The following is a 55016-nucleotide window of genomic DNA, read 5'->3' on the forward strand; positions in this document are numbered from 1 at the left end:
CTGCACGCTGCTGCCTTTCCTTCGCAGAACACCGAACGCGCCGTTCGCCTGAATTCGAGGCGAATGGAAAAACTCGGCGATCTCGAACGTCACCTTCTCGTATCCACCGACTCCCGGGAGAACTGATATGCGCGGCCATAATCGCCCACCATTCCCGCCGAAAATTCCCGGAACCGATCTGCCATCCTGGGACGTGCCGACGGCAATCATCTACCGTCCTGCCCGTTCCGCGATGACATCGGCGCCTCGGCCCAACTACTGGGTCCTCGAGTTCGAGCCGTCCCGGCCGCCGCAGATCGAGCCGCTGATGGGATACACGTCCAGCGGCGATCCCTATCGTCCGATCCGGCTGAAGTTTCCGGATCGCGACAGCGCCGTGGACTTCGCAGAGAGGCAGGACTGGCATTATGTCGTGCGCGAGGACGCTGGGGGAGCCCGGATGGCGAACCCTTGGGCGGGTGAGACGCGCCACCGGCTGCACAGGGGCGTCGATGCCCCGGGAGCCTTCCGGGTCGCGTTCCGCCCCGATCGCCGCCTCTCAAGAGGCGTCCAGCATGAGAGCACGGCCGACCCGTCTACCAGCGACAGGGAGAGTTTCGATCCGGTCCTCGAAGCCTCGCTCGAATCCTTCCCCGCCTCTGATCCTCCGGCGTGGACGGGTGTGACAATTGCAAGAAAGACGACGTGATGACGGCCAGCTGCATGCGCTCGGGGAAATGAGATGTTTCCATGGGCCGATTCCGTTGCTCGCAGATACCCCCCCCGTGGCCGTCTGGTCAGTCGTCGGGATCAGCCTTCTCGCTTTCCTCTACCAGAGCGGCCTGCCGCCGCGTGCGCTCAACCGGTTCCTGTTCGACTTCGCGCTGGTGCCGTCGCGCGTCTTCGGTCAGCTCCGTCTCATCGCCCCGTCCGATTGGACGCCGTTCCTGACAAACATCTTCCTGCACGGGGGGCTGGCTGCATCTCATCTTGAACATGTGGACGCTCTGGATCTTCGGCCCCGCCGTCGAAGATCGGCTCGGACCGGGTAGATTCACACTGTTCTATCTGTTCTGTGGTGTGGCGGCCGGACTGGCTCACGCGCTGGCGAACCCCCACTCAGTCGTTCCCGCGCTTGGCGCATCGGGGGCCATCGCGGGCGTGATCGGTTGCTACCTACCCGCACCGCGGCAACGAGAGGCCCGCCGCGCCATATCCACGCGCTGAACGCTTGCATCAGCCGGCCGCCAAGACCGGCTCGTCAACGAAAGGATACAGGATGCCCACGGTCGCTTGCCCGCAGTGCAATTCCACCAACAGAGTGCCGCAAGTGCGCCTGACCGACAATCCCAATTGCGGACGCTGCGGCGCGCCTCTCTTTCAAGGCAGGCCCGTCACGCTTACAGCGGCTAATTTTGACCGTCATGCGAATGCCGAACTGCCCTTGCTCGTCGATTTCTGGGCCGAGTGGTGCGGGCCATGCAAGATGATGGCGCCCCAGTTCGAGGCGGCGGCGCGCTCGCTCGAACCCCATGTCCGCCTGGGCAAGCTCGACACCGAGGCCGAACAGCAGATTGCCGGCCGCTACGGGATCCGCGGCATTCCCACCATGATCCTGTTCAGTAGCGGGAAGGAAATTGCGAGAACGAGCGGAGCAATGCCTGCCGCGCAGATAGCGCAGTGGGCGCGGTCGCACGTCTAGAGTTTACAGGTATTGGCCTTACCTGCGCCATGCCATCAGGAGAAGAAGGAGAAGAACATGCATGGCGTGACCGGATTTTTTGAAAGTGCGGCCTTGTTGGTCTTTGCCGCGTTCGTGCTCGTGACGATATGTTCACGGATCGGCGTGCCCAGTATCGTCGGTTACATTCTTGCCGGCATAGTCATCGGACCTGCCGGCCTCGGCCTGATTGCTGAGAGCGCTGCCCTGAGCAGCATTGGCGAGATCGGAGTGGTACTCCTGCTGTTCGCGCTTGGCCTGGAATTCTCGTTCGAGAAGCTCGTAACGCTCAGGAAGCATGTCTTCGGTCTTGGAGCCGCGCAGGTTGCAGTCACGACGATAACGGTATCGTTGATAACGAGTCTGATCTTCGATCTCGCGCCCGTCCCCGCAATCCTCATCGGCGGGGCCGTTGCCATGTCATCGACGGCCATGTGCCTCAAGGTGCTCGCAAGCGCGAACGCTCTGGGATCGGCCCAAGGGCGTCTGGCCATTGCAGTGCTTCTGTTTCAAGACTTGGCAGCTGTCGCATTCCTGCTTCTGCACGATTCGATGAGCGGAGCCGCCGAGGGACATGGCGTGATAACGGTCATCGCCAGTTCTACGGCATTGGTTGCAGTTCTGTTCATTGCCCGTGGCCCCCTGCAGGTGCTTGCCCGTTGGGTCGCATCGCGTGGCGATCCGGAACTCGCCCAACTCCTCGCGCTCACTATTGCGCTCGGGTCTGCGATCGTCGCGACCTCCGCCGGTCTTTCTCCGGCACTCGCCGCATTCGCGGCCGGCATGATTATCGGCGAGGGTGACGCGCGCCATGCCGTCGAGAACGAGATCCGGCCCTTCCGCGATTTGTTTGTCGGGATTTTCTTTGTCGGCATCGGAACGCAATTGCCACTTTGGATCATTCCTTCTGCATGGCCTGTCGTGCTGATCTGGCTTGTCATTCTTCTCGTGGGCAAGACGCTGATTGTTATGGTCGTCGCCCGACTATTCGGCGAGTCGCTTCAGATTTCATGGCGAACTGGAATCATTCTTGCTCATGGGGGCGAGTTTAGTCTCATGCTGCTGTCGGTTTCCTCGACATCGGGCATTGTTGCAGAGGAATTCGCTGGTCCTTTACTCCTCGCGATTGGCGTGAGCATGCTGGCCGGGACGCTTATGGTCAGGTGGGCGGGGCTAAAGGTTTAGTAGGGCAAACATAAAGATAACTATATTGCTCAGTTTACTAAGAGCACGCCCGAGCCTGATCCCGCATGACGCTGTAGTCGGCGAGCATTTCAACGATTGCCGATCCCTCCGGCAGCAGATTGAGCTCGTCGGCTGCCCGCGCCTGGAACTCCCGGCCATACTCGACCACGGGCGGGCAAGTCGCGAGCCTGCCATGCTCAGAACGAAACGTCCCGCATCCGTTCAGCAAGCTCGTGGTGATCGCGAGGACGGCGAGCCGCCGCTTCCAGCATCCGACGTTGGACGTCATTGGCCTTCTCCATGGTTTCAAGGCGTTCGGCGAGGCGTCCCGCTCGCCCCCCGGAGCGCCGAAGCGAAAGCAGGAACAGGAGCACGGCGAACGCGATGGCGCCGTAGCGCAGAGCTACCCGCATGCACGGGCGGGCGGCGAACCCGGTCAGGAGCGCGGTGATCATCGCCGCCCCTTCTTCCAATCGTCGAGCCGAGCGTAGATCGTGACCGCGATGCCGGCGAGCGCCACCGCGATGAACACCCAGCGCAGTGTGTCGAGATACGGCACGAGCGGCAGGATCGCGGACTGGGTCTCCGCCAGGACGCTCTGAGCCACCTCGACCCCGGCGGCACCCAGCGTCGCCACACCGGCTGCGCCGCCGCCCTTCATGGTGCGGCTGTCAGCCAGCACCTCGCGCGCGGGCGGCGTCTCGGCTGCAAATGCCGTCGCCCGGACCGGGAACCGCTCGCCCCACTGGCGCGCGGGCCCGACGTCGACATGGATGAACCCCGAGCGCGGATAGAAGCCGAAGCCGAGGAATCCGACCTCCCGCGCCGCCGCCTCGAAGGCCACCGGGTCGTGGTTCGCCATGGCGATATCGAAGGCGGCGCCGTCGAGATGCTTCGACCGCGTGGCGCCGCCGACGGCGCGGTTGTGCTCGGGGCTGCGATAGGCGGAACGCACGATCAGCGGCTTGCCCAGCCGGTCGCGCAGCGCCTGCAGCTTGTCGAGCGCGGGCTCGTTGATCAGCAGCTTGCCAGTGCCCCGGCAGGCGATCTCGGCTGGCGAGAAGTTGGGCCAGCGCCAGCTGCTCACGGGGACGTCGCGCCAGTGGTCGTAGAAGGTCGTGGTCATGGGGTTCTCCGAAACGAAAAAAACCCGCCTCGAGGGCGGGTGATTGCGAACTGATGAATGGGGATGGGGCGCGGCTACGGGCTGCCGCCGAAGATCTTGAGCTTGATGGCGATGCTCGCGAGCAGCGCCAGCATGACGCCGGTTGTGATCATGCGGACGGCCGTCTGCATGGCGGTGCGGCGCACCAGGCGGATGCAGTCGACGAGCGAGCGGAGATCGCGGATGTCGAGCGCGGCCTCGTCGCCGTCGAGACCGACATCGGCGAGCGCGCGCTTCGCGCCTTCCTCTGCGGCCCGGGTCAGGATCGCCTCGAATTCGGCGTCGGGCATGCGGACGAAGCCGTCGGATCGGGGTGGTGTCATCGGGATCCTCCTTCCACCGCTCAGCCGATCTTGCAGCCCCAGAAGGACGTGTGATCGGCGGCGAAGTAGCCGTCCGCGACCCGGAAATACCCCTGCAGTTCGACGGTATCGCCTGCCGTCAGCGGGACCATGGTCTGCAGCCAGATCGTGGTGGCGAGCGAGACGTGGGTGGCGGAGATCTCCCCGAAGGAGCCGCGGATTTCGGTCGAGCCGTTCAGGACGAGGCGTCCGCTCATGCGGGCGGTGGTGCTGGCGTTGATCTTGTAGAGCAGCGTCGCGCCGAAGAGGTAGGTGCCGTCGACCAGGGCCACGAAGTGGTTGTTCGCGGCGTCGAAGGCACTCTGATCGTTGTAGTCGGTGTTGTTGAGGCCGATCTTCGTCCAGGTCCCGATGCCGACGTAGTTGTCGTAGTTCGTGTAAGCCTTGAACCGGGGCAGCCGGGGCTGGTCCACGATGCCGGTGGCGTTGTCGACGCTCAGCCCGTCGAAGAAGGTGCTGCCGTCGGCGGAGACCGCGAGACGGAAGCGGTCCGAGCCGAAGAGCCCCACAAGCGCCTTCGTCACGAAGCCGGTCTGCAGGGTCAGTCCGAGATCGTCGCCCGCAGCCTCCTTGTTCATGGTGTAGAACAGATCGCCGGTGCCGCCCTCGGCCACGGTCTTCGCGGTCCAGAGCGCCGCGTTGAGCTTGGCCGAGAACGGGTTCGACGCGTCGGCCGTGGTGCCGAGGCCTAGCAGCGTGAGGTTCTGCAGCGCCGCAGGCGTCGTGCCGATCCAGCCCGCGCCATCGAAGACGACCAGCAGGCCCTCATCCTCGACCCACGCCCGCCATCCGGTGCGTGGCGGCAGGCGCAGCCAGGTGCCGTCGGTCCAGAGCGCGACGTTCAGGTCCCAGCCCGCCCAGTCGCCCGTCGCACCCGAGCCGACGATGAAGCGGTCGCCATCGGCGGGAGAACCGGGCGGCGCCGTTAGATCCCGGTCGAGGACGGAGAGCTGGACGAGCCCGTCGAGGATCCGCAGCGCCTCGTTGTGGGTGACATGCTTCTGGGCCTGCGCCGCGAGGACGTAGGGCAGCAGGAGATGGGTCGTGGCGTCGGACATGGGAAAGGCCTTCAGAACGTGAGCGTGACGGTCTTGGGCGCGCCCCGCCCGACGAGGGCGGAGAGCTGATAGATACGGATGTCGAGCGTGTCGCCGGGGTCGAGCGGACCGCCCCAATCGGCGGTCTGCTGGGCGGCCGTGTAGACCGCGCTGGTCGTCGTCGCGCTCAGCACCCGCTTCACGGTTGCGCCGTCGAGGATCTCCACCTCGTAGGCTTCGAGTTCCTCGGCCAGCGGCACCTCGAGCCCGCCCCAGCTGTCGGCCGCGAGTGCGCGCGACCGGCGCGTCCAGCGGATGGTCAGATCGCCGGGACTGCGCGGCTTGCGCCACGGCTGCTCCACATGGGCCACGGAGAACGGACGGAGCCCGATGCCCGCAGGCGTGAAGGCCTGTGCGACATAGGTCTCGTCGCTAACCGGGCGGCTCGCCGGGCCGATACGCCAGTTCCACGGGATGCCGAGGTCGGCCTCGGCAATCGGCAGCGATGCGAGGCTGTCGTCGAGCACCACGACGCGGGCACCAGCAGGCGCCGGGTTGCCCATCGCACCTTCGGTGCCGCGCTGGCCGCGCAGGAGCCGGGTCAGGCGATACCGGCCGGGCGCCAGCAGTTCCGCCGCGCCCGCCTGAACGATCTCCCACACGCCGGGCGCGCTCTCGATGGCCAGCGCGTTGGCCCCGCCGAACAGGGTCAGGTCCGTGACGCTCTCCAGCGTGCCGGTGAGCAGATCGACCACCAGCGCGTTGCCGAGGTCGAAGCGCGACGTCGGTCCCGCAAAGAAGTCCGAGACCAGTGTGCCGATCCGTGCGCGGCTGCCGAACGTGTTCAGCAGCTCAAAGCCATCCGTGGAGGGGCTGCGGAACACCGCCATCTCGCCGGGCCAGGGAACGGCGTGCGCCGCGACAAACGGCCGATGCGCGGGCTGATCCTCGGTCAGCTGCGGCAGGTCCATCAGCACCGCATCCGGCGCGCCGAACACCACGGCCCGCGTCAGCGACGCCGCGCGGGGATCGCCGGGGGGCAGGTCGTAGGTCGCGCGGTCCTGGCGGACCGCCTCGATGCCGCGCGCCTCCGCGTCGGCGATGGAGACGAACCGCAGATCGACCAGCCGCCCGTCATGCTCCAGCCGGATTGGGTCGGCCGGATCCAGCGCCAGGCGAGAGGGTGGAAGACGGAACGCCGCCGTCTCGCGCCCCACCCACGCCTCCATCAGCGCACGGCGGCAGCGCCGCTCTGCCTCCTCGGGCGGCACCGCCATCGGGAAGGACTCCGAGGCGATGCGGGTCGTGTCGACGGTGATACGCCGCGCCTCGACGAGGGCCGCGTCGTAATCCTCGTCAGCCCGCGCGATCTGCCACTTCAGCGCCTGCGGCAGTTCCGTCTCCTGGCCGCGTGTCAGTTCCAGCACGTCGCCCTCGCGGGCTGCCACCAGATCGTCGGGCGCGAGAGTGGCGACGGAGGCCCGGCCGCGCATGACGAAGCGGATCACGCCCTCGGTCTCCACCGCGTCGAAGCCGAAATGCCGCGACAGCGTGGTGATCGAGGCGCGCGGGCTTTCGAGCGCGGTGATGGCGTAGCCCTCGACCGCACCCCAGAGACCGGAGACGTCGATCCGGGTCTCGGGCAGCCCGGCGCGCAGGCAGAGGTGCCTCACGAGCGCCGCCAGCGACACCGCGCCGAGCCGCCCGGTCAGCCAGTGGCCGAGCCGCCAGTTCGCGCCGTCCGTCCAGACGTCGGTCAGCGCCGGGAAGAAGGGATAGGGCCGCGCGTCCCAGGTCCAGGCGGCGCATTCGGGGACGTGCACCATCCGGCCGCCGTAGACCGAGGACAGCGGGTTGTTCGCGGCCTCGCCCCACCAGAGATAGGTCGCCTCGAGATAAGCCCGCTGGATCGCGTCATCGCGCCAGCCCCGCGAGAAATGCGGCGTGAAGCTCTCCGACGACTTCGGGTCGAAGAAGACGTTCGGCTGGTTCGTGCCCCGGTCGATGGCCGGACAGCCGAGCTCGGTGAACCAGATCGGCTTCGACTGCGGCACCCACGCGGTCGGCGTCGCGCTCTCCACCCCGCCCGGGCGATCATAGTGCGGGTTCGACCACCAGGCGCGCAGATCCTTGTAGCGGAACACCCACGGCTTGCTGGCCGAGCCGTCGGTGATCGGGGTCCGCACCTGCGCCGATCGGTCGGCGGCAGAGGCATAGAACCAGTCGAAGCCTTCGCCGCCCGCGATGTTCCCCTGCAAGTAGGCCCGGTCGTAGATCGCGGGCCAGCCCTCGGCCGCGTCGGCATGCTCGAACCCGTCGCGCCAGTCCGACAGCGGCATGTAGTTGTCGATGCCGATGAAGTCGGTGTCCGGATCGGCCCATAGCGGATCGAGATGAAAGAACACGTCGCTTGAGCCGTCACTCGGCTGGTGCCCGAAATACTCGCTCCAGTCCGCCGCGTATCCGATCTTCGTGCTGGCACCGAGGATCGAGCGCACATCCGCGAGGAGGTCCCGATAGGCCTGCACGGCCGGATAGGTGCTGGCGCCCGAGCGGATCGTCGTCAGCCCCGGCATCTCGGTGCCGATCAGGAAGGCATCGACACCGCCTGCCGCCGCGCAGAGATGAGCGTAGTGCAGCACCATGCGCCGCAGGCCCCAGTCGCCCGATAGCCCGGCCCAGGAAACCGATTGACCCGAGACGCTGAAGCTCGCGGGCGTCGCCGCGCCGAACAGCGCCGCTACCTGGCTTGCGGCTGTGGCGGTCTTGTCGGCGCTGCCGGCGTAGCCAGCCGCCGGAGAACAGGTGATCCGACCGCGCCACGGGAATACAGGCTGCCCCGTCTCGGCGGCGTTGTCGGAATACGGGTTCGGCAGCGTGTTGTCGGGCGGCACATCCATCAGGATGAACGGGTAGAAGGTGACGCGCAGCCCGCGCGCCTTCATCTCCTGGATCGCCTGTACCACGGCGAAGTCGGACGGCGTGCCGCCATAGACAGGGCGGTCCTGCTCGTCGCGGCTGACGAGGAAGGCATTGGCGCGGCTGACGCCGTTCACCGACCAGCTGGCGGGCGTGGTGGATTTGGCCGAGACCTCGACGCCCGGCCGCACCTTGCAGGAGCCTGCGCGCAGGTCGTCGCCGAACCACGCCACCACGAGGCTGACGCTCTCGACCGCAGGCGCCATCGCCTGCAGCCGGTCCAGCGCCTCCACCATGTCGGTGGAGTCGGCCAGCGCATTCAGGTTCTCGGGCACCGTCGCGCCGCCATCGGTCTTTCGGATCGCCTGCGTCGCGTAGGTGAATTCGCCCGAGGCCGGGATCATGGTAACGGTACGGGTCAGTCCCTCGGCGGTGTCGGGATCGGCGAGCGGCCGGAACACCTCGAAGGACAGCTGCGGCAGGCGGTTGCCGTAGGTCGAGAGCGCCAGTTCCTCGAAGACCACATAGGCCGTACCGCGATAGGCGGGCGTGCTGGCGGCACCGATCTTCGCCGCAATGAATGGGTCCGCCGTTTGCGCCTCGTCGCCCGGATACCAGCGCCAGGTGACGCCGGAGAGGTCCATCGGCTTGCCGTCGGCCCAGATGCGGCCGACGCCGGTGATCGGGCCCTCGCACAAGGCCACCGCGAAGCTGGCATAGTACAAATACTCGGTGGTCTTGACCTTGCCACCCCCGCCGCCCTTGCCGCCGCCCTGCGTGGTGGTCTTCGTCTCCTCGCGGAAATCCGTCGCCCAGATGATGTTGCCGCCCATCCGCATCCGGCCATAGAGCCTCGGGATGACCGCGCCCTCGGTTGAGGACGTGATCCGGAGACTGTCGAGCCGCGCGCCCTCGATGCGCTGGGTGGGCGCCAACGACGAGATGATCCAGCTGTCGACGACCGAGCCGATGGTGGAGCCGATGAAGCCGCCGATGGTGGCGGCGCTGACGCCGAGGATCGCGCCGCCGATCGAACCTCCAATGGCGGCGCCGGCCGCGCCGAGAACGAGCGTTGCCATGTCGGGGTCTCAGTGTTGCGGAAACAGGAAAGCGAAGGCGATGCGCCGCCGCCAGGATGGGGTGAGCGGCTCCTCGACCACGCCGAGCCGCTCGTAGGCATGCAGAAAAGTGCCGGGCCCGGTGAGGATCCCGACATGTTTGGCGATGGCCCGGGGCTTCATCCGGAAGAGGAGCAGTGCTCCGGGACCGATTTCGGCGGGCAGCACCTCGATCATCATCCGGCGCGCGCCCTCGGCCAGCACCTCGCGCGGGCCGGTCTCGCCCCAGTCCCGGCTGTAGGACGGGATCGGGAACGGCTCGGGGCCGACGGCCTCGCGCCAGACGCCGCGGCCCAGCCCGAGGCAATCGCAGCCGACGCCGCGCAGGCTGGCCTGATCGTGGTACGGCGTGCCGAGCCAGGAGCGCGCAATGGTGATGACGCGCTGGGGATCAGCGGTGTTCACAGCACCGACCCCTCGTGCCCGCCGTCCTTTGTGGCGTATCGCAGCACGGCATCCTGGCCCGGGATGTGCGGGAAACCCCGGAAGTTGACGGTATTGGCGAACTTCGCCCCGCAGGTCTCCATGCGCTTGTCGCAGCCCGCGCGGATGGTGAAGGCATCGCCCTCGGCGATGGACCGCACCGGCGCCTCGAGCAGGGTCAGGATCGCGACGCCGTCCGTCACGTCATGGCCCAGCACTTCCGCGCGACGCCCCGCATTCGCGTCGCTCGTCCATTCGATGGTGCCGAAGGTGAACCAGCCGGAAGCGAACCCGCCGAGCCCCGAGGCGGTGAAGGCCCTGTCGCGCAGGAGATCGATGACGGCGCCCGTGCCCTTGTAGGCGGAATCCTCCAGGTCGACGCCGCAGCGGGCGTCCCCGAGCGTGGCATCGCAGGTCGCCTGGAAGGTCCGCCCGACTGTCTGGCCCAGCACATGCGCGAGCGAGCGGACCTCCGCGACGAAGGCGAGCCGCCCACGCCGGATCTGGCCTATCGCCCCGCGCCGCATCAGCACGCGCTGGCCGGTGTTGGCCCAGTTCACACGCCAGACCTCCACCTCCGCGTTGTCCCAGCGCCCATCGAGGATGTCGGTCTCGGTGATGCGGTCCGAGGTCAGCACGCCCTCTGCGTCCTGCGCATCGACCGAGAGGTCCGAGCCCGAGCGCACCTCGGACGCGGTGAGCCCGCTCTCGGGCTCGAAGTCGGTCTCGTCGAAGCTCAGCGTCCGGTCGTGATCGGTGAAGCCGAAGGTGACGCCATCGGCGCGGGCGATCCGCCAGCACCAGGCGAGCGTCGTCGTGCCCTCGTCGAAATGGGCCTGCAGGGCGGGGTCGAGGGTCTTCATCGGCGCAGTTCCAGTAGCGGGATGGAGGTGATCGAGCCGAGCCGCTCGAGGTCGAGCGTCACGTCGAGCGCATCGGCGTCGAAGCGGACCGGCACATCGAACTCGAAGCCCGCGGTGATCGCGACGCCAGAGCCCGGCGCCGCAGCGAAGGTGACGAGGCCCGTCGTGACGTCGACTGACCAGCCGGAGAGCTGCTCTACATCCGACAGCGCGATGCGCACGCTGCCCGCCACCGGCTTGGCGATGGCGCGCGTCCAGGATTGCGCGCCAGAGGCGTAGCGCTTCACCAGTTGGAAGGTTGTCGTCGTGCCGTCGCCGGTGCCGATCGCCTGATCGGTCAGCGACGGCGTGCCCGAGGGCAGGCAGGACTTGTGGTCGCCCCAGTCCTTGAAGCGGAAGCCATGCAGACGACCGTTCCGCGCTTCGAAAAAAGCCACGACCGCCGCCAGATCATCGGCGCGGCGGATGCCGTAGGCGACGTCGTAGCGGCGGCGCGAGTTTGCCCAGCTGGCGTTCCTCTCCTCGTCACCGGAGGCGAGCTCGACGATCTGCGTGCGCCGTTCCGGCCCGCCCCGCGCGCCGCGACTGATGTTGTCGGGAAACCGGACTTCGTGAAACGCCATCACATGCCCCTCCGCCCGAGCGACACGGCCCGGGCGATGTCGGCGGCGACCTGCGTGCGGGACTGGCGGAAGCTCTCGGCGTCGCGGGCCATGATGGTGACGTTGATCCCGCCGCCCGCGCCGTAGCTCTGCGCCTCCCGCCGCGACAGCACCCGCTCACCGCGTTGCAGGATCGCGGGCACCTCGTCATGACGCAGCCCCGCCATGCCGCCTGAATGCATGCGCGGGGCGGCGGCGAAGGCCATGGCGGGCACCATGCGCGAGGGGCCAGCGGAGCCGACCATCCCGCCCGCATGCAGGACATTGGCGAAAATGCCGCCCGCACCGGAGAACACGCCGGAGAGCGCGTTTGCGATCGGCCCGAGGATGAACCGCCGCGCCGCGAGCTGGGCGAGGTCGGCCAGCAGCGAGGTGACGAGGTCGCGGAAGTTCAGCTTGCCGGTCTTCACGAACTGGCCCACCGCGTTCTCGGCCGACTGGAATGCGCCGACGAGGCTCTGGCCGATGTCACCGCCGATGTCGCGGGCCTTGCTGGCGTAGTCGGAGAGCGCTGCGGTGACGGCCTGCCAGCCGGTGACGGCGGCCTCGGTCGCGGGCTCCGCTACCGCAGCAGCAGCTCCGGCCGCAGCACCTGCACCCGTGGCGGCGCGTCCGGCATCGCCGAGCGCCGTCTCCAGCCGCTCGGCCGCGCTGGTGGCCTCGGTCAATACATCGACACTGGCTTCGTCGGCACCCCGCACCGCATCGCGCAGCGCCTGCCAGCTTTCGAGGGGCGCGCGAGCGCCCTCGGCGAGATCGCGCGCGGCGCTGCGGTAGACATTCGCGGACTCGAGCGCCCGGTTCGCCGCCTCGGTCAGGCCGAGATCGGGCGCGCTGAGCGGGTTGTCCTCGAAGGCCCGGTCGAAGGCCGCCTGCGCCGCCGTCGTGGCGGCACTGGCCGCGCCCTCGAAGCGGTTCTCGATCTCGCCGAGGTCGAGGTCCGGCACCAGCGAGATGCGTCGCTCCGACCCGAGCGCTTCCAGCCCCTGGTTGATGCCGTCGATGAAGCCGTTGATGCGCGACACCACGCCGTTCAGCATCGCCTCGACGCCATCGACCAGGCTATTGGCCGCCTGGAACGCCAGATCGCCGATGGCGGCGGGCAGCAGGCCCCAGATCGCCTTGATCGCCTCGTAGGCGCCCTCGAAGGTGTTCGCCGCCGTGTTGCCGAAACCGACGACGCTCTCGATGGCGCTCTGCATGCCCGAGGCGGCGTCCGCCTTCAGGTCGAAGAACATCGCCGTGGCGGCCGCGCCCGCCGCCGCCGCGCCCATCTTGATGCGTTCCCAGACCTCGACCGCGACGTCTTTCAGCAGCGACATCGCCTCGCCGAAGCCGCCCGCGCCGGAGACGAGGCGCGTGAACTGATAGACAAGCTCGCCCGCGCCGACGATCAGCGCCCCGATCCCGGTGCGGACCAGCGCGCCGCGCAGGACGACCAGCGCCGTGGCGAGACCCCGGACCGAGAGCGCCGCAGCGGCCATGCCGGCCACCCAACGTCCCGCGAGGAACGCGGCGAAGGTGGCGGCATAGGTGGTCAGGCGGCTGATATTCTCGAAGAGGCCGCGGATCGCGATGCCGAGCGGGCCGGTGCGACTGGCGACCGCCGCCATGGCGTCGGCAACGGCTTCGAGCGCGGGGGCTGCGGCGACAGCCAGCTGGTTCGACAGCCCGCGCCAGATCAGCCCGAGGCGCGAGATCGCGTCGTTCGTCCGCTCGATCTGGTCGGCATCCTGCTCCGACACGACGACACCGAAGGCGAGGACGTCCTCCGTCGCCTGGCGCAGCGTCGCGGTGTCGATCCGCGACATGGCGATGGAGCCTTCCTCGCCGAAGAGTTGGCCTGCCACGGCGGCGCGTTCGGCGGCAGGCACGAAGTTCTCGATGGCGGCGTTGATCGCACCCACGCGCTGATCCAGCGGCAGCGCAATCAGGTCGGTGGCGGAAAGCCCGAGCCGGTCGAGCGCGTCGGCGGCAGGACCGCTCCCGGCGGCCGCCTGGCTGAGACGGCGGGTCAGATCCTTGGTCGCCTGCTCGATCCCGGACATGGACACCCCCGCCAGTTCGCCCGCGCGCTCCAGCGTCTGGATCGAGGCCACGGTGGTGCCGAGGGACTGCGCGAGCTTCGCCTGCGCATCCACCGTCTGCAGGCCGGACCGGATCATCGCCACGCCAGCGGCGGCAGCGGCGGCCACGGCAGCAGCAGCAGCCACAGCGACACGGCGAGAAAACGCCGCGAGCCGCGCGTTCGCCGCCTCCATCTCGCGGCTGAGCCGTCCGAAGCCGCGCGACCCGGCTTCGCCCACGCCTTCCAGCTCAGCGCGCACCTGCCGTCCGCCCACGGCCGCGAGGCGGACGCTGACCCTCTTCTCAGCCATGGGAATGATCCATCTGTTCGTTGAGCTTCGCGACCATCACCGCTTCGATGACGGGCAGCAGTTCGGCCACGGCGGTGGGCGGCACGCCGAGCGCGTCACCCAGCGCCAGCGCCGCCGACATGTCCCAGCCGATCACCGTGCCGGGGAGCACGCGCAGCTGGCCACCGAGACGGCTGACGAGGTCCCAGACCTGCCAACCTTCCGGTGTTTCCGGACGGTTCAGCCGCGTCGGGCAGTCCGGGCAGATTTGCGTGCAGGCTTCGCAGTATCGGTCGCCCCCGCTGAAGGACCATTCGGCGAGAGCGCGGAGACGTTTTTTTCCTGTTCCAGCAGCAGGCCCTTCGAGACGTAGGTCAGCTGGAAGGCCTCGAAGATCGGCCAGACGTCGAGCAGCGCGTCGATGGCCTCCGAACTCGGGTCGATGGGCTTGCCGTCGGCATCGCCGATGCCGTCCCAGGCGAACACGGCACGCCGCGCGAGCGCCTTGGCGAAGGCGACCGCGCGTTCCTCGTCCGAGGCCTCCTCGGGAACTGCCTCGACAGCCGGATCGCTGCGGGTCGAAACCATCAGCGCGGTGGTCAGCGGGCGCAGCTGTACCCGGACGCCGGGTGCCAGGTCATGCCAGCGCGGCGCGTTGGTCAGGTCGAGCGTCAGCATCAATACGTCTCCACGTCGTTCACGAGGGTGGCGGTGCACATCCGGCCGACGACGCTGTCGCGCGCGGCCTGCCAGTCGAAGGTCGCCTGCACGCCCTGCGGCCCGGAGATCTCGATCCGGGGGCGCGGCAGGTAGACCGCGTGCACGGTGAAGGTGAAGCTCTCGCCCGAGGGCAGGACGTAGGCGAACTCCATCTCGCAGGCCTCGCCGTTGATGGCCTGCGTCACCAGCGTCTGGTCGGCGAAGCGCACCTCGATCCGGCCGGTGAGCGCGGCGATGGACGGGTCCGCGCCGTCGATGCGCTCGTCCGAGCGGATCGTCTCGATCCGGTCGAGGTTGTTGGCATAGGTGATCTCCGCCGAGACCACATTGCCGAGCGCCGTCCCATTGCGGCTGATCGCCCCGTTGAAATGGCCGAAGCGCTTCAGCTCGAGCGCCGCCGGTGTCCCGGCGCTGGTGGTGGTGCCGACCGTCTCGCCCTGCGCGACCAGCCGCGCCGTGGCGGTCAGCAAGCCCGAGCGCTGCATCTGCCAGGTGATCTGGTCGAGCACGCAGCCCGAGTACATCGCATAGCGCGGCGCCTCGGGCATGCCGGTCTCGATCGACATCGAGGGCAGCGTCCAGGACCCCGACTGGAACTCGTGGGTGTACGGCGCCTCCGCGCCCGTGGTCGTCGGGATGCCGAAGGCCGCCTTCAGCCAGAAGCCGAAGGCTTCCGCGTCGAGCGGCACCACGACGTCGCCGTCCGCCGTCACCGCGTCCTTGATCGGCGCCAATGGATCGCGGCCGTAGCCCAGCAGCTCCGAGTTCAGCAGCGGCTGCTCTGCGCCGAGCGACGTGCTGGCGAAGGGCATGCGGGTGAAGCCGCTGGCAGGCGGCGTTCCATAGGTTGTCTCGAACGCAAGCGCCATCAGCGCCCGCGCCCCCTGGGCTCGTGCCATGGTGTTCTCCTCGGGTTGTCGGGATCAGCCGAGCGGATCGGCCGTGGAATAGTGCAGCACCACCGGGATGACCGCCGCCTTCAGGCTGGCCGCACCCTCGACCGGCAGATCCACGGGCCGCGGCGCTTCGGCCTCGACCCAGTCGCAGAGCCCGCCCAGCGTGCGGTCGGCGGCGAGCGCTGCGCCGATTCTGGCGGTCAGCGTGGCGAAGGCGGCGTCACGGTCGGCGCCCTGCACGACCGCCTCGATCTCGGCGCGGTGCTGGTAGTGGTAGCGCAGGGGCGAGAGCGTGACCTCCGGCTCGCCGGGCTCGCCGTCGCGCAGGATCAGCATCCCATCTGCCGGAACCCGCTCGGGCAGCACGTCGCCGCGGAGCGCGGTGGCCGGCAGCGCCGAGAGCCGCGCGTGCAACGCGGCGAGGATGGTTTCGCGAGGGGTGGGCATTGGTTTTCCCAGTGAAAAGTGATGCGATGGTTACGACCGCCGAATTTAGACGCCTGTTCCGACGTGCTCGGTGCGCAATATCAGCGAAGCAGGTCACGATAGGGGCAAACGTCATCCTCGAACGGCACGTGGCGTTGCCGGAACTTCAGGCTGTCGACAGGTTCCGGGTGGCTAATCCTGTCCATCCGGAAATGCCGGAAATCCTCGCGTGCCGGATCCCATGCCACAAGGTACCAGAGCGGTGGCAGGATCAGCATGGCTTGCGGCTCGATCTGCCGTTCAGTCACGACCCCCTTCGCGTCGCGGTAGCGGAACTTCAATTGGATGCGCTGCAGGAACGCCGTCTCGAACGCCGGCAGCAATCCCGGATCCATCGTCCCCACATTTGACAGGTCCTGGAGCGGTGAGAGCTTGCCGACATGAAGGCAGTCCAGAAACCGACGCAGGTCGCGCAACTTCTCGGGCGGAAGGGCCTTCTCGATCTTGGCAAGCCCGGAATCCGCCAGACCCGAGAATGGCAGGTTCCCGGCCGCGCGCATCGCCGCGACTCCGAGCAAAAGCGCGAATACCTCGGTCACGGCAAGCCGTGCCGTTGTCTGGACCGAACCGGGGTCGAGGAGCAGTCCGCCGCCGCGCCCCGGCTCGGAATGGATGACGAAACCTTCGTCGCGCAGCGCGCCGATGTCGCGCAGGATCGTCCGCCTCGATGCCCCGACCTCTTCGGCGAGTTCATCGACGGTGGTCATCCCGTTGCGGCGAAGGCTGCGGACGATGGCGTCATGGCGGGCGCGAATGTTCATGTCGCCACTGTAGCATCTTTGGTGCCAGAATTTGGCACCAATTCAGTTCAGGAGGATAAGGCAACAGTCAGCATGGAGACACCGACAATGCAACGCACCGCTGTGAACCCCTGGGATTGGTCCCTCAAGCTCGGCTACAATCAGGCCGAGATCATCGAAGGCACTTCGCGCCAACTGATCTGTGCGGGGCAGACTGCTGTCGACGCGGAAGGCAACCCGCAGCACGCAGGCGACATGCGCGTGCAGATCAGCTTGGCGCTCGACAATCTCGAGGCCGTCCTTGCAAAGGCGGACATGAGCCTCAGCAATGTCATTCGGCTGGTGGTCTATGCCACCGACGTCGATGAGGCGCTGAAGAATTTCGACTTGCTCGGCATGCGCTTCGGGTCGATCCAGTGCGCACCTCCAATGACCTTGCTCGGGGTGACGCGGCTCGCGATTCCGGGCCTGCTGTTCGAGATCGAAGCCACCGCTGCTGCATAAGGCGGGGCTGAGTTTAAAGCGGTCAGGCGGCATCGAAGTCTTCTGACCGTCTCGCTTGCCAACCAATCAAGCCAACCGCCCCTCCACCCAGTTCGCCACGATCAGCCCCGGCACGCTGTCCAACGCCCGGTCCGCGTCCCGCGCGAGGTCCAGCCGCTTCGGCAGCTTGACCTGCGGGACCAGAAGGAAGATCGGCGCGGTAACCTGGTTGCGGCCGGTCTTCGCGCGCGAAGCCACCGCCTGGCCGCGCGTGTTGATCCGGGCGCGGTCGGCGACCAGCAAGCTCGGCCCGCGCCGACGATAGACAAACCTCAGACGCAGGCCACGGCGGCGCTCCCATTCGCCGGGTGTGAGCTTGGCGCCTCGGAGGCCCCGTCCGGCGGCCTCGGTCGGGATCGCGAGCCAGAACCCGTCCTTCGAGCGGATCAGCGGGCCGGTGTCATGCGCGCCGACGATGACCGGGGCCTTGGACCAGACGAGCGCCGCGGCTTCCAGGCTTTCGCCCGACCTCGGGAAGTTCTGGCTCCGGATCGAGTTGGCCAGCCGTGTGCCGAGCCCCGCGCCGGTGATCTGCAACCGCCACGCGGTCTTCAGCCCCGTCCCGGCCTCACGCATGGCGGCCGTGACAGCGCGTTCGCCCGCCGCGACCTCGGCGGCCATCATCGCGACGATGTCGGGATCGATGTCGAGCTTGAGCTTCATGGCGGTCATGCCGGGCGCAGATCGACGGTCCAGACCAGCCGCTCGCGGTCGCGGACGGGCTCTCCCTGGATGAGGAAGGCGTCGCCGTCGATCTCCATGCGGTCCCCGGGACGCGGGGTCGCCACCTCGGCCACGCGCAGGTCGATCCGAGTGGTCTCGGACCAGAGCCGGGCATCGCCGAAATCGCTGATGGCGTCGGCGCGCCGGGCAACGACCCGCACAAGCACAGGCGCGCCACCGTCGGCGATGTAGACCGCGTCCCGGCCGATGTTGGGATCGGCGAAGAGCGCGCCCACGGCGGCGGCGAAGGCGCTCATCAGAACGCCGCGTTCAGCCGCACCCGGCCGATGGTGTCGCCCGCGCCGCTCGCCACCGCCTCGACCGCCACGCCGATGAGGGTGTTGTCAGTTGCCACGGTCGTGCAGCGCTTGTTGGTGTCGTCCCAATAGACCTTCGCGCCGACGGTCCAGGCCTGCGAGCCGACCTTGGTGATGTCGAACACGCCGACGAGCGCGGTCTCGACGGGCTCGCCGATAGCGGCCGCTCCGGCGGCGATGCCGAAGATGGAGCCGACGAGCACGCCATCGCCGGAGGCGACGGCATAGGGCGCGGTCAGGGTGATGGTGTTGCCGGGCTGGACGTAGGTTTTCATGGGGGTGATCCTTTCTCAGACGCGCTGATTGGTCAGGTGTTTTCGGATGCGGCCAGTTTTCAGGGCGGCGACGTGGCTGACGGTGACGCCGAACGCCCCGGCGACCTCGCGGCGGGAGAACCCGGCGCCGAGGCAATCGAGCATCCGGCTGCATTGGTGATCGGTCAGGCGCGAGAGATGCGAGCGGTCACCGCAGTGCATCGTGCCGTGATCGCGCTTGTGCTCTATGTTCTCGCGCTGCGTCACATAGGCGAGGTTTTCGACCCGGTTGTTGGACTTGTCGCCGTCGAGATGGGCGACGACCAACCCCTCCGGCCGCGACCCGAGGAACGCGGTCGCGACCAGAATGTGCAGGGCAATCCGCTGACGGCTGCCTGCCGTTTCGCGGACCAGCGTGTGGTGCAGATACCCCTCCGGGTCACGCGAAGGCTGCCGCAGCGTCCATTCGCCGCGATCCAGCCAGCGAGAGCACGCACCGCGCGGGATCCTGCCCTTGCGATGCGCGCTCCAGACCCGGCCGGTTCGGTCGATGTGGTATCCGGGGAAGCCGGGGATCGGCACCGCGCCCAGTCGATCATCGATCGTCATGGGAGCCAGCCGGACCTATGCCCCGGGATTTTTGTAGAGGCCGCGCCAGTCGATGGCCTTGGCGCCGAAGTCGAGGCGACACTTGATCTCGACGCCGTCGACGTCGAAGCCGTTGCGCGTCTCGATGTAGGCGCCCTGCTGACCCTCGAGATAGGCGTATTCGATGGTGTCGATCTGGTTCGGGCTGGCGGCCAGATACCAGGCGGTCTCGCTGGCGGCGTCGAGCCGGGGCTCGCTGATCGGCGCGAGGGTGCGGATCGACTGCGGCACCACCTTGCTGCTGTCGGCGGGCACGAGGTTCTGGGCGACCAACTGCTCGGCCTTCAACTCGAGGGATGCGGGCACAATCAGGAAGGCGGGGCGGATGTTCAGCACGGTCTTTTTGTCGAAGCCGGTCTGCAGCGCCATCGCCGCCCGGGCCGCCCCCACCGCATCGACGGCCAGCGCCGTGCCGGTCCCGGCGAGGTTCTTGTGGGTGGTGTGGAACAGTGCATTGCCATCGGCCATCGCCGGGTTGGCGGTGATGATGCCCCAGACGACATCGCTTTCCAGCTGGGCGATGGAATTGCCGTACATCGCCGGGATCCGGGTGAAGGCATCCAGATCATCGTTGATCAGGGTCTGGCGGGTGATCGCGACCACCCGGCCATAGGTCTTGACCTTGTAGCTTTCCTTGCTCTCGCCGAGCGTGCCGCGCTTGAACTCGCCGCTTTCGCCGACCTCCAGCAGCTGCGGGGCCTCGCCCAGTTGCACCCGGTTCATCGCCTTGAAGTCGGTGGCGAGCACCTGGCGGCAGAACAGCATGAAGGTGCGGGGATAGGTCTCGTAGGCCTGGCGCAGGGTCTTGTTTGTGACGGCGGACAGGATTTCGGGGAAGTCGGAGGTGGAATGCAACGACCGCGTCGCCACCTCGTCGCGCGACAGGCCGCGCGTGTTCACCCCGGCATTGGTCAGGCTTTCGCGGGCCAGTTCCAGAAGCGACATGCCGCGGTACTGGCGGGCAGAGTCGTCCAGTTGGAACAGCGTCGGGCTGTAGCGGTGCAGCAGCGCATTGGCCACGGCGTCGCGGCGGGTCACGCGTTCATCCCTGCCGCCGAGCGGGATCGACACATGGGGGAAGGTCCGGGTCTCGTCCGACCTCGCGGCAACTTGGTCGAGGATCAGGCGGCGGGATTCATCGACTGTGACACCGCGCTTGACCAGATCCTCGGCAAAGCCGCGCTCGAGGTTCAGCCGACCTGCCAGATCGTAGATCGTGGAGACGCGGTCGCGTTCGCCCTCGCGGGCGCGGGTGGCGATGGCTTCGGTATCCAGGGCCTCGGGCTTGGGGGCCTTGGGCTGGCTGCGCGTCTCAGCCGCGCGCGTCTGCGCCTCAGTCGCGCCGGTCTTGTCGTCGGGCATGGTGATCTCCTCGGTCGCTGCCGTATCGGTTGTGTCGTCGGCCGGTGCGGCCGGGGTCGTCTTTTCGGTCATCGGAGGTGCTCCTTCGCTGGTTTGGGCGTCCCGGCGATGGAGGACGCAGTCGTGATGTTCGCCCTTGGCGCGGAAGCCCGCCGCGGGATCGGCGCCGACCGGCACGGCCGAAATCTCGAACGGGGTCCAGTCCACGGCCCGCCAAAGCTCGCGTCCGCCATCGGGCTTGGAGATGTCGAACCGGTGGACCTGGTAGCCGATCGAGACGGCTCGGATGTGCCCGGCCTGAATGTCGCGCCAGATCGGCTCGACATCGGCGCGCCCGCTGATCCGCACCTGCGCGATGCCACGACCGTTCTCGATCCGGGCCGAACCGGGCACGACCGAGCCGATGACGGCGTCGAGCGTGTCGATTTCGTGCACCTTCAGGAACGGCGCGCCCGCGTTCAGCCGTTCGAGCCTCACATGGGCGGGGTCGAGGCTCAGCTCCTCGTCATAGGGCTCGCCGAAGAAACTGGCGCGGCGGACGCGCGCGCCTGCCGACCAGATCACCTCGACGGTGCGCGCGTCATTATCGACGCTGTTTGGCGCAAGCTCCGCCGACCGGCGCAGGGCCGGCAGTTCGATCATTGTGTCCATGGGGTCAGTCCTGTTGGTCGGCCTGCGCCGGTGTGGTTTCCGGATCGGCGGGTGCTGTCGGGTCGCCCGCCTGCGCGCTGCCGGTCTTGGTGACGCGGCGCGGATCGCTGTCGAGCACGAGGCCGAGGCCATCGAGCTTGGCGTTGGTCGCAGCGATCTCGGCCAGCACCGCATCCGGGTTATGGCCCTGCCGCGCAATGGCCTGCGCCAGCGTCATCGTGCCGGTCCGGATCGCCAGCAGGTCGGCCATCGCATCCTTGTAGGGATCAACGGCGTCGAACTTCGGCGGCGACCATTCGACCGGCACGATGGGCGACGGGATCTGCCCCGCCGCCCAAGCGGCCTCGGTGAACCAGCGCCAAACCGGGGCGCAGAACATCGGGATGAACAGTTGCCACTGCACAGCGTCGATCTGGCGGCGGAACTCCACGAGCCCCGCCCTGATCGAGGAATAGTTGACCTGGCTGAGGTCCCCGGTCAGCAGCTCGTAGGGCACCCGGAACCCGGCCGAGATCGTGTGCAGGCTGGCCCGCTTGTATTCGCCGTAGCCGCCGGTGGCAGCGGGCTGGTTGAAGCGGATGTCCTTGCCGCCGCGCGCATAGGCGATCAGCCCCGGCTCGAACTGCTCCACGCGGTTGCCGTCGGCATCGACCACCGACGGCGCGATGCCCTGTTGCGCCTCGTCGTCACCGAAGACGATGGCGGTCACGCAGGCCTCGGTCTTCTTGCGGACCAGTTCCGCCACCTCGTAATCGTCGAGATCGCGCAAGCTGCGGATCACCGGCGCGCCCCAGGGGACGCCGCGCGCCTGCGTGCGCTGCTTCTCGTAGACATGGGCGATCTCTGACGCTGGCACCGGGCGGCTCTGCAATCCGTTCTGCAAGGCGCCGTAGGCGTCGCCGGGATGTTCGGCATGCAGCCAGTAGGCGCGGCGCTTGCCGACCGGGTCGAACTCGATCCCCTGCACAAGTCGTCCCGCGCCAAGGGCGCCGGATTTCGTGGCGTCGAGGAAGTCGGCCTCCAGCACCTGCAATTGCAGCGGCACAGGCAGACCGTCGCTGGCCCGCCGCAGGCGGCGGCGCACCAGCACTTCGCCCGCCTCGACCATCTCGCGGCAGATCAGCGTCTGCAGGCCGTAGAAGTCGAGCTGGCCATCGGCGTCGCACTCCGCCGTCCATCTTTCGAAGAGCGCATCGACCTTGCGGTCCAGCGTGTCGTCGCCGCTGGCGGCGCGCGGCATGATGCCCGCACCGATGATGTTGTTCACCAGCACCGCCACGGCCTTGGCCGCATGCGGGTTGTTGCGCACGAGATCGCGCATCCGGTCGCGCAGCAGGGCCCCGGCGACGCCGATCTCGGTGTCGGCCGAGGAGCCCGGCGCGCGCCAGCCGTCCGTCCGTCGCCCTTTCGCGGCCCCGTCATAGCCGCGCGTCAGGGTCTCGAAGGCCTGACGGGCCAACACGCGGCGCGCGGCCATGCGCGGCGCCACCGTGGCGATGGCGTGATCGAACCAGGTCGCGGACATCAGCGATCCCCGCGGCTAAAACCCGCGAGCCCGGCCACCGGAAGCGGTCGGGTCGTCCCGGCGATGGCGCGCTCGATGGTGCGGATGCGGGCGAGCAGGTCCTCGGCCGAACCGTAGTCGACTGACTTGCCGTCATAGCTCACCCGGGTCGTGCCGCTGGCATAGGCGCGGCGCAGAGCCGAGAGCTCCGTTTCCGTCCAGTCCATGCCCTTCGCTCCCGCTCAGTGCGTTCGTTCCCTTGCGACGCTCCACTGAAGCCTCGCATCCGCTGCGCGGATCGGTCCTCACTCAGAACCATCCTCCGCGCCGCCCGATCCAGTCGGAGCGGCGCTTGCCCTGCGGGGCCTGTCCCGGCCGGTTGATCTGCCCGGCGGGATCGGTGTCGGTGGGGGCGGCCCCGAGCTGATCCTCGAGGTCGCGCCATTTCTCGTCGGGCCAGCGATCCGCGCCCGCGATCCAGGCGGCGGCGCGGGCGTAGACCCGGCAGTCCAGCGCCTCGTTGCGCTCGCGCAGCTTCTGCCATTCCAGCCTGGCGAAGCCGCGCTTGGTGCGCACCGTCACCAGCTGTTCGGCGACGAACTGCTTCAGCCATTCGTTTTCGACCCAGTGCGGCAGGTGCACCGAGCCGGGCGGGAACGCCGCCCCGTCGGCCATCTCCTCCTCAGTCGGCCGTTCCAGCCGCAGGAAGCGATAGGTCTCGGCCTTGAAGGTCGACACCGCCACGGTCCAGAGCCGCGCCCCGCGCCGGAGGCGTTTGCCGCCCTCGGTCGCGTCCACGAAGGTCGGCCCCGACACCGGGCTCGAGCGGTTGAACCCCTCGACGCCTTTGACCGGCGACACCTGCGCGAACCCCTGTGCCCGCGACCAGGAATAGACCGCCGGGGCCTCGTACCCGGTGTCGATCGCGAGCCGCGCGATCCTGAGATGCGCGCCGCGTTCGTGCGGCCAGCTTCGATCCAGCAGCGCGGTCAGTTCCGACCACGCGTCGTGCCGATCCGGCCCGCCCTCGATCACGGCGTGATCGACCAGCCAGCTTTCCAAGCCACGACCCCAGGCCCAGACATCGACCTCGATCCGGTCCTTCTGCACATCGGCCCCGGCGGTCAGGAACAGCCCACCCGCTGGCACGGTGCCGGATTTCCAGCGCTCGCGCCGGTCGTAGAGCCGCTGCCAGTCCGGCGCTTCGCCGGTTTCGACCCAAGTTTCGCCAAGGATCGTGTTGCGAAACGCCTTGATCGCCTCGTCCGACCCTTGGGCTGCTTCCCATGACCGCACGATCCGCTCCCAGCTCAGCCAGCCGATCGGCGAATAGAGCGCCGAGAGGTGGTACCCGACCGTGGTCGGATCGGCGGCAACGGCAGTCGCGCGCCATTCGCCAGCCTCCAGCATCGCCGTCTTGTGATGCTCGCCGATGGGCGCATCACATCCTTCGCATTGATATTCTGCCGTTTCCGGGCGGCCCTTCTGCCAGCGCAGCCGATCGAACTTCAGCCACTGCATCGCGCCGCAATGCGGGCATGGCACGAAGAACCGGCGCTGGTCGCTGGCCTCGTATTCCCGCTCGATCCGGCTCAGCCCCCGGATGGTGGGTGTCGAGACCAGGAACACCTTGCGGCGATGTGCGAAGGTCAGCGACCGGGCTTCCGCCAACGTGACCGGATCGCCTTCCTCGTCGGCCGAGGCTGGATAGGCGTCGACCTCGTCGAGGAAGATGTACCGCGCCGGTGTGGAGCGCAGCCCGACCGCCGAGTTCGCCCCGGTCATGATCAGGATGCCGCCCGCGAATTCCTTCGACAGCATCGTGTTGCCCGCGTCGCGGGACCGGGCGGGCTTCACCCGGTCCCGCAGCTCCGGGCTCTCGTCGATCAGCGGGTCGATCCGCTGGCGCGAGTTGCGCTTTGCCAGATCCACCGTCGGCTGGACGGCCAGCATCGGCCCCGGCGCCTGGTGGATGGCGAACCCGATCCAGTTGTTGCCCGCCTCGGTCGCGCCGACCTGCGCGGCCTTCATGAACACGATCCGCTGCATGGGATCGCCCGGCGACAGCCGGTCCATGATCTCGCGCATGTAGGGCGTGCGCAACGTGCGATACCGCCCCGGTTCGGCCGAGGCGCGGCCCGAGAGCATCCGGTGCCGGTCGGCCCACTGCGAGACGGTCAGGTCCGGATCTGGCGTCAGCCCCGCGCCCCAGGTGCGCAGGATTTCCGCCGCGCCGTCGAAGTCGGTCAGATCACCGTTATCGGAAGTCAGGCCGGACCTCGGCAAGTTCGTCGAGGTGGGCACGGACATGTTTCTCCAGGACCTTCTGCATGGCGGCTGGCTCGACGCCCAGATCGGCCGCCATCAGCGCCGCCGCGCGCGCAGGCCAGTTCACCCAAGCGTCCCGCACCTCCCGCGCCAGGCGGAACACCAGCGACAGCGCCCGGGCCCGCTCGATCAACTCCCCCTTCAGCTTCTGGAGCCGGATGCGCCGCTCCTGCGCCTTCAGCACCTCGTTCGCCGTCTTCGCCTGCAGGAAGGTCGTGCCGCCGCCGACCGCCGGGACCGCCAGCCCCTGTTCGCGCAGGGTGTCTCCAACAGCGGCGACCGCCGCCTCGGGGACGGGCTTCAGCTTCGGCGCGGGCGGCTTGCGGGTCTTCGACGGGTCCGTCGTCTCGGCGCGCCGCGCGTCGCTGGCGGCCGCGTTGATGCTGCCGTCGGGATAGAGGACCAGCCGTTCGGCCGTCTTCGCCTTCTGGATCGCGCCGCGCGATAGCCCGACATGCGCGGCGTACTGGCGCTCGCTCATGCCCTGCATCGACGGCTCCGATTATCATTCAGATTCAAGTGCTTATCGAGTTGATAAGCCTCGCGGACAGAGGGAATGTCACTCCAACGAAGCGATGCAACTCACCCGGAGCCACCACGATGACCACCCGCCTGAACCCGATCACCACCCCGCGTCACGAACTCCGCGCCGAGAAGGCGCGCCGGAACAAGGAAGCCGCGCTCGCGGCCTTCATCGGCAAGAAGGCCGAGATCGACGAGATGCTCGCCCGCCTGCAGGCACTCAGCGACGACCATTTCAACTGCGCCCCCGACGAGGCGGGCTGGGCGATGGTCGGCACCCTCGAACACTACGCCAGCCTTCTGAAGCGCATCACCGACAGCGCCTTCGGCGAGGGCGAACACGCCCGCTGATCTCCGGCACTGCCGGAACTCCCGCCGCGCGCCCTGCGCGGCTCGGGGTCGTAGAAGGCGCCGCATGACGCGGGCCCGAATACGGAGACGACCCCATGACCAAGCTTTCCGATACCCAAGCCATCATCCTCAGCGCCGCCGCACAGCGCGAGGACCGCATCGCTCTGCCGCTGCCCGAGAGCCTGCGCGGCGGCGCTGCCGCCAAGGTGGTCGGCGCGATGCTCGCGAAGAACTTCCTGCAGGAGGTCGACGCCGACATGCGCAATGGCGAGCCCGTCTGGCGCGAGACCGGCGACGGAAACGGCGTCACGCTGGTCGCCACCAACGCAGGCCTCGCCGCCATCGGGATCGAGCCCGAGGACGCGAACGCCGCGCCTGCGGGCGCGACGGACGCGCCGACCGAGGAGCCTGCGCCGGACACCCCCACCGAACCGAAGGCTTCGCCCAAAGCGCGCACGCCGCGCGAGGGCACCAAGCAGGCCACCCTGATCGCCATGCTGCGCGCGCCGGACGGCGCGACCATCGAGGAGATCATGGCCGCGACGGGCTGGCAGTCGCACACGGTGCGCGGCGCGATGGCCGGGGCGCTGAAGAAGAAGCTCGGGCTCGAGGTGACTTCGGAGAAGGTCGAGAACCGAGGGCGGGTCTATAGCCTGCCGCGCGACTAGCGCCGCGCACCACGCCAGTCGAAATGCCGCCGTCCCTCGGGGCGGCGGCTTCTTTGTCTCAAAGCGAAATGTTCCAGTAGTCGAGCACCTTGAGGACATCATCCCGAGGATAGTGCGGGCCAGCGGATGCTAGATCCTTGCGAATGACGGCCTTCCTGCGGTCTGCCGCGTCCTTGATCCGCGCCGAGAACTTGGCCGTGCCGAGAGGGAGCGAGGGCCGATCAGGCTTCGGCCAGCTTTCCGGGTAAGCGCCCCAATCCGACCATTCCGCCACCTGCCGCGCGTTGTCTGCGACCTCCTCATGGTCACAAGACCAACCGTAGAGTTGCAACGCGCATACGCGCAGCATCATCTTTACTTCGGTCATGACGTCCGTGAATGCCTTTAGTGGCGTGGGGAGAAGGACCATGTTCGCCACGCAGGAAAAGAAGCGCCGATCCTGCACCACGGCGTTGCTGATCTGATAAGCAGCATCATCCACACCCCATATATGGCAACATGACCAGTTCGGCCGTTCCCCGGCACGAAGGCCCAATGCGAGCGTCAGTGCCTTGTTCGCGTGAATGTTTCCTTCGAATTTGTGGATGATCGCGCCCGTCTGCCGATTGCGGTTCATCTGCGGCTCGGACCAGTTCGCCTTATAGAACAGGGCTCGTCTCGCGTGTTCTGGATACCAGACGGAAAGATACTCGAATGTTCGCGGATCGACCCATCGCGCAGTCCTCTCGATCAACCCCATCACGTCTCCGAGGCCGAGCTCTCGCCGCAACGCCTCTAGGCCGTCTGGAAGCAAGTCGGCGGCGTCGCTATTTCCTTCTTCCTCTTGGTTCTGCAGCACTACAATCTCGATCCCAAATCTCTGGGCGGCAAAATAGATCAGCCGCCGTCTCCAACTCGGAGAAACCATAGGATCTGAGTGGTATAGCGGCAACTTGGAAACCGCTTCGTGGTGTCGGCCTAACGCTGGTGTTCCTTGTCCATGGCGCATCGGATCGCCTCGAACACCCGCCGCAGGGCGAAGGATCGTGCGATGCTCACCACGGTGAACACCGCGCCCATCTTCAGGTTCTGCGCCAGCGTCGTGTGCAGCCCGAAGATCGGGAAGATCAGGATCTGCGTGACCACCGCGACGCCGTAGCCGACGATCACGTTGGCGACGGACTCGACCAGCGACATGGCACGCGATTGCTTCATGCCGCTGCCTCATCCATCGGCCAGCAATTCAGCCGCCAGAGTTCGCAGCGCATGCGCCGCAACCAAGGGGACCACGCCGTTGCCACAGAGCCGAAGCCGGTCCACCCGGTGGGCCAGCCCATCAGCGCCTCGACGAACAGCGGGTTCAAGGTCCGGCGCGGCTCGGAGGTATCGCTCCCAGCTATCGTCGTCACCAGGACCTGGCGGCCAAGCAGGCCGTTCACCGGTGTGTTCGCCAGTGTGGTTGCCCCATCCTTGTGATCCCGCGCCGTCGGCGTCATCCACATGCGGCTGGCATGGGTCAGATCGGCCGTCTTTCGGTTGCCCGCGCTCGGCTTGCAGCCGTCGTTCGCCATTGGCGTCGGCCAGTCCCGCGCCATGCGGTCCAGACCCTTCTCGTCGCGCCGTTCGCCGCCCCGGCTGTGGAAACTGTCCGTCTGCGGCGTCGGCCACAGCGCAGCCGTCGTCGCGAGGTTCATCCCGTGCTGGCCCGCTGCCTGCGATGGCGTCGGTTTGGTCTGCCGGTTCTCGTTGGCGCTGGCCCTCGCCCTCGGCCATAGGCGCAGCAATTCCGTCCGGTTCCCGCCACTCGAGCGGGTGCCGGAGCAGGCGCGCGGGGTCGGCCAGCTCGTCCCCCTCGCGGATGGCAAGGATGAAGAGCCTCTCGCGCTTGTGAGGCGCGCCGACTTCCGCCGCCGTGAAGAGGCCTGCCGCAAGGCGGTAGCCCATGCGGACCAGTCCGCTGGCGACTTCGGGGAAGCCGAGGCGGAGATGATGGGCGACGTTCTCGAGGAACACGAAGGGCGGCTCGATCTCGCCGACGATCCGGGCGACATGGGGCCAGAGGTGGCGCGGGTCGTCCGCGCCCCGGCGCTTGCCCGCGACCGAGAACGGCTGGCACGGATAGCCCGCAGTGACGATATCCACCGCGCCGCGCCACGGGCGGCCGTCGAAGGTGGCAACGTCGTCCCAGAGAGGTGCGCGATCCAGGGACGCGTCTTCCATCCGCGCCACGAGAGTGGCTGCGGCGTAGGTTTCCCGTTCGACATGGCCCACAGCACGATATCCGGGGATGGCGATGGTGAGCCCGAGGTCGAGACCACCTGCGCCGGAACAGAGCGAGAGGCCGAAGAGGCATGCGTCTCCGGCTCCGGAAGCGCGTCCGGAGGAAGGTAAAGCCAGGTCATGCATGTCAGGCGGCGGTCTTGCGCTTGCGCGCGGGTTCGGGGGCGGTGTCCGTAGCCAGGGGATCGGCCGGGGGTGCGGCGTCGTCGCCCAGCCGCTCGGTCCTCACTTGCGCGAAGGTCCGGCCATCGCCGTCGAGGATCGCGTCCTTGCCGGTTTCGACCTGCCAGCGCTCCACGGCGACATCGACGTAGGCCGGGCTGATCTCCATTGCGAAGACGCGACGGCCATTGGTCTCGCCCGCCATGATCTGCGAGCCGGAGCCGGAGAACGGCTCGTAGCAGAGGCCGCCTCGGGCAACGTGCTGGCGCATCGGGATGCCGAAGGCGTCGAGCGGTTTCGGCGTGGGATGGTCGGGCCGGTCGTCCTTGGCGAAGCTCGGCAGCGTCCATGTGGACGGCAGCGTCTGCTCGGCCACCTTCGGCGGACGGTTCGGACGGCGCCAGCCCATGAAGCAGGGTTCGTGCTTCCACAGGTAATGCGATCGGGTCAGGACGCCCCGGTCCTTCACCCAGATGATCTGCTGATGGACGAAGGCGCCCGCCTTTTCCCAGCAGGCTTCCAGCATCGCCTGGCGACGCGAGGCGTGCCAGCAGTACCAGGCGGCGTCCTCGGCGATGGCCTCGGCGACGGCCGCTGAGATGAAGCCGTCGTAGAGTTCCGCCCCCTGCGAACTGTCGTCCCATGTCGTGCCGTAGGACGCCGACCAGTCCTTGTTCCGGGTCGGGTGGTTCGAGCCATCGTAGTCAACGAGATACGGCGGGTCCGTCGCGAACAGGATCGCCCGCTCGCCGTTCATCAGGCGGCGCACGTCGGCCGCGCTGGTGCTGTCGCCGCAGAGCAGACGGTGGTCGCCGAGGATCCACAGATCGCCCGCCCGCGAAGCCGGATTGCGCGGTGGTTCGGGGATGGTCACCGGCGGCACGGAGCCCCCGGCGCCACCTTCTTCCCCGTCCCCCTCCGGCACGAAGGCCAGCAGCTTGTCCAACTCACCATCCGAGAAGCCGACCAGCGACAGGTCGAAATCCTCGGCCAGCAGGTCGTTCAGTTCCGCCGACAGCAGCGCCTCGTCCCAGGTGCCGAGTTCCGTCAGCTTGTTGTCCGCGATCCGGTAGGCCCGGCGCTGCGCCTCGGTCAGGTGCCCAAGCACGATCACCGGCGCCTTGGTCAGCCCGAGCTGCGTTGCGGCCAGCACACGCCCGTGCCCCGCGATCAGCTCTCCGTCCTCAGCGACGAGGCATGGCACGGTCCAGCCGAACTCGGCCATGCTGGCGGCGATCTTCGCGACCTGGTCCGCGCCGTGCGCCTTCGCGTTCTTCGCATAAGGCTGGAGCTTGGCCAGCGGCCACGTCTCGATCGCGTCCGGGGCGAAGCTCAGCGTCATGGTGGGCAAGGTTCCTCGGTCGGGTGGATGCCGGTGGCTTCCGGACTCCGGATGCCGCGCTGGACTCCACACGGGGTCCAGCGGCCACCATCAGTGTCCGGTCGGAAGGCCAGCGTTCATTGGTGTTTGCGCGGGGCGCGAGCGGGCCCGGCTTCCGGGTGGCTTCCCAAAAATCCGGCCCTGTCGCTGGCGATGTCCCGCGCTTCGCCCGCCAGCATACGAATATCGCCAGGAAGGAACCGGAAACTGCCTCGGAGTGGACCTCGGCCGGACCCTCGCTGGATGCCGGGGTCCAGAAGGCCCCCGTCAACGCAAAGGGGAGAGCGAGCTTTCCAGCGCACTCTCCCCACCTTGCCTTCGGAATAGCATGGATCTGTTGCAGATGTCGAAGGGAAAAGTGTTGCAACACATTGGAGTCACTGCGCATTCAGACGCGAAGCGATCTTGGTCAGCGCCAGTTGCCACCGACGCCATGCGGTCGTGCGGTCGCAGCCCATCTCGCCGCTGATCTGCTTCCACGGCACGCGGGCGGCGCGGGACCAGACGAGCTTGCGCTCCGCCTCCTCGATCCAGAGCACCCAATCGAAGGTCTGCTCGAGCCGGGTGATCGCGGCGGCCGAGGGCCAGACCCGCATCGGCTGCGGCTCCATTGCCGCGATCTCGCGGCTGGTGCGCACGATGTCGGGCCAAGTGTTGAAGTAGCTCTGCGCCTTCACCGGCGGCAGCTTGCGCAGGGTGCGGAACGCCTCCTCGAAATGATCGGCGACGCACTCGGCGGTCCATTCGCGATCAGCCATGGCGCGCCTCCCTGTCGGAAGGACGCGGGCCGTAGAGCTTCTCCCCCAGCTGGCGGACCAGTTCACGCTCGGGCCAGGTGAGGCGGTCGTCATCGGCGGAAACCGCAAGGACGCCCTGTTCCTGCCAGCCCTCGCGCTTGACCTGCTCGGGATCCCGGCGTCGGCCACCGTAGCCGTGAGGATGCCATCTCATGCGACACCTCCCTTCGTCTCGATCGCCCAGAGCAGGATGGCGATGGCGTCGGCCTCGTTGTCGTCGGCGGGGCTGAAGCCGCGGGCGCGGACGGCGGCGACCATGGCAGCCTTGTCGGCATTGCCCTTGCCCGAGGCGTGGCGCTTGATCGTTCCGACCGGGACGCCCTGGTAGGGCACGCCGCGCAGTTCCGCCCATGCCGTCAGCGTGGCCATGAGCCCGCCGTAGATGTGGCTCGCATCGGTACCCGCGTGGCGGCGAACTTCCTCGAACCAGATCGCGGCGACGGGCCCGGATAGCCGGTCGATCTCGGTCAGCCAGTTGGAGAAGCGCAGGTAGCGCATGCCGCCCCCGTCGAAGCGCCCCGGGCGCAGCGAGACGGTGCCGCTGGTGATGAGACCGTCATGGCCGCGGATCGCCCAGCCGCTCGAGGTGCCGAGGTCGAGCGTGAGGATGCAGCGGACCAGTCCACCACCCTCCCGCATCGGAACCGGAGGGTTGGTGACGGGTGTGACGGATGTGACGGATAGTTCCCTATCCGCTCCATAGGCGCGCACATGCGCGCGCGTAACGGTCCTATAGGTATGATCCGTCACATCCGTCACACTCACTGATTTCATTGGCATTTTCCTACTCTCCCGAGAAAAGGTCAGAGTTGCTGTCATCGAGGGCGATGCCCCGGAATCCCTTCGCGGCGCGGGTGTTGTGACGCTCGAATCCCCGAACGATCAGGGCTTCCGAGAAGCGCTTGACCGAGCCTGCGAACTCGCCGTTCGCATCGGCCCACGCCTTCCAGTCGGCGAACATCGCGGAGGTGCTGGCGTTGAGGTGCAACCCGACAGAGCAGCGCTCGTCGATCCAGCGACCGATGGCGTCCTCGGCCTCGAAGTAATCCTCAGTCGCAGCCATCACGGCGGGCGGAGGGCGCAGCCCTGTCCGCTGCCATTCGATGCAGCCCTCGAGCGCCCATGCGAGGATCCCGTCGCGTTCGGCCAGCAGCCTGTCCGCCAGGTGCTTGTCGCGCCGCGCGAGCGGGATAGTGACCGTGAACGGCACCATGTGCAGGCGCCGCTTCATCGCCTCGTCAACGTTGCGGATGGAGGGCTTGTGGTTGCCGACGATCAGCAGCTTGAACTGCGGTATGAACTCGAAGAAATCCTGCCGCATGAAGCGGGCCGTAATCTTGTCGCCTCCTGTCAGCGCCTTCAGCTTGCTCTCGGCCCAGCGGCTGCCCTGTTCGGTCTCGATGGACGTCACGATGCGCGCCCCGCGCAGTCCGGCCATGTCGGTCGGGTGGCGATCACCCTGCGTGGCCATGAACATGTCCATCGGCGCGACGGTGGCGTAGTCACCCAGGATAGCGGTTAGGGTGTTGGCAAAGACCGATTTCCCGTTGGCGCCGGTACCGTAGAGAAAGAAGAGCGCATGCTCGGTGGTCACGCCCGTCAGGCAGTAGCCCGCCATGCGCTGCAGGTAGGATTGCAGTTCGCCGTCCCCGCCCGTGACGGTTTCGAGAAACCCGAGCCAGACTGGGCATGCGTCGGCGACCGATGCCCCCGCGATGCGAGTCATGAAGAGGCCGGGGTCGTGCAGCAGCGACGCGCCGCTGCGCAAATCGACCACGCCGCCGGGCGTGTTCAATAGCCAGGGATCGCGATCCCACGGCTCGGTCGTGGTTGCGTGGCGACGGTCGGAACGGGCAAGCCGCTCCACGGCGGACACTGTCGCGGCGCTGGAAAGCTTCGCCTTCAGTCGCGCAGACCCGGCGCGCGCCGCCGCCTCGCGGCAGATCATCCGGGCCAGATCGAAGGCCTGCAGCGTCTCCTCGCGCCGCCAGAGCTTGCCCGACCAGGTCAGCCATTGCCCCCAGCCAGCGACGTAGCGCCAGGTCTCGGCATGTCGGGCTGCGAAGGTTGCGGCGAGCGCATCCTCGGTGAAGCGAACCGGCACCGGCCCATCATGCCCCCCGCCAGCAGGGCCGCCGTCATCGGAACCATCATCCTCGTCATCGATCTCGCCGTTGCGGGCGGCGTCGCGTTTCCAGAGGCGTTCGGCTTCCTCGCGCAGCCGGGCCTCCGGCCAGGGAGGGGCAACGCGGGCCGTGTTGTAGGAGACGATTTCCTCCCACGCCTGTTCGCGCGGCACGTGGCCTTCGCGGGCGCGGCGGATCCAATAGCCGATCACGCGCGACAGCGCGTCGAACCGGGTGGTGCCATCCACACCGCCTTCACGGACTTGGCGCCCGAACAGTTCGGTCACGCTGCCGCGCTCGTTGGCGGCCATGTTGAAATCGAGCCCGTTCTCGCCTTCGAGCGGCGTCATCGCGATGATCGCCTCGAGCAGTTCGCCAAGGTCGTGATCGCGGGGATCGTGGTTCAGGATCCGCACCAGCCGCCGAAGACCCTGTTTGGCGTGGATCGATCCCGCCACGCGGATCGGCTGGTGCGCGGACCGGAACGAAGCGTCGCCACCAACCTTCGCGGCGATCATGTGCCGGGCGCGACAGACCGTGGCGATGTCGTCGCCTTCGGCGGGTTCGGTCAGACGCCAGTAGAGGTGCAGCTTGCGCTGTCCCTCGGTGGTGACGCCACCGGACGCGACCTCGAGGGTCGGGCACCCGAGATGCTGCACGAGATGGTCGCGCTTCGCGCCGATGTCGCCATTGTCGAGATCGACGAGCACCACCTGCGTCTGCACGATGCTGTCTGCCCGCGCGTCGCCGGGAGCCGCAACCGTACCGGGCGCCACGAACAAGGCCATGCCGGCGTCGCTCGCCCATGTTGCCTGAAGCGCGAGTTTCGCGGCAAGCGTGGCGTCCGCTTCGATGAAGGGAACATGTGGCGGACCATCGCCCGCGCCTTTCTCGGCCAGAGCACGGACCGGCACCCAGCCGTCGCAGTAGCCGAATACGACGTCGGCATAGATCGCGATCATCTCGGCGTCAGGCGCGACGTCGTCGGGCACGATGGTGTCAGACGGGACCGTCATGCCCAGCACCGTTCCCGCCACGCACAGAAGCGGCATTCGAAGTGGTCGGGGTCGGCCGTGTGGCGGGGAAGAAGTTCACCCGCATCACAGGCGCGCAGGATCGTCACCGCCTTGTCGCTGGCGGACTGGGCGAGTACGGCATCGAACGGCACGAGTTCGTGCCAGATCTCGCACGTGTCCTTATTGATCGCCGTGAAGAGCGCGGGCGCCTCGGTCAGGCCGAGATAGGCCTGGTAGAGCGCGATCTGCACGGCATAGACCGGCTTGGCCTTTCCGACACCATGTTTCGCGATTTCCCGCCAGTTCTTGGCGTTCGCCGATTTGCACTCCCAGAGCGCCGGAACCGCCATGCCGTTCGGCGCGGCAACGACCACCCCGTCGGCATGCCCCTGGACTCGCCCACCGACGACCGAAAAGCCAAACTGATCGCCATGGCGATTGCGCGTGCGGAGGTCGAACCCGGCCTTGCGCAGCCAGGCGATGGCCAGGTCCTCGAGAACGTGCCCGAGCGCGAAGATCCGCAGGGACTTGCCAGAGAACCCGGCGCCCGGGTCCTTCGGCGTCTTCAGGTATTCGTATTGCAGCCTGCGCTGGCAGATGTCGCCCAGCCGGCTGCCCCCGAGATAGTCGCGCTGGGGACGTTCGGCCTGTTCCTCAACGAGGGCAGTGTCGATGCAGGCATTGACGCTGTCCGCGAAACTGGGCGGCTTCTCCCGATGGTTGAAGTCGAAACCGGCGTCCATCAGAATGGCACCTCCGGATCGGGCCGGACCGCGCTGGTCTGCATCGCCTCCTGGAAGCCGTCGACGGAGGCCGTCGCGAGCGCGAGCGCCTGTGCTTCGCTGAGATCGGCGAACCGCGTGGTCCATCCGATCTCGGCCATGAGTTCGGCCATGTTGCGGAGGGCGGCGCGCAGGGCTGCCTGTTCGCGTTCGTCGGGATCGATCATGCGGCCACCCCAAGGGAGGGTGACGCTGGCGTGCGGGAATGCGGGTTGGCGCGGCGCGCCCGATAAATTCTGTTCATGGGAGAGCTCCAGATGCTCTCCTCACCTACCGGCGGGGGTCTCAGATTGTCGGCTCGCGCTCAGAGAGCCTTACGGGAACACAATCTTGTGGCGAGCGCGATTCCTTCTTAACCTTCGGAAACGACGGCAATTTCAGGAGCAGCGAGGCCGATGCCAGCATTTAACCCGAGGATTTTCAGCAACCCGGATCGCCTCAAGCAGATCGCTCCCGCACGACTGAAGGCATTTCTTGAGCCTTGGAAGGACTACTTTCAGTCCCGCAAACTCGACGTCGCCGCATGGTCGACAGATGACATGCCGCTCGAAGCCATCGCGGGTGTCCTGATGAATCCCGACGCGTCGGTCCCCGAGGACATGGTCAACGCGCTCTATTATGTGCACGAGACCGCATCGCACGAGGCGATGGACGAACTGCTCGACCGTGCCGCGGCTGCGGGGATCGAGATCGACAAGGATCACGAGGTTTCGGTCGCCGATGTTTCGGTCCAGATCTGGCTCGCTCAGCCAATGCTGTTGCAACGCCAGCATGCTGAAACAGTGGCATTTCGGCGATCCAACTTCATGTATTTCGCCGGTTCGCGCCCAGAGGAAAAGGCCGCAGAGATCCCGTCCATCACGGACGCCATCGCGAAGAGCATGCAGGAGAGGATGAACAACTGGTTCGAGGTGAAGCGCAGGGGGCGAAACAGCCGGATATTCGCGTTCCCGCGAGGCGAGAAGATCTGGCTGCTCGTGCGGCACGGCATGCCGATGCGCCGGGAAGGGAAGCACCAGGACGACGGTGAAAGCGGGATTGCGTTCTATCGGCCCCAACAACATGACGTGCTGATCTACGACAGTGCGACCGACGAGATTGGCGTGAACGCCGGAACGAAGGGCGAGCGCGAACTCTACCTCAAGACGTTCGGCGAGGCGTTGTTCGGCAGCGAGAATTATTTTGATCGATCCGAGCGATATACACTCGATCCGCTCCGCGAACTGGGGCCAGCTGCAATGGCAAACGGAGATATTGAGGGGATCGTCGGCGTACGCTTCGTGGAGTTCGGGCGTCTTTGGTCTGGGAAGGGGGTATCTGAGAGGGAAATTCGCAAATCAGAGGACCTGTTCAAAGCCTATGGTGAAAACTGGGAGAATTGTCTCTCTGGCGGCGCATTCACGCATGCGATCTTCAGGTTTGCCTTCGAGGGCAGCAAACGGGAGCGGTCCGTGATGATCAGGCCGGCCAATATTGCCAAGTATGAGCGGGAGTCTGACGAGGAGGTCATCGAAGCCTGGTTGAAGGCGCGCGGGTTCTGGGCGATTGCGGCAGGGGCGGATGATGACGTTCTGGAAAGCACTTGATATGCTGGCCGATGGGGCCACTGACCGGCAGGAGTGGACCCAGCTCCTTGACGGTGATTTCGGCCACATCCGACCAATGTTGCGATCGACCGGGTCGACAGCGAGCAGCATAGCATGCCCGTCTCCCGCAGGCGAGGGATGCCCTCGGCGGGTTGTGCATCACGACGACGGCAGCATCCGCGCAATCTGCGGCGACAGCCCAAAAGCCTGTGATGATCTTCACCTGACCAAAGAAGATATCTTAGTTTACGGCCTTGACCGCGTCGCGCTGGCGCGGCGCCTTGCCGACGCACTCGACCTGTCCATCCAACCTGCTCGTTTCGATCGGCGTCCGGTCTTCAGAATAGGCTCCCATGATGTCTTCGCCGGTCGTGGCTTTCCGGTTTTCCTCACAGTGCCCGGACCATTCCCAAGTGAGGATGCGGCACAGTTTGACGACCTCATTTCCCACCCGAGCCCGAAACTATTGCTGGCTCCGACCAAGACGTCCATCCCTGCGCATCTTGCCGCTGTTCTGAATAGGAACGGCGTGTCGCGCTTGGCCCTGGAGGATCTGGTGGTCTTCGATGATCGAGGGCGGCTTCTCCCTCTCCAGCCAACAACCGTCATGTTCGCCGGCCTTCGCGCTCAGGTCGCGGGTGGCGCGGCTGATGCTGCGTCGAACCTGGCGTGGGCATTGCCGACCGATGCGCGATGGGAGGAGATTAGAATCAGCTTCGTCGCCGATGAAGTCGTCAACGTGAGTTTTCGGGGCGAGACCCGGAGGTTCGAGCCCGATGGTCTCGGGATGAAGAGCGCCAAGAATGGCAAGCCGAAAGCGGCGTGGGCCTATCTGAAGGCGTTTGCGATGGAGGGCGGCCGGCTCCCAGTCCATCATGCGAAGAGCACCGACACCTCGAAGCACCAGAAACAGAAACAGGCGCTTTCCAAGATGCTGCGTACCGCATTCGGGATTGCCGACGATCCGCTACCCACGGTCGCAGGGGAGTATGTCGCCCGTTTCGTGGCGAACGCCGACGATCTCCAGCAAGGCAAGCTGGGTCAATCCCGACGAAAATTCGCTAACTGACCTCAAGAATCTCAAAAAAAGACTTCGCCTATCAAGCCGCTGAAATCCAACCGGGTTTCAGCGGTTTCTCTTTGTGCTGAACCCGCCAAGGCCGCCGCTCCAACGAATTTTCGCCGGTCCCGGTCACTCGGGCCGCGTGCCCGTCCACCTGGACGAAGGCGAAACTTCATGGAGCGTTTCCACCCCATTTGCGACGCGCGCTCGCGCGTCTCCCGCAACATCACCATCCGGGCCGAACGGCTGGCGCGGTCGGGCTCGGTCCCCGGCATGGACGCCGAGGACATCAAGCAGGACCTGAGTCTGCTCCTCTATCGCCGGGATGACAGGTTCGACCCCTCCCGCGGTCAGTACGACACGTTCGCAGACCGCGTTCTGGCGAACCGCATCGCCACGCTGGCCGCGCCGACCGAACGCCTGCGGGCCGAACGGGCGTGGGTTGACTTCGACACCCCGTCCGAGGGTCGCGGCACCGACGAGACGCTGCCGCTTGCAGAGACCCTGCCTGACAGTGCCATGCCGCACGCTGCCGTCGCGCGTGCACCGGACGAGGCGTTCGGGCTCGTCCGCGACGTCCGGCGCCTTCTCGCGGGGCTGACACCGACCTGCAGGGATGTCGCGCTGGCGCTGATCGACATGTCGCCGACGGAAGCGGCCGAAGCCCTCGGGATCCATCGCAGCACCGTCTACGCCCGGCTCGGCACGATCCGAAAGGCGGCCGAGGCGCTTGATCTCGCGGCATATCTCGGTGCCGCCCCGACAGTCTCGGAGGCCCGCCGGTAGGTGACAACAGGATCGGCGATGACCCGGTTCCACCAAGTTTCATGCCGGGCCCTCGGAGGAATGCAACACCCCACGCGGGGAAACACTCCGACCGCAAGCTCCAGGGCGGCGTCAGGCCCGGCAGCAGTCTTCCCGACGACCCCTGGACACCAACCGACGAAAACACGGAGCGTCACCATGTTCACGACTTCCCCCCTGAAACGCCTGCGCCAGTCGAGCTGGCTGGAGGCGATCCCCGACACGATCAACGTGCCGGCGCTGTCCGACAGGCCGAACCGTGCGGTGCCGATCGAACGCGCCACGGTGGACGACATCGAGTTTGCCCTCGTCGCCCTGGCGCGGCAGGAAACCCAGATCTACCGGCTGACGCGTGCGCTGGGCGACGTGCTGAAGATGGCGCGCCGCCAGGGCGCCTGCGGCACGGACAGCGCGATTTCGGCCGCCGCGCGCGATCTGGAGGGCGGCAAGTGAGCGCCCCCTTCGGCGCTGGGCCGCTCCGGATCATCACGGCCGACGAACGCCTGCGCGAGGCGCGCGGCATCAAGGGGGTGCTCACGGGCACCTCCGGCATCGGCAAGACCACACAGTTGCTGACCCTCGATCCGCAGCGGACGCTGTTTCTCAATCTCGAGGCAGGTGAGTTGGCCGTGCAGGGCTGGCCCGGCGACGAGATCCGCATCCGGGACTGGGAGGTCGCCCGTGATCTCGCCGCCTGGATCGGCGGCGCCAACCCAGCCATGCGAGACGACCAGTCCTACGGGCCCGGACACTTCGCGCGGGTGTGCGCCGCCTTCGGCCCCGCGAGCCAGCTCGACAAGTATGACACCGTCTTCGTCGACAGCATCTCCGTCGCCTCGCGCATCTGCCTGCAGTGGTGCAAGGGCCAGTCCCAGGCGCAGTCCGACCGCACCGGCAAACCCGATCTCCGCGCGACCTACGGGTTGCTCGGCCAGGAGATGATCGGCTGGCTGACCCATCTGCAGCACACGCCCGCCAAGAACATCTGGCTGGTCGGGCTGCTGGACCGCAAGCTCGACGACTTCGGCAAGCCCTTCTTCTCGATGCAGATCGAGGGCTCGAAGACCGGACTCGAACTGCCCGGTATCGTCGACGAAGTCGTCACCCTGACCGAGTTGCGCCCCGAGAAGGGCGAGCCGTTCCGCGCCTTCATCTGCACCACAATCAACGATTTCGGCCTGCCTGCGAAGGACCGCAGCGGGCGGCTGTCGATGATCGAGCCCGCCCATCTCGGGCGACTCATGGCGAAGATCCGTGGTCCGCGCCCCGATGGCGCTGCCCGCCTGAACTTCGATCTGCCCGCGGCCGCCACCGCACCCAATCCCCCGACGACGAAAGGAGCATGACAATGGCGAGCGACATGGATTTCAACGGCGCGGACACGCAGGACGCCGCTTTCGACCTCATCCCGGCCAACACGCTGGTCAAGGTCTGCCTCACCGTCCGCCCCGGCGGCGCGGGCCCGGAAGGCTGGCTCACCCAGAGCAAGACGAGCCCGGCCCTCTACCTCAACACCGAGGCAATCGTGATGGAGGGGCCGTTCGCGCGGCGTCGCATCTACACCCGCATCGGCTTTCGCGGAAAAGCTGCGGGCGGTCCCGGCGACGACACCTACGGCAACCGCGGGCGCGCCATGATCCGCGGCATCCTCGAATCCGCCCGCGGCGTGCGTGCCGATGACCAGTCGAACGCCGCCCGCACCGCGCGGATGATCCGTAGCCTCGGCGAGTTGAGCGGGCTGGAGTTCGTGGCGCGCATCGGCATCGAGCGCGACAAGGACAAGCCCGACGACACCGGGCGCAACGTCATCAAGGCCGCGCTCGGCGCCGACCATGCCGAATACGCTCGGGTGATGGGCAGCGTACCCCAGCCACCGCAGCAGGGTCAGTTCATCGCCTCGGGCCCGCAGCTTGCGGACAACGGCACGGGTCAGTCGGGCGCGCCGTCCTCCGGCTCCGCGCCCTTCTGGGCTCGCTGAGGGGGGACGGCCATGATTCCGCGCGACTATCAGAAGGCGGCGGTCGATGCCGCCCGCGACCGCACTGCCGCACATGGAAACACCATGCTGGTGCTGCCCACCGGGGCGGGAAAGACGGCCATTGCCGGTTTCTACATCGGCGAGGAACTGGAGCAACGCAAACACGACCGCGTTCTGGTGCTGCAGCACACCGACGAGTTGATTGATCAGAACCGCAGCGCCATCGGCACTGTCACCGGAATGCCGACTTCGGTGGTCAAGGCCAAGCAGGACGACTGGGGCGGCCGCATCGTCTTCGGAAGCGTCCAGACCCTGGCGCGCGCCAACCGGCGCGAGCGGATGGCGCCGGTCTCGCATCTCATCATCGACGAATGCCACCGCTCCGCGGCGCAAAGCTATCAGTCCATCATCGACGAGGCCCGGGCGCTCAATCCGGAGATCAAGCTGCTCGGGCTCTCGGCCACACCGGGTCGCGGCGATGGCCGCAGCCTGCGCCGCACCTTCAGCAATGTCGGCTATCATCTGAAGATCGGCACGCTGATCGGGCGCGGTCTCCTGGTGCCACCGCGCACCTACACCATCGATCTCGGCGTCGAGGACGAACTGGCCGGGCTGGGCGCCACCGCGGGCGATTTCGACATGCGCGCGGCAGACAAGGTGCTGAACCGCTCGGTGCTGAACGAGGCCGTCGTCGAACACTGGCAGGCGAAGGCGGCGGACCGGCGCACCATCTTCTTCTGTGCGACGGTTGGCCATGCCGATGCGGTAGCCGAGGCCTTCCGCACGGCCGGCGTCACGGCCGAGACGATCTCGGGCGAGATGCCATCGCGGACGCGCGCCGACCTCATCGCCCGGTTCGACCGGGGCGAGGTGCAGGTGCTGACGAACTGCATGGTCCTGACCGAAGGTTTCGACAGCCAGCCTGTCGGCTGCATCGGCATCCTGCGCCCCATGCTGCACAAGGGCACCTTCATCCAGGCAGTCGGTCGCGGCCTGCGGCGGGTCGATCCCGCGCGTTTTTCCGGCATCGTGAAAACCGACTGCGTCGTGCTCGACTTCGCGGGCGCGGCGCTCCGGCACGGGTCGCTCGAACAGGAGATCACCCTCGACGAGGACGATCCTGAGCCCGGCCAGGCACCGTGGAAACTGTGCCCGACCTGTGAGGCCGAATTGCCGCTTGGAGCATCGGTCTGTGATTTCTGCGGTCACGTCTTCACGCGGGAACGAGCAGAGGCCCGACTGCTGACCGCCTTCGACATGATGGAGATCGACCTGCTGGAGCGGTCCCCGTTCGCCTGGTGCGACCTGCATGGCGACGGCCAGGCGATGATGGCGAGCGGGTTCAATGGCTGGGCCGGGGTGTTCCATGATGGCGCGCTCTGGCACGCGCTCGGACAGCCGAAAGGCAGGGCGATCCGGCCGCTCGCCATCGGCACCCGGGTGCAGGCGCTCGCCGCCGCAGACGATTTCCTGCGCGCCACCGAGACGGGGACCGCCTCGATCAAGAGCCGTCGCTGGCTGAACGACCCGGCGACGATGAAACAGATGGACCTGCTGCAGCGCGCGGGGCACGAGGCCAATGGGCTGGATTTCAGCCTGTCGAAATACGCCGCCAACTGCCATCTGAACTTCCGTTGGAACCGCGGCGCGATCACCGCTGCCGTTCTCGGCCGTGCGGAGCGGTCGGCTGCATGAAACGCCCCAATCCGCTCCCGCCTGACCAGATGACGCCCGCCGAACGCCGTGCCGAGTTGTGCGGCCTGCTGGCGCTCGGGCTGGTTCGGTTGCGGATGCGGGATGGAGGTGAAGTATCTGACATTACTGGAGAACGTTGCCTACACTATCCGACCGACCAATGCCGTCATGCAACTCCAACTCACCGGAGAAATGCATGAACAAGCCCGATCCCGTCCCCGCGCGCCTGGCCGCGCTCAAGACCACGCCGACGCCCGACTTGAAGCAGCAGTGGCGCGACCTGTTCGACAGCGAGCCGCCGCCGTTCAATCGCCGCTACCTCGAATCCCGGCTGGCGTACCGCATCCAGGAACTTGCCTACGGCGGCCTGAAGCCGGAGACGATCCGGCGGCTGGAGCGGCTCGGCGAGGAACTGGACGGCGGCGACCGATCCAAGCGCAGTATCCGCGCCGATCGGGACCGCCCCATCACGGGCACGCGCCTCCTGCGCGAATGGCAGGGCGTCGAGCAGATCGTCACCGTCACCGCCGATGGCTTCGAGTGGCAGGGGCGACCCTACAAATCGCTGTCGGCTATTGCGCGCGCCATCACCGGCACCCGCTGGAACGGATGGACCTTCTTCGGCCTCAAGAACCACAGGGGGCGGAGATGACGAAGCCGCCGGAAAAGTCGAAGGTCGTCCGCAAGCTGCGATGCGCGGTCTACACCCGGAAATCCTCCGAGGAAGGGCTAGAGCAGGAGTTCAACAGCCTCCACGCCCAGCGCGAGGCCTGCGAAGCCTACATCGCCAGTCAGCGGTCGGAAGGGTGGGTGCTGGTCCGCGATCATTACAACGACGGCGGCATCTCGGGCGGCACGCTGGAACGGCCCGGACTGAAGCGGCTGCTGGAGGACATCGAGGACGGGCTGGTAGATGTTGTGGTGGTCTACAAGATCGACCGTCTGAGCCGCTCGCTCGCCGACTTCGCCAAGCTGGTCGAGGTGTTCGACCGGAACGGCGTGACCTTCGTCTCGGTGACCCAGTCCTTCAACACGACCACGTCGATGGGGCGGCTGACGCTGAACATCCTGCTGTCCTTCGCCCAGTTCGAGCGCGAGGTCACGGCCGAGAGGATCCGCGACAAGGTCGCTGCCAGCCGAAAAAAGGGCATGTGGATGGGCGGGGTGCCGCCCTACGGATACCGCGTCGAGAACCGGAAGCTGGTGGTCGACGAAGAAGCCGCCGCGCATGTGCGCTGGATCTTCGCACGTTTCCTCGAGATCGGATCCTGCACGGAACTAGCGCGGGAGGTAGGCGCGCGCGGGATCCGGACGCCGCGCGGCAACCGGATCGACAAGAAATACATCTATCGGATGCTCAGCAACCGCGCCTACATTGGCGAGGCGGTCCACAAGGGCGACAGCTATCCCGGCGAGCACGACGCCATCATCAACCAAAAGACGTGGGACCGCGTCCATGCGATCCTGCAGGAGAGCCCCCGGAAGCGCGCCGCTCGCACACGCGCCGAGACGCCCGCGCTGCTAAAGGGGCTGCTGTTCGGGCCCGATGGCGCCGCGTTCTCACCGACGCATACTCGGAAGGGGGATCGTCTCTACCGCTACTATGTCAGTCAGACCGTGCTGAAGCATGGTGCCGGTTCGTGTCCGGTCGGCCGCGTGCCTGCGGGCGAGATCGAGGCCGCCGTCATCGACCAACTCCGTGCCGTGTTCCGGCAGCCAGAGATTGTTGCGGGGACTTGGAAGGCGGCGCGTGCCCACGCCGACGACGTCTCCGAGGCCGACGCCCGCGCGGCGTTGCAGCAGCTCGACCCGCTGTGGGACGAACTCTTCCCCGCCGAGCAGGCGCGAATTGTCACGCTGTTGGTCGAGCGCGTCGATATCGGCGCGAACGGGCTCAACTTCCGGCTCCGGATGGACGGCCTCGGCGGTCTCGCTCGCGAGATGCTTGCTGGCGGAACCGGAGAAGCTGCATGACCCGCGAGCCGCCGATCCCCGAGACCATGACGCTCCACGTTCCGTTTCGCATCGTGAAGCGCGGCGGGCGGAAGGAGATGCTCGTGCCCGCCGGACAGACTGTCCCGCGGCAAGCGTCCGCAACGGTCATCAAGGCGCTGGCCCGAGCGTTCCGCTGGAAGCAACTCCTCGACAGCGGTGCGTTTTCGACTGTGTCGGAACTTGCGCAAGAGGAGGGGATCTCGACCACATATCTCGCGCGCATCCTCCGCCTGACCCTTTTGGCTCCCGATATCGTGGAGGGCGCGCTCGCAGGGCGGCACGAGACGGAGTTCCTTAAAGCAGCCTTGCAAGCAGATTTTCCTTCGGATTGGGAAGCGCAACGGGCGATGTCTTCGGCATTCGGCTCAGCACGTTAGCGTCTATCCATCATCTCGCATCTTGGCTAAAGTAGCTTCAACTCGGGGAGGGGCTCACCATGCAAAGCATGTCCGCGCGCGATGCCAAGAACGCCTTCGGGCGGCTGATCGACATGGCGAGGGCGGAGCCTGTCGCCATCGAGAAGTATGGCCGGTCTGTCGTCGTGGTGCTTGCTGTTGAAGAATTTGAGCGGCTGACGGCAAAGGCGAAGAAGCAGGTGGCTTCGGCCGCATCGGACAAACGCCTCGGACAAGACGACTGATCCAACACAACAACAGACCGGACAAACCGGCAGGAGACTGAACGACATGGCAAGCCACTCGGACCTGGCGAACTTGATCTGGCAGATTGCGGACCTTCTGCGCGGGCCCTATCGCCCGCCGCAATATGAGCGCGTCATGCTGCCGCTTGTCGTTCTGCGTCGCTTCGATTGCGTGCTGGCCAATACCAAGGACCAGGTTCTGGCGGAGTATGCGCGCCGCAAGGGTGGGAAGCTGGAGGACGATGCTCTCGACCGGATGCTGAACAAGGCATCCGGGCACCGCTTTCACAACCGTTCGCCGATGACGTTCCAGACGATGATCGGCGATACCCCCAATTTGGCACGCCACCTTCAGTCCTACATCAGCGGCTTCTCAGCCAACGTCCGGCGGATATTCGACTTCTTCGAATTCACCAACGAAATCGAGAAGATGGACGAGGCGAACATCCTCTACCTCGTGCTGAAAGAGTTCCTGAAGGTCGACCTTCACCCCGACCGGGTGAAGAACGATCAGATGGGCCTTGTATTCGAGAACCTCATTCGGCGATTCAACGAACTGGCCAATGAAACCGCGGGCGATCACTTCACGCCACGCGAGGTGATCCACCTTATGGTCGATCTTCTTTTCATGGATGCCGACGACGTGCTTAGCAAGCCAGGCACGGTGATGCGCATGCTCGACCCGGCATGCGGCACGGGGGGCATGCTTGCCGAGGCACAGCGCTACATGCGCGATCACCACAAGGAAGCGAAGCTCTACGTCTACGGCCAGGACTACAACAAGCGCGCCTTCGCGACGGCCGCATCTGACATGCTCATGAAGCAGGTTGACCACAACGGCGGCGGAGAGAACGTCCAGTACGGCGACAGCTTCACCGATGACAAGTTCGAAGGACAGACCTTCGACTACTTCATTGCCAACCCACCCTTCGGCGTGGACTGGAAGAAGCAGCAGAAGGAAATTGTGCGCCGGCACGAGAAAGCCCCGCAGGACAGCCCGTGGAGCGCTGGCCTGCCCCGCGTGAATGACGGTTCCCTGCTGTTCCTGCAGCACATGATCTCGAAGTTCGAGGACTTGGATCCCAAGGCGCAGAAGTATGGGTCGCGGGCGGCCATCGTGTTCTCGGGCTCACCCCTGTTCACCGGAGGCGCAGGCGGTGGCGAAAGCAACATCCGCAAGTGGATCATTGAACGCGACATGCTCGAGGCCGTCGTCGCTCTGCCGGAACAGATGTTCTACAACACCGGGATCGGCACCTACATCTGGATCGTCACCAACAACAAGCCCGGCCATCGCAAGGGCACGATCCAACTGGTCGACGCGCGCGACATCTGGATGCCCATGGGCCGCAGCCAGGGCGACAAGCGCCGCAAGATCGGCGCGGGCAAGGCGCCCGAAGGGGATGATCGCCCGGACGAACCCGATCAGATCGCCGAGATCGTGCGGCTCTACGGTGGCTACGCCCAGAACGCCAAGTCCAAGATCTTCGACAACGCCGATTTCGGCTATACCCGCGTCACAGTTGAGCGTCCGCTGCGGCTACGCTACCGGATGACGGTCGAGGACAAGGCCCGCTTCCTCGACGCGGCACCCCATCTGCTCGACGACATCCAGGCGATCGACCAGGCACTGGGGCGCGAGCTGGAACTGGACTGGAACAAGGTCTGGGGCAGCATCGAGAAGCTGTTGAAAAAGCGCGAGTCCCGCTGGCGCGCGCCCGAGGTCAGGCTGTTCCGCAACGTATTCACCGAAAAGGATGCGGATGCCGAGCGCGTCAAGGCGGGCAAGGGATTCGAGGCTGACCCCGACCTGCGCGACTTCGAGAACGTGCCTCTGAAAGAGGATATCGACGCCTACTTCGCGCGCGAGGTTCTGCCGCATGTTCCCGATGCCTGGATGGACCGGAGCAAGAACAAGGTCGGCTATGAGATCAACTTCAACCGCCACTTCTATCAGTTCACGCCGCCCCGCAGGCTGGTCGACATCGACGCGGACCTGAAGAAGGCGGAGGACGAAATCCTGCGGCTTTTGCGGGAGGTGACGGAATGAGCGCTTTTCCTCATAAGCAGCTCAGATTCTTGTTTTCGATTTCAAGCGGCGCCACACCGGAGAGTGGAAATTCTGCGTTCTGGGACGGCGACATCAATTGGGCAACGCCCGAAGATGTCAGTGGCAGCTCGAAGACCCTCTCATCGACGAAACGAAAGATAACAGAGGAAGGCTTTGCAAGCTGCAGCGCCAAGATGGCGCCTTCCGGCACGATTGTGCTGACCAAACGCGCACCGATTGGGCAGTTGGCGATTTCAGAGGTCGAGCTTTGCTGCAATCAAGGTTGCTTCCTTTTGGAGCCGACACCTGATGCCGATAATGAATTCTTCTATTATTGGTTGAGCGTTCAAACCGGATATCTGCAAGTGTTGGGGCGGGGATCCACATTTATGGAACTTAGTTCCGATGAGATAAAGGCGATTCAAGCGCCCTGCATCCCTGTCACTAAACAAAAGCAGATCTCAAACTTTCTCAATCGCGAAACCGCCGAGGTCGACGCCCTGATCGCTGCCAAGCAGCGGTTGCTTGGTCTGATGGCCGAGAAGCGGCGCTCCATCGTGGCCGAAGCCGTCATGCGCGGCCTCAACCCTTCCGCGCCCCTGCGCCCATCAGGCATCGATTGGCTTGGCGATATCCCTGCGCATTGGGAGATCGAGCGGTCGCGCTGGCTGTTCACGGAGCGCGACCAGCGATCCCCGACTGGCGAAGAGGAAATGCTTACGGTCTCGCACCTTACCGGTGTCACCCCCCGGTCCGAGAAGGACGTGAACATGTTCGAGGCCGAAAGCACGGCTGGCTACAAGCTGTGCTTCGCCGGGGACTTGGCCATCAACACCCTCTGGGCCTGGATGGGCGCCATGGGCACCGCCCGCGTCGATGGCATCGTCAGCCCCGCTTACAATGTCTATACCCCAGGCTCGCGCCTGCTGCCCGACTACGTCGATGCGCTTGTCAGGATCCCAGTATTCGCGCAGGAAGTTACCCGCTATTCCAAGGGCGTCTGGTCTTCCCGACTGCGACTCTACCCCGAGGGCTTCTTCGAGACCTGGTGGCCCGTGCCACCGCTCGATGAACAGCAACAGATCGTCGAAAACATCAGCGCCGAGACCGCCAAGATCGACCGCCTGCGCATCGCGACCGAGAGCTCCATCGCCCTGCTGAAAGAGCGCCGCGCAGCCCTGATCGCAGCCGCTGTGACCGGCCAGCTCGAAATCCCGGAGGCGGCTTAGCCATGCGGATACGCGAGCTCACAATCCAGAGCTATCGGGCCTTCGGCGAACAGCAAACCTTCTTGTTCTCCCCGAGCTTCACTGCCATCGCCGGGATCAACGGTCGTGGCAAGACGTCGCTCTTGGACGGGTTGGCGCTTCTGGCATCGCGCATACTGCCACATATCTCTCCTGCGCGCAGCGGCTATCGGACTCTCGGCCCGCTCGACCTGCACGACGGTCATGGACCACTGTCGCTGTCCATGAAGATCAACTGCGGTGATATCCCGATCGAGTTTGGGGTCTCACTCGACGAAGATTCAAAGTCTCCCAGGGTCACGAAACTCCCACCAGCAGTCAAGAAGGCCGCTCGCAACATCTATGGCGACCCGACCCGGGCCGATGATGCCGCGCCTTTGGTCGTGTTTTTCACGACAGATCGCGCCGGATATCGTCTTCCCAAGAAGCTGCCGACTGCGGTGCCACGGGGCCAGGCTGCGGCTTATGCTGGTGCACTGTTCAACAGGACGGTAAATTTCCGCGACTTCATGGCCCGCTATCACAGTGCAATTGTTATCGAGGACGAAGAGACACGCCGTAATCCAAACTATATAGGTGACCGGGCTGTTGGCGCGATATCCGAAGCGCTGACAACCTTCTTGGGTGGATTTCGCAATCTTCGTGTCGAGCAGACGCCACTTCGGCTTCTCATCGACAAGGACAACCAGAGCTTCGACATTTCCCAACTGTCGGACGGCGAGCGTTCATTTCTCGCCCTAATCTGCGACCTCGGCCGCCGCCTCGCGCTTGCGAACCCCGAGTTGACCAACCCGCTGCATGGCGCTGGCGTTGTGTTGATCGATGAAATCGAACTGCACCTACACCCCAGGTGGCAACGGGAGGTCCGCGACAAGCTGCTCGCAACATTCCCCAACGTTCAGTTTGTGGCCACCACGCACTCACCCTTCGTTATCCAGTCGATGAAGCCGGGTGAACTGATCAACCTCGATCCGGACGAGTTTGCGGAATACTCGGACAAGAGCATCGAGGACATCTCCGAGAACGTGATGGGAGTTGATCTTCCTCAGAAGAGCAAACGCTATCGGGATATGATGAAGGCGGCAGAGGAATACTTCACCTTAGTGCGCCAGCCCTCGCCTGATCGCACGCTGTTGGCGTTGGCAGAGTCGCGACTGAACGAGCTCTCGGTTCCATTCAGTGATGACCCCGCCTTCCAGGCGCTCCTGAAGCTGGAGAGAAAAACCAAAGGGCGCGAGGGTGGCGATGCGTCCAGTTGAACGAGGAGCGGCCCCCAAGGTCTACGCGAAGTACCAGGATGCCGGTCCAGATCTTCAGGCGCGGCTGGGGGACTACTGTAGCTACTGCGAGCGGCAAATTGAGACCAATCTGGCTGTGGAACACGTCCAGCCGAAATCGCTGGAACCGGCGCTGGGAAGCACATGGACTAACTTCCTGTTGGGTTGCGTTAACTGCAACTCCAGTAAGGGCGATCAGCCAGTGTCGGTGCCGGACTTCCTATGGCCGGACCTCGACAACACGCTTCGCGCTTTCGAGTACCGTCCGGGTGGCTTGGTCAAATCAAATTCCGCGCTGGACCCGGCGATCAGGGCTAAGGCCGACGCACTTATTACGCTTACCGGCCTCGACAAGGATCCGGGAAACCCATCACCAGCTAGGCGACCAACTGATGCGGACAAGCGCTGGCTCCGGCGACAGGAAGCTTGGCAGAAAGCCGAGCGTTGCCGGGCTATTCTTGAATCGCAGGATACCCCAGAAACACGCGAACTGATTGTTGAGGTCGCCAAGGGAAAAGGCATGTTTTCAATATACTGGGTCCAATTCTCTTATGATGCTGACATGAGGAGGAGATTTCGCGAGGCCTTTGTTGGGACAGCTCCTCAGTGCTTTGATCACGCCGATAACATTCAGCCCCGACCCGGAGGCCAAGTCTAACCATGAATCACGCTCGACATTCAGAAGGAGCGTTCGAAACCATCATCGAAGCCACGATGCTGGCGAATGGTTCCGTGCCGGAACCTGCGTCGGGATTCGATCGTGATCGCGCCATCTTCCCGGAGACCGTCCTTTCCTTCATCCGCGACACACAACCGAAGGAATGGAAGGCTCTGGAGGCGCTCCATGGGGAAAAAACTGGCTCCCAAGTCCTTGCCGATCTGACCAAGTGGATGGACCGGGAGGGCTCTCTGGCCACCTTGCGTCACGGCTTCAAGTGTTACGGCAAGACCCTGCGGGTGGCATTCTTCAAGGCGGCGCACGGCCTGAACCCGGAGCTGGAAGCTCGCTACGCCGCCAACCGGGTTGGGCTCACGCGGCAATTGCACTTTTCAAAGACCTCCGAAAAGTCCCTGGACGTGGCGCTGAGCGTGAATGGCGTTCCAGTTGTATCGGTCGAACTCAAGAACCCGATGACCGGACAGACGGTCGAGCACGCCTTGCACCAGTACCGGCATGATCGCGACCCACGCGAGCCGATCTTTGAGTTCAAGCGGCGCATGCTGGTTCACTTTGCTGCCGACACGGATACGGTGTTCATGACCACGCGGCTTGCGGGTGCGGCCACCCACTTCCTGCCCTTTAACAAAGGCAACAACGGTGGCGCTGGCAATGCGCCCGACCCCAAGGGGAGAAGTTACCGAACGGCGTATCTGTGGGAAGAGGTGCTGCAGCGAGACAGCCTTCTCGACCTCCTCGCGCGCTTCATTCATCTCCAGGTCGAGGAGAAGCGCGACGACCAAGGGCGAAAGGTCAAGAAGGAAGCGATGATCTTTCCGCGCTACCACCAGCTTGAAGCGGTCCGGTCTTTGGTCGACAAAGCGCTAAGAGAAGGGGTGGGCAACAACTATCTGATCGAGCACTCGGCCGGCAGTGGAAAGAGCAACACCATCGGCTGGCTGACGCACAGGCTTGCATCGCTACATGACGACGTAAACGCGCGGGTTTTCGATAGTGTGATCGTCATCACTGACCGCGTGGTCCTAGACAAGCAGCTACAGGACACGATCTACCAGTTCGAACACAAGCACGGCGTTGTCCAGAAGATCGACGAGAACTCGCGTCAGCTGGCGGAAGCACTCGAAAGTGCCGTGCCGATCATCATCACCACCCTTCAGAAGTTTCCATTCGTCTCGCGTCAGTTGACCAAGATCGCCGAAGAACGAGGAGAGGCCGACGGAGGTGTGCTGAAGATGCGCCGCTGTGCAGTGATCATCGATGAGGCGCACAGCTCGCAGGGCGGCGAGACGGCAACTGACCTGAAGGAAGTTCTCGGCGGGCAAGGCCTTCGCGAAGAGGCTGCTCGAGCCATGGCCGCCGATGACGAGGACGACATGGATGAGCTGTATCGGTCCATGGCGAAACGCGGAAGGCAGGCAAACCTGAGTTTTTTCGCGTTCACGGCTACGCCGAAACACAAGACGCTCAAGGTGTTCGGGCGCGACGGCAAGCCCGCTCATCGCTACACAATGCGCCAAGCGATAGAGGAAGGCTTCATTCTCGACGTGCTGAAGCACTACACGACCTACGCCACCTATTTCCGACTGCTCAAGGCAAGCGAGGACGATCCGAACGTCGAGCGGAAGAAGGCGGCACGCGCTCTAGCGCGATTCCTCAAGCTGCATCCTCACAACATTGCCCAGAAAACCGAGGTGATGATTGAGCATTTCCACGCCGCGACGCAGCACAAGATCGGTGGCCGGGCCAAGGCCATGGTGGTGACGGGCTCGCGGCTCGAGGCTGTTCGCTACAAACAGAGTTTCGATCGCTATGTGAAGGAGAAGGGCTATGCCATCAAATCGCTGGTGGCCTTCTCAGGCGTAGTCACGGACGACAAGCTGAAGGATGTCACCTACACGGAGGAGGGCATGAACTTGGGTGTCCGTGAGAAGGAACTGCCCGAGGTCTTTGCCACGCAGGAATATCAGGTGCTCCTCGTTGCCGAGAAGTACCAGACGGGCTTCGATCAACCCTTGCTGCACACCATGTATGTCGATCGGCGACTTGCCGGCATCCAGGCGGTGCAGACACTGTCTCGCCTGAACCGAATCCACCCCCTAAAGGAGGACACGTTCGTCCTCGATTTCGTCAACGAACGCGATGAAATCCGCGAGGCGTTCAAGACCTACTACGAAGGCGCGGAGGTCGGCGAAGACGTCGACCCTGCTCGAATGTATGAGATCAAGGGTGAGCTCGACGCTGAAGGTGTCTACGTCGTCGCCGACCTTGAGCGTTTCAGTGCGGTATATTTCAAGCCTCGCCAGCGCCAAAGCCCGAACGATCATCAGTTGATGAATGCTGCACTTGATCCGTGCGTCGCCCGTTTCAAAGACCTTCAGGAGGACAAGCCCGACGAGGCCGAGCTTTGGCGCGGCAAGATGATGGCCTTTTCCAGTCTCTACGCATTCCTCAGCCAGATTATTCCCTACCAGGACACGGACCTCGAACGCCTCTATGTTTTCCTGCGCCACCTCGCGACTAAACTGCCGAAACGCGGCGCCGGGCCGTCCTACCAGTTCGATGACGAGGTGCGGCTTGAATACTACCGCCTGCAAAAGATCAGCGAAGGCTCGATTAGCCTGAATGATGGCGAGGCCAACCGGCTCGATGGCCCATCCGAGGTCGGAACCGGTGTCCTTCACGAGGAAGCGGTGTCGCTCTCGCGACTCATCGATGTCGTCAACGACCGGTTCGGCACCGACTTCAATCAGGCCGACCAGCTGTTCTTTGATCAGATCGTGGAAGCGGCGATCTCTGATGCTGCGCTGAAGCAAGCGGCGGCCGTTAATCCGGGCGACAAGTTCGAGCTCGTCTTCAAGAACTTGCTTGAGGCGCTATTTGTTGAACGCATGGATCAAAACGAGGAGATTTTCGCACGGTTCATGAACGACAAATCGTTTCAGAAGGTCGTGTCTGGTTGGCTGTCTTCGGAGGCTTATCGCAAGCTAAACACCTCGGCTGAGGCTCAAAGCAACGGGAACCGTTACACTTCCCTGCCGAACCTTCCATGAAAGGCGTTAGCCGAGTTGAAGCCCCGTTCGATAAACATTTTCCTTCTTGATGGCGACCCAAACGGTATTCGGGTCGCTCAGATTTCCATGTCGACCATTCAAGCAATTGCCTTTCGAAGGAATCAGCTTCGGCGAGTAAGGGAGGCGTTTCCAGAGATTGAACGTCCTGGTGTTTACCTGCTCATTGGCTCAGACGAAAATGAACCCGACAGGCTGATCGCCTATATCGGCGAGTCTGAAGGCATTGGTTCGCGGCTTTACACCCACAATTCAAATGACGCAGGTCGTGACCCGAAGGCTTACTGGACCGATACCGTTGTACTCATCAGCAAAGATGAAAATCTGACAAAGAGCCACGCGCGATATGTGGAAGCTTGCCTAATCCGTGCGGTTGGAGGCAATCCACGCTGGCACGTCCCAAACAGCAAACGTCCTTCCGAAGATGCTGGCAAGCTCCCGCTGCCCGACAGGGCGGCCATGGAGGAGTTCGTCGACCAGACCAAGACGCTTGTCGGTGCTCTCGGATGGGATCTGTTCCGTGAGATGCGCGGCAGGACCGCTGAACCGCTGGAGCAACTGGCTACTACCGCAGACGATCCGAGCCCGGTTTTCTTCTTCAGGGGGGAAGGCTTCTCCGCGGAAATGATGATCTCTCAATCGGGCGACTTTGTCGTGAAGGCAGGTTCCAAGGCCCGCGCACGCACTACTCCCACTATCCCCAAGGGCACTCTCGCGCTTCGGGAGACGCTTCTGAAATCGGGCGTCCTTCGCGCAGACGCCAGCACGTTGGTCTTCGCCAGCGATTACAGTTTCACATCAGCGTCTGCAGCAGCAGCAACAGTCATCGGAGCCAGCGCGAACGGACGCATACTGTGGAAGCTAGCCGATGGGCGATGCTACGCAGACTGGGAAGCAGAGGGCACGCTGCCCCAAGGCGAACCTGAGTCGAATGGATGAAGCGGGGTTGGATCACGGTCCCTTTTGCATGCGGATGGAATTCGCGAACGGTTGCCGCACAGAATGAAATTTATATGCATGAAATCATATCGTTAACCCTCTGAACCATAGGGGTTTGGTTGACGGGTCCAGAGAAAAACTGCCCTGAGAGACGGCCTTCAGCTCTGCAGATACTCGGCCGGTTGACAGATCTCCCCGCATAACCCTCGAAAACAACGAGAAAATCCGGCCGTAGCCGGATCGGGAGAACGCTTTTGCGGGGGCAAGTGGCGGACGGTGAGGGATTCGAACCCTCGAGACGGTTCCCCGCCTACACACTTTCCAGGCGTGCGCCTTCGACCACTCGGCCAACCGTCCGTGGCGGTTCGTCTAGCGCGACGGGCGGCGGGGTGCAAGTCGCAGTTCTCTCAAAGCTTCGAAATCCGCTTCTGCAATTCGGCAAGCTGGCGGCGGATCTCGGCCATGTCCTCGGGCGCGGAAGCCTTCTTGCCGCTGCGGGTCTCGTCCGTCTCGGTTTCCTCCATCTCGGGGCCGCTGCTGCCCGCGCCCCAGCCCGCCGCCATCGCCTTCAGGAACAGCTGCTGCTGGCGCTGGAGCGCCTCGAAACCCGGCATCGAGGACATCGGGTTGGGGAAGGTCGACAGATTCTCCATCATCTTCGACTGGCCCTCGCGCAGCATCTCGAAACTGGCGGCCAGGAATTGCGGCACCACCGATTGCGCCTGGGTCGTGTAGCTGCGCACCAGGTCGATCAGCACGTCGATGGGCAAGACGTTCTCGCCCCGGCCCTCGTGCTCGGCGATGATCTGCAACAGATATTGCCGGGTCAGGTCGTCGCCGGTCTTGAGATCGACGATGCGCACCTGCCGCCCGGCACGGATGAAGCCCGCAATATCCTCAAGCGTGACGTAATCGCTGGTCTCGGTGTTGTAGAGGCGGCGGCTCGCATAGCGCTTGATCAGAAGCGGG

The 55016-nt window shown here is 65.6% G+C and carries 60 protein-coding genes, 1 tRNA gene and 1 pseudogene (2 of these 62 cut by a window edge); 25 read left to right on the plus strand and 37 right to left on the minus strand.

The genetic code is table 11. The annotated features are described in order from the left end of the window. Both IT40_RS04280 and IT40_RS04285 read left to right on the plus strand, forming a co-directional pair. Window positions 1-126, plus strand: partial view of a hypothetical protein gene (locus IT40_RS04280; RefSeq protein WP_036751112.1) — the end only. The gene continues 495 nt to the left of window position 1, outside the view; the window shows 126 of its 621 coding nt (coding positions 496-621); its start codon lies off the left edge, out of view; the stop codon is at window positions 124-126. Window position 127: 1 nt separating this feature from the next. After that, window positions 128-688, plus strand: coding sequence for an NADH dehydrogenase ubiquinone Fe-S protein 4 (locus IT40_RS04285; protein WP_036751115.1), 561 nt, complete (start codon window positions 128-130; stop codon window positions 686-688). Between the two features lie 88 nt (window positions 689-776). Here the strand turns inward: IT40_RS04285 and IT40_RS29910 are convergent, their stop codons facing one another. Continuing rightward, window positions 777-977, minus strand: a complete 201-nt coding sequence (locus IT40_RS29910; RefSeq protein WP_243700129.1) for a hypothetical protein — start codon at window positions 975-977, stop codon at window positions 777-779. On the opposite strand from IT40_RS29910, the gene IT40_RS29915 reads away from it, so the two are divergent. From IT40_RS29915 to IT40_RS04300, 3 genes are read left to right on the plus strand one after another with little or no spacing between them, the layout of a single operon-like run. Further along, window positions 976-1206: a rhomboid family intramembrane serine protease gene (locus tag IT40_RS29915; RefSeq protein ID WP_243700135.1), complete on the plus strand. Its 231-nt coding sequence runs from the start codon at window positions 976-978 to the stop codon at window positions 1204-1206. The two genes, IT40_RS29910 and IT40_RS29915, sit on opposite strands and share 2 nt — an antisense overlap. A 52-nt stretch (window positions 1207-1258) precedes the next feature. Further along, the gene (gene trxC, locus IT40_RS04295; protein ID WP_036751117.1) at window positions 1259-1681 is read left to right on the plus strand and encodes a thioredoxin TrxC; all 423 of its coding nucleotides are present in this window, start codon (window positions 1259-1261) and stop codon (window positions 1679-1681) included. Between the two features lie 57 nt (window positions 1682-1738). Then, complete coding sequence (locus IT40_RS04300; RefSeq protein WP_036751120.1) at window positions 1739-2884, plus strand: cation:proton antiporter domain-containing protein; 1146 nt, start codon at window positions 1739-1741, stop codon at window positions 2882-2884. 197 nt (window positions 2885-3081) lie between these two features. Here the strand turns inward: IT40_RS04300 and IT40_RS04310 are convergent, their stop codons facing one another. The 14 genes from IT40_RS04310 to IT40_RS04370 form a co-directional block, all read right to left on the minus strand. Further along, a complete protein-coding gene (locus IT40_RS04310) occupies window positions 3082-3339 on the minus strand; it encodes a hypothetical protein (RefSeq protein ID WP_036751125.1) in 258 nt (85 codons plus the stop codon). Continuing rightward, window positions 3336-4010, minus strand: coding sequence for a YcbK family protein (locus tag IT40_RS04315; protein WP_036751128.1), 675 nt, complete (start codon window positions 4008-4010; stop codon window positions 3336-3338). Before IT40_RS04315 ends, IT40_RS04310 begins: the two co-directional genes overlap by 4 nt. Window positions 4011-4084: 74 nt before the next feature. After that, window positions 4085-4372 (minus strand): DUF6127 family protein, encoded by a 288-nt coding sequence (locus IT40_RS04320; RefSeq protein ID WP_036751131.1) that lies wholly within the window; start codon window positions 4370-4372, stop codon window positions 4085-4087. Between the two features lie 20 nt (window positions 4373-4392). Continuing rightward, a complete protein-coding gene (locus IT40_RS04325) occupies window positions 4393-5469 on the minus strand; it encodes a DUF2793 domain-containing protein (RefSeq protein ID WP_036751133.1) in 1077 nt (358 codons plus the stop codon). Between the two features lie 11 nt (window positions 5470-5480). Beyond that, window positions 5481-9446 (minus strand): baseplate multidomain protein megatron, encoded by a 3966-nt coding sequence (locus tag IT40_RS04330; protein WP_036751136.1) that lies wholly within the window; start codon window positions 9444-9446, stop codon window positions 5481-5483. Between the two features lie 9 nt (window positions 9447-9455). Beyond that, window positions 9456-9890, minus strand: coding sequence for an NlpC/P60 family protein (locus IT40_RS04335; RefSeq protein WP_036751138.1), 435 nt, complete (start codon window positions 9888-9890; stop codon window positions 9456-9458). Beyond that, window positions 9887-10771: a DUF2163 domain-containing protein gene (locus tag IT40_RS04340; protein WP_036751140.1), complete on the minus strand. Its 885-nt coding sequence runs from the start codon at window positions 10769-10771 to the stop codon at window positions 9887-9889. Before IT40_RS04340 ends, IT40_RS04335 begins: the two co-directional genes overlap by 4 nt. Continuing rightward, on the minus strand, window positions 10768-11394 hold the full coding sequence (locus IT40_RS04345) for a DUF2460 domain-containing protein (protein ID WP_036751144.1): 627 nt from the start codon (window positions 11392-11394) through the stop codon (window positions 10768-10770). Before IT40_RS04345 ends, IT40_RS04340 begins: the two co-directional genes overlap by 4 nt. Further along, window positions 11394-13811, minus strand: a complete 2418-nt coding sequence (locus IT40_RS04350) for a phage tail tape measure C-terminal domain-containing protein (protein WP_036751146.1) — start codon at window positions 13809-13811, stop codon at window positions 11394-11396. Before IT40_RS04350 ends, IT40_RS04345 begins: the two co-directional genes overlap by 1 nt. Then, on the minus strand, window positions 13804-13932 hold the full coding sequence (locus IT40_RS30415) for a DUF7697 family protein (RefSeq protein ID WP_279626102.1): 129 nt from the start codon (window positions 13930-13932) through the stop codon (window positions 13804-13806). Before IT40_RS30415 ends, IT40_RS04350 begins: the two co-directional genes overlap by 8 nt. 98 nt (window positions 13933-14030) lie before the next feature. Next, window positions 14031-14468 carry a hypothetical protein gene (locus tag IT40_RS04355; protein WP_036751229.1) on the minus strand — a complete coding sequence of 146 codons (438 nt, stop codon included), beginning with the start codon at window positions 14466-14468 and terminating at the stop codon, window positions 14031-14033. Continuing rightward, window positions 14468-15409 carry a phage tail tube protein gene (locus IT40_RS04360; protein WP_036751147.1) on the minus strand — a complete coding sequence of 314 codons (942 nt, stop codon included), beginning with the start codon at window positions 15407-15409 and terminating at the stop codon, window positions 14468-14470. The genes IT40_RS04355 and IT40_RS04360 overlap by 1 nt, the downstream gene beginning before the upstream one ends. A gap of 24 nt (window positions 15410-15433) precedes the next feature. Beyond that, window positions 15434-15853, minus strand: a complete 420-nt coding sequence (locus IT40_RS04365) for an RNA-binding protein (protein WP_036751149.1) — start codon at window positions 15851-15853, stop codon at window positions 15434-15436. 80 nt (window positions 15854-15933) lie between these two features. Continuing rightward, window positions 15934-16653: a helix-turn-helix transcriptional regulator gene (locus IT40_RS04370; protein ID WP_036751151.1), complete on the minus strand. Its 720-nt coding sequence runs from the start codon at window positions 16651-16653 to the stop codon at window positions 15934-15936. Window positions 16654-16740: 87 nt separating this feature from the next. On the opposite strand from IT40_RS04370, the gene IT40_RS04375 reads away from it, so the two are divergent. Then, entirely contained in the window at window positions 16741-17136 is a 396-nt protein-coding gene (locus tag IT40_RS04375) for a RidA family protein (protein WP_036751230.1), read from the plus strand. Window positions 17137-17202: 66 nt separating this feature from the next. On the opposite strand, the gene IT40_RS04380 is transcribed toward IT40_RS04375, so the two are convergent. From IT40_RS04380 to IT40_RS04420, 9 genes are all read right to left on the minus strand, one after another. Next, a complete protein-coding gene (locus IT40_RS04380; RefSeq protein ID WP_036751232.1) occupies window positions 17203-17838 on the minus strand; it encodes a DUF6441 family protein in 636 nt (211 codons plus the stop codon). A gap of 5 nt (window positions 17839-17843) precedes the next feature. Then, on the minus strand, window positions 17844-18155 hold the full coding sequence (locus IT40_RS04385; RefSeq protein WP_036751154.1) for a head-tail joining protein: 312 nt from the start codon (window positions 18153-18155) through the stop codon (window positions 17844-17846). Then, window positions 18155-18490 (minus strand): DUF2190 family protein, encoded by a 336-nt coding sequence (locus IT40_RS04390; RefSeq protein ID WP_036751156.1) that lies wholly within the window; start codon window positions 18488-18490, stop codon window positions 18155-18157. The genes IT40_RS04385 and IT40_RS04390 overlap by 1 nt, the downstream gene beginning before the upstream one ends. Window positions 18491-18505: 15 nt before the next feature. Then, entirely contained in the window at window positions 18506-19078 is a 573-nt protein-coding gene (locus IT40_RS04395) for an HNH endonuclease signature motif containing protein (RefSeq protein WP_036751157.1), read from the minus strand. Window positions 19079-19093: 15 nt separating this feature from the next. Continuing rightward, a complete protein-coding gene (locus tag IT40_RS04400; protein ID WP_036751158.1) occupies window positions 19094-21130 on the minus strand; it encodes a prohead protease/major capsid protein fusion protein in 2037 nt (678 codons plus the stop codon). 4 nt (window positions 21131-21134) lie between these two features. Then, complete coding sequence (locus IT40_RS04405) at window positions 21135-22655, minus strand: phage portal protein (protein ID WP_036751160.1); 1521 nt, start codon at window positions 22653-22655, stop codon at window positions 21135-21137. Next, window positions 22655-22861, minus strand: a complete 207-nt coding sequence (locus tag IT40_RS04410) for a phage head-tail joining protein (RefSeq protein WP_036751162.1) — start codon at window positions 22859-22861, stop codon at window positions 22655-22657. The genes IT40_RS04405 and IT40_RS04410 overlap by 1 nt, the downstream gene beginning before the upstream one ends. 82 nt (window positions 22862-22943) lie before the next feature. Next, window positions 22944-24944, minus strand: a complete 2001-nt coding sequence (locus IT40_RS04415; RefSeq protein WP_052095740.1) for a phage terminase large subunit family protein — start codon at window positions 24942-24944, stop codon at window positions 22944-22946. Beyond that, entirely contained in the window at window positions 24892-25452 is a 561-nt protein-coding gene (locus IT40_RS04420; protein ID WP_036751163.1) for a hypothetical protein, read from the minus strand. The genes IT40_RS04415 and IT40_RS04420 overlap by 53 nt, the downstream gene beginning before the upstream one ends. Window positions 25453-25562: 110 nt before the next feature. On the opposite strand from IT40_RS04420, the gene IT40_RS04425 reads away from it, so the two are divergent. Next, complete coding sequence (locus IT40_RS04425) at window positions 25563-25835, plus strand: hypothetical protein (RefSeq protein ID WP_036751164.1); 273 nt, start codon at window positions 25563-25565, stop codon at window positions 25833-25835. 95 nt (window positions 25836-25930) lie between these two features. Further along, window positions 25931-26503 carry a DUF3489 domain-containing protein gene (locus IT40_RS04430; protein WP_036751167.1) on the plus strand — a complete coding sequence of 191 codons (573 nt, stop codon included), beginning with the start codon at window positions 25931-25933 and terminating at the stop codon, window positions 26501-26503. Between the two features lie 58 nt (window positions 26504-26561). On the opposite strand, the gene IT40_RS04435 is transcribed toward IT40_RS04430, so the two are convergent. The 11 genes and pseudogenes from IT40_RS04435 to IT40_RS04480 all read right to left on the minus strand — a co-directional run bounded on the left by IT40_RS04435 (window position 26562) and on the right by IT40_RS04480 (window position 35193). Continuing rightward, a complete protein-coding gene (locus IT40_RS04435; RefSeq protein ID WP_243700128.1) occupies window positions 26562-27341 on the minus strand; it encodes a hypothetical protein in 780 nt (259 codons plus the stop codon). A gap of 119 nt (window positions 27342-27460) precedes the next feature. After that, window positions 27461-27697: a DUF7220 family protein gene (locus IT40_RS04440; RefSeq protein ID WP_036751169.1), complete on the minus strand. Its 237-nt coding sequence runs from the start codon at window positions 27695-27697 to the stop codon at window positions 27461-27463. After that, complete coding sequence (locus IT40_RS29925; RefSeq protein ID WP_052095741.1) at window positions 27694-28176, minus strand: hypothetical protein; 483 nt, start codon at window positions 28174-28176, stop codon at window positions 27694-27696. Before IT40_RS29925 ends, IT40_RS04440 begins: the two co-directional genes overlap by 4 nt. A 205-nt stretch (window positions 28177-28381) precedes the next feature. Further along, a pseudogene (locus tag IT40_RS29930) lies at window positions 28382-28888 on the minus strand (DNA cytosine methyltransferase); the annotation flags it as partial. Between the two features lies 1 nt (window position 28889). Then, window positions 28890-30266, minus strand: a complete 1377-nt coding sequence (locus tag IT40_RS04450; RefSeq protein ID WP_036751173.1) for a site-specific DNA-methyltransferase — start codon at window positions 30264-30266, stop codon at window positions 28890-28892. Window positions 30267-30682: 416 nt separating this feature from the next. After that, complete coding sequence (locus IT40_RS04455; protein WP_036751175.1) at window positions 30683-31063, minus strand: DUF6362 family protein; 381 nt, start codon at window positions 31061-31063, stop codon at window positions 30683-30685. After that, window positions 31056-31256 carry a hypothetical protein gene (locus IT40_RS04460; protein ID WP_028720215.1) on the minus strand — a complete coding sequence of 67 codons (201 nt, stop codon included), beginning with the start codon at window positions 31254-31256 and terminating at the stop codon, window positions 31056-31058. The genes IT40_RS04455 and IT40_RS04460 overlap by 8 nt, the downstream gene beginning before the upstream one ends. Further along, the gene (locus IT40_RS04465) at window positions 31253-31741 is read right to left on the minus strand and encodes a hypothetical protein (RefSeq protein WP_036751177.1); all 489 of its coding nucleotides are present in this window, start codon (window positions 31739-31741) and stop codon (window positions 31253-31255) included. The genes IT40_RS04460 and IT40_RS04465 overlap by 4 nt, the downstream gene beginning before the upstream one ends. Window positions 31742-31886: 145 nt before the next feature. Continuing rightward, complete coding sequence (locus tag IT40_RS26625) at window positions 31887-34244, minus strand: phage/plasmid primase, P4 family (protein WP_208021285.1); 2358 nt, start codon at window positions 34242-34244, stop codon at window positions 31887-31889. Continuing rightward, the gene (locus tag IT40_RS04475; RefSeq protein WP_036751180.1) at window positions 34241-34987 is read right to left on the minus strand and encodes an isoleucyl-tRNA synthetase; all 747 of its coding nucleotides are present in this window, start codon (window positions 34985-34987) and stop codon (window positions 34241-34243) included. Before IT40_RS04475 ends, IT40_RS26625 begins: the two co-directional genes overlap by 4 nt. Further along, window positions 34987-35193, minus strand: coding sequence for a DUF6511 domain-containing protein (locus tag IT40_RS04480; protein ID WP_036751182.1), 207 nt, complete (start codon window positions 35191-35193; stop codon window positions 34987-34989). The genes IT40_RS04475 and IT40_RS04480 overlap by 1 nt, the downstream gene beginning before the upstream one ends. A gap of 228 nt (window positions 35194-35421) precedes the next feature. Between IT40_RS04480 and IT40_RS04485 the strand changes: the two genes are divergently transcribed. The 17 genes from IT40_RS04485 to IT40_RS04560 all read left to right on the plus strand — a co-directional run bounded on the left by IT40_RS04485 (window position 35422) and on the right by IT40_RS04560 (window position 54047). Then, complete coding sequence (locus tag IT40_RS04485) at window positions 35422-36612, plus strand: hypothetical protein (RefSeq protein ID WP_036751184.1); 1191 nt, start codon at window positions 35422-35424, stop codon at window positions 36610-36612. Continuing rightward, window positions 36590-37681: a hypothetical protein gene (locus tag IT40_RS28360; protein WP_147307254.1), complete on the plus strand. Its 1092-nt coding sequence runs from the start codon at window positions 36590-36592 to the stop codon at window positions 37679-37681. The genes IT40_RS04485 and IT40_RS28360 overlap by 23 nt, the downstream gene beginning before the upstream one ends. 168 nt (window positions 37682-37849) lie before the next feature. Continuing rightward, entirely contained in the window at window positions 37850-38461 is a 612-nt protein-coding gene (locus IT40_RS04495) for a sigma-70 family RNA polymerase sigma factor (protein WP_036751188.1), read from the plus strand. A gap of 177 nt (window positions 38462-38638) precedes the next feature. Further along, entirely contained in the window at window positions 38639-38932 is a 294-nt protein-coding gene (locus tag IT40_RS29935) for a hypothetical protein (protein ID WP_036751191.1), read from the plus strand. After that, on the plus strand, window positions 38929-39825 hold the full coding sequence (locus IT40_RS04505; RefSeq protein ID WP_036751193.1) for an ATP-binding protein: 897 nt from the start codon (window positions 38929-38931) through the stop codon (window positions 39823-39825). Before IT40_RS29935 ends, IT40_RS04505 begins: the two co-directional genes overlap by 4 nt. Window positions 39826-39827: 2 nt before the next feature. After that, window positions 39828-40457, plus strand: coding sequence for a hypothetical protein (locus IT40_RS04510; RefSeq protein ID WP_036751194.1), 630 nt, complete (start codon window positions 39828-39830; stop codon window positions 40455-40457). Between the two features lie 12 nt (window positions 40458-40469). Next, entirely contained in the window at window positions 40470-42152 is a 1683-nt protein-coding gene (locus IT40_RS04515) for a DEAD/DEAH box helicase (RefSeq protein WP_036751195.1), read from the plus strand. Between the two features lie 196 nt (window positions 42153-42348). Next, window positions 42349-42804, plus strand: a complete 456-nt coding sequence (locus IT40_RS04520; protein WP_036751197.1) for a DUF2924 domain-containing protein — start codon at window positions 42349-42351, stop codon at window positions 42802-42804. Further along, window positions 42801-44126 carry a recombinase family protein gene (locus IT40_RS04525; protein ID WP_036751199.1) on the plus strand — a complete coding sequence of 442 codons (1326 nt, stop codon included), beginning with the start codon at window positions 42801-42803 and terminating at the stop codon, window positions 44124-44126. Before IT40_RS04520 ends, IT40_RS04525 begins: the two co-directional genes overlap by 4 nt. Then, window positions 44123-44524, plus strand: coding sequence for a hypothetical protein (locus IT40_RS04530; protein ID WP_036751201.1), 402 nt, complete (start codon window positions 44123-44125; stop codon window positions 44522-44524). Before IT40_RS04525 ends, IT40_RS04530 begins: the two co-directional genes overlap by 4 nt. Before the next feature lie 59 nt (window positions 44525-44583). Beyond that, window positions 44584-44787 carry a type II toxin-antitoxin system Phd/YefM family antitoxin gene (locus tag IT40_RS04535; protein ID WP_036751203.1) on the plus strand — a complete coding sequence of 68 codons (204 nt, stop codon included), beginning with the start codon at window positions 44584-44586 and terminating at the stop codon, window positions 44785-44787. A gap of 46 nt (window positions 44788-44833) precedes the next feature. Further along, window positions 44834-46837, plus strand: a complete 2004-nt coding sequence (locus IT40_RS04540; protein WP_036751205.1) for a type I restriction-modification system subunit M — start codon at window positions 44834-44836, stop codon at window positions 46835-46837. After that, window positions 46834-48066 carry a restriction endonuclease subunit S gene (locus tag IT40_RS04545; RefSeq protein WP_036751207.1) on the plus strand — a complete coding sequence of 411 codons (1233 nt, stop codon included), beginning with the start codon at window positions 46834-46836 and terminating at the stop codon, window positions 48064-48066. The genes IT40_RS04540 and IT40_RS04545 overlap by 4 nt, the downstream gene beginning before the upstream one ends. Window positions 48067-48068: 2 nt before the next feature. After that, on the plus strand, window positions 48069-49343 hold the full coding sequence (locus IT40_RS04550; protein ID WP_036751210.1) for an AAA family ATPase: 1275 nt from the start codon (window positions 48069-48071) through the stop codon (window positions 49341-49343). Further along, on the plus strand, window positions 49330-50019 hold the full coding sequence (locus IT40_RS27335) for an HNH endonuclease (protein ID WP_084196858.1): 690 nt from the start codon (window positions 49330-49332) through the stop codon (window positions 50017-50019). Before IT40_RS04550 ends, IT40_RS27335 begins: the two co-directional genes overlap by 14 nt. A 2-nt stretch (window positions 50020-50021) precedes the next feature. Further along, a complete protein-coding gene (locus IT40_RS04555) occupies window positions 50022-53090 on the plus strand; it encodes a type I restriction endonuclease subunit R (RefSeq protein ID WP_052095744.1) in 3069 nt (1022 codons plus the stop codon). Window positions 53091-53105: 15 nt separating this feature from the next. Beyond that, a complete protein-coding gene (locus tag IT40_RS04560) occupies window positions 53106-54047 on the plus strand; it encodes a GIY-YIG nuclease family protein (protein WP_036751212.1) in 942 nt (313 codons plus the stop codon). A 267-nt stretch (window positions 54048-54314) separates the two neighbouring features. Here IT40_RS04560 and IT40_RS04565 read toward each other — a convergent pair. Both IT40_RS04565 and phaR read right to left on the minus strand, forming a co-directional pair. After that, window positions 54315-54404 (minus strand) — tRNA-Ser (locus IT40_RS04565). 50 nt (window positions 54405-54454) lie between these two features. Continuing rightward, on the minus strand, window positions 54455-55016 hold the 3' portion of the coding sequence (gene phaR / locus IT40_RS04570) for a polyhydroxyalkanoate synthesis repressor PhaR (protein WP_036751214.1). It continues 23 nt past the right edge of the window; 562 of the gene's 585 nt are visible here — the last part of the coding sequence; the start codon falls outside the window, past its right edge; it ends in the stop codon at window positions 54455-54457.

This window comes from Paracoccus versutus (genome assembly GCF_000763885.1).
GTDB classification, from domain to species: Bacteria; Pseudomonadota; Alphaproteobacteria; order Rhodobacterales; family Rhodobacteraceae; genus Paracoccus; species Paracoccus versutus.

Bases quoted from the DNA above. Each gene is read 5' to 3' on its own strand.
- IT40_RS04285 (WP_036751115.1), top strand. From the start codon at position 128: ATGCGCGGCCATAATCGCCCACCATTCCCGCCGAAAATTCCCGGAACC.
- IT40_RS29915 (WP_243700135.1), top strand. From the start codon at position 976: ATGTGGACGCTCTGGATCTTCGGCCCCGCCGTCGAAGATCGGCTCGGA.
- IT40_RS29910 (WP_243700129.1), bottom strand. From the start codon at position 977: ATGTTCAAGATGAGATGCAGCCAGCCCCCCGTGCAGGAAGATGTTTGT.
- trxC (WP_036751117.1), top strand. From the start codon at position 1,259: ATGCCCACGGTCGCTTGCCCGCAGTGCAATTCCACCAACAGAGTGCCG.
- IT40_RS04300 (WP_036751120.1), top strand. From the start codon at position 1,739: ATGCATGGCGTGACCGGATTTTTTGAAAGTGCGGCCTTGTTGGTCTTT.
- IT40_RS04310 (WP_036751125.1), bottom strand. From the start codon at position 3,339: ATGATCACCGCGCTCCTGACCGGGTTCGCCGCCCGCCCGTGCATGCGG.
- IT40_RS04315 (WP_036751128.1), bottom strand. From the start codon at position 4,010: ATGACCACGACCTTCTACGACCACTGGCGCGACGTCCCCGTGAGCAGC.
- IT40_RS04320 (WP_036751131.1), bottom strand. From the start codon at position 4,372: ATGACACCACCCCGATCCGACGGCTTCGTCCGCATGCCCGACGCCGAA.
- IT40_RS04325 (WP_036751133.1), bottom strand. From the start codon at position 5,469: ATGTCCGACGCCACGACCCATCTCCTGCTGCCCTACGTCCTCGCGGCG.
- IT40_RS04330 (WP_036751136.1), bottom strand. From the start codon at position 9,446: ATGGCAACGCTCGTTCTCGGCGCGGCCGGCGCCGCCATTGGAGGTTCG.
- IT40_RS04340 (WP_036751140.1), bottom strand. From the start codon at position 10,771: ATGAAGACCCTCGACCCCGCCCTGCAGGCCCATTTCGACGAGGGCACG.
- IT40_RS04345 (WP_036751144.1), bottom strand. From the start codon at position 11,394: ATGGCGTTTCACGAAGTCCGGTTTCCCGACAACATCAGTCGCGGCGCG.
- IT40_RS04350 (WP_036751146.1), bottom strand. From the start codon at position 13,811: ATGGCTGAGAAGAGGGTCAGCGTCCGCCTCGCGGCCGTGGGCGGACGG.
- IT40_RS30415 (WP_279626102.1), bottom strand. From the start codon at position 13,932: ATGTCGGCGGCGCTGGCGCTGGGTGACGCGCTCGGCGTGCCGCCCACC.
- IT40_RS04355 (WP_036751229.1), bottom strand. From the start codon at position 14,468: ATGCTGACGCTCGACCTGACCAACGCGCCGCGCTGGCATGACCTGGCA.
- IT40_RS04360 (WP_036751147.1), bottom strand. From the start codon at position 15,409: ATGGCACGAGCCCAGGGGGCGCGGGCGCTGATGGCGCTTGCGTTCGAG.
- IT40_RS04365 (WP_036751149.1), bottom strand. From the start codon at position 15,853: ATGCCCACCCCTCGCGAAACCATCCTCGCCGCGTTGCACGCGCGGCTC.
- IT40_RS04370 (WP_036751151.1), bottom strand. From the start codon at position 16,653: ATGAACATTCGCGCCCGCCATGACGCCATCGTCCGCAGCCTTCGCCGC.
- IT40_RS04375 (WP_036751230.1), top strand. From the start codon at position 16,741: ATGCAACGCACCGCTGTGAACCCCTGGGATTGGTCCCTCAAGCTCGGC.
- IT40_RS04380 (WP_036751232.1), bottom strand. From the start codon at position 17,838: ATGAAGCTCAAGCTCGACATCGATCCCGACATCGTCGCGATGATGGCC.
- IT40_RS04385 (WP_036751154.1), bottom strand. From the start codon at position 18,155: ATGAGCGCCTTCGCCGCCGCCGTGGGCGCGCTCTTCGCCGATCCCAAC.
- IT40_RS04390 (WP_036751156.1), bottom strand. From the start codon at position 18,490: ATGAAAACCTACGTCCAGCCCGGCAACACCATCACCCTGACCGCGCCC.
- IT40_RS04395 (WP_036751157.1), bottom strand. From the start codon at position 19,078: ATGACGATCGATGATCGACTGGGCGCGGTGCCGATCCCCGGCTTCCCC.
- IT40_RS04400 (WP_036751158.1), bottom strand. From the start codon at position 21,130: ATGGACACAATGATCGAACTGCCGGCCCTGCGCCGGTCGGCGGAGCTT.
- IT40_RS04405 (WP_036751160.1), bottom strand. From the start codon at position 22,655: ATGTCCGCGACCTGGTTCGATCACGCCATCGCCACGGTGGCGCCGCGC.
- IT40_RS04410 (WP_036751162.1), bottom strand. From the start codon at position 22,861: ATGGACTGGACGGAAACGGAGCTCTCGGCTCTGCGCCGCGCCTATGCC.
- IT40_RS04415 (WP_052095740.1), bottom strand. From the start codon at position 24,944: ATGTCCGTGCCCACCTCGACGAACTTGCCGAGGTCCGGCCTGACTTCC.
- IT40_RS04420 (WP_036751163.1), bottom strand. From the start codon at position 25,452: ATGCAGGGCATGAGCGAGCGCCAGTACGCCGCGCATGTCGGGCTATCG.
- IT40_RS04425 (WP_036751164.1), top strand. From the start codon at position 25,563: ATGACCACCCGCCTGAACCCGATCACCACCCCGCGTCACGAACTCCGC.
- IT40_RS04430 (WP_036751167.1), top strand. From the start codon at position 25,931: ATGACCAAGCTTTCCGATACCCAAGCCATCATCCTCAGCGCCGCCGCA.
- IT40_RS04440 (WP_036751169.1), bottom strand. From the start codon at position 27,697: ATGAAGCAATCGCGTGCCATGTCGCTGGTCGAGTCCGTCGCCAACGTG.
- IT40_RS29925 (WP_052095741.1), bottom strand. From the start codon at position 28,176: ATGAACCTCGCGACGACGGCTGCGCTGTGGCCGACGCCGCAGACGGAC.
- IT40_RS04450 (WP_036751173.1), bottom strand. From the start codon at position 30,266: ATGACGCTGAGCTTCGCCCCGGACGCGATCGAGACGTGGCCGCTGGCC.
- IT40_RS04455 (WP_036751175.1), bottom strand. From the start codon at position 31,063: ATGGCTGATCGCGAATGGACCGCCGAGTGCGTCGCCGATCATTTCGAG.
- IT40_RS04460 (WP_028720215.1), bottom strand. From the start codon at position 31,256: ATGAGATGGCATCCTCACGGCTACGGTGGCCGACGCCGGGATCCCGAG.
- IT40_RS04465 (WP_036751177.1), bottom strand. From the start codon at position 31,741: ATGCGGGAGGGTGGTGGACTGGTCCGCTGCATCCTCACGCTCGACCTC.
- IT40_RS26625 (WP_208021285.1), bottom strand. From the start codon at position 34,244: ATGACGGTCCCGTCTGACACCATCGTGCCCGACGACGTCGCGCCTGAC.
- IT40_RS04475 (WP_036751180.1), bottom strand. From the start codon at position 34,987: ATGGACGCCGGTTTCGACTTCAACCATCGGGAGAAGCCGCCCAGTTTC.
- IT40_RS04480 (WP_036751182.1), bottom strand. From the start codon at position 35,193: ATGATCGATCCCGACGAACGCGAACAGGCAGCCCTGCGCGCCGCCCTC.
- IT40_RS04485 (WP_036751184.1), top strand. From the start codon at position 35,422: ATGCCAGCATTTAACCCGAGGATTTTCAGCAACCCGGATCGCCTCAAG.
- IT40_RS28360 (WP_147307254.1), top strand. From the start codon at position 36,590: ATGACGTTCTGGAAAGCACTTGATATGCTGGCCGATGGGGCCACTGAC.
- IT40_RS04495 (WP_036751188.1), top strand. From the start codon at position 37,850: ATGGAGCGTTTCCACCCCATTTGCGACGCGCGCTCGCGCGTCTCCCGC.
- IT40_RS29935 (WP_036751191.1), top strand. From the start codon at position 38,639: ATGTTCACGACTTCCCCCCTGAAACGCCTGCGCCAGTCGAGCTGGCTG.
- IT40_RS04510 (WP_036751194.1), top strand. From the start codon at position 39,828: ATGGCGAGCGACATGGATTTCAACGGCGCGGACACGCAGGACGCCGCT.
- IT40_RS04515 (WP_036751195.1), top strand. From the start codon at position 40,470: ATGATTCCGCGCGACTATCAGAAGGCGGCGGTCGATGCCGCCCGCGAC.
- IT40_RS04520 (WP_036751197.1), top strand. From the start codon at position 42,349: ATGAACAAGCCCGATCCCGTCCCCGCGCGCCTGGCCGCGCTCAAGACC.
- IT40_RS04525 (WP_036751199.1), top strand. From the start codon at position 42,801: ATGACGAAGCCGCCGGAAAAGTCGAAGGTCGTCCGCAAGCTGCGATGC.
- IT40_RS04530 (WP_036751201.1), top strand. From the start codon at position 44,123: ATGACCCGCGAGCCGCCGATCCCCGAGACCATGACGCTCCACGTTCCG.
- IT40_RS04535 (WP_036751203.1), top strand. From the start codon at position 44,584: ATGCAAAGCATGTCCGCGCGCGATGCCAAGAACGCCTTCGGGCGGCTG.
- IT40_RS04540 (WP_036751205.1), top strand. From the start codon at position 44,834: ATGGCAAGCCACTCGGACCTGGCGAACTTGATCTGGCAGATTGCGGAC.
- IT40_RS04545 (WP_036751207.1), top strand. From the start codon at position 46,834: ATGAGCGCTTTTCCTCATAAGCAGCTCAGATTCTTGTTTTCGATTTCA.
- IT40_RS04550 (WP_036751210.1), top strand. From the start codon at position 48,069: ATGCGGATACGCGAGCTCACAATCCAGAGCTATCGGGCCTTCGGCGAA.
- IT40_RS27335 (WP_084196858.1), top strand. From the start codon at position 49,330: ATGCGTCCAGTTGAACGAGGAGCGGCCCCCAAGGTCTACGCGAAGTAC.
- IT40_RS04555 (WP_052095744.1), top strand. From the start codon at position 50,022: ATGAATCACGCTCGACATTCAGAAGGAGCGTTCGAAACCATCATCGAA.